A 57252-nucleotide genomic window follows, 5' to 3' on the forward strand; every position below is an offset into this window, starting at 1 on the left:
ACCCGCCGAACCTCATGCCCATGTCACCCTCCCGGTTATCCGCTCCATTCAACCCGCGTAGAACGGACACCCCACGATGCCCGCCACGCACATACGCCGCTGGAAGACCCTGGCGCTGAGCACCTCCGCGGTTCTCGTCGGCCTCACCCTGCCGACGATGACCGCGTCCCCCGCGAGCGCGACCACGACCGCGTACGACAGCACGTACTACAAGAACGCGATCGGCAAGACCGGCACGAGCCTGAAGTCCTCGCTGCACACCATCATCAGCAGCCAGAGCAAGATCTCGTACTCCGCCGTCTGGAACGCGCTGATGGTCACCGACCAGGACCCGAACAACAGCAACAACGTGATCCTGCTCTACAGCGGCGTCTCGCGCGCCAAGTCCCTCAACGGCGGCGACGTCGGCGACTGGAACCGCGAGCACACCTGGGCCAAGTCCCACGGCGACTTCGGCGAGGTGACCGGTCCCGGCACCGACCTGCATCATCTGCGTCCGGCGGACGTGCAGGTCAACAGCATCCGCGGCAACCTGGACTTCGACAACGGCGGCAGCGCGGTCACCAATGGCGGCGGCAGCAAGGTCGACTCCGACTCCTTCGAGCCGCGCGACGCCGACAAGGGCGACGTGGCCCGCATGATCCTCTACATGGCGGTCCGCTACGACGGCGGCGACGGCTTCGCCGACCTGGAGCCCGACGAGAAGGTCAACAACGGCAGCGCCCCGTACATCGGCAAGCTCTCCGTGCTCAAGGCGTGGAACGAGCAGGACCCGCCGAGCGCCTTCGAGGAGAAGCGCAACCAGGTCATCTACGACACCTACCAGCACAACCGCAACCCGTTCATCGACCACCCGGAGTGGGTCGAGGCGATCTGGTAGCCGGTCCGGTCAGGTCCGGCCACCGGATCGGGCGGGCCGGCTCTCAGTCCAGGTGGGTCGGCGCGAACATCCTCAGCAGGGCCGGGAGGACGACCACCGAGGGGCCGGGAGTGGCCAGCGCCTCGGCCAGGTCCTTCTCCATCGTCCCGGGGGTCGTACGGACCGCCGGGACGCCGAAGGACTCGGCCAGCGCCACGTAGTCGGGGCGGGACAGCTCCGTCGCCGTGGCCTGGCCGAACGCGCCGTTCATGTACTCCCGCAGGATGCCGTAGCCGCCGTCGTCGACGATGAGCCAGGTGACCGGGAGACCGCACTGCTTCGCCGTGGCCAGTTCGGCGATGGAGTACAGCGCGCCGCCGTCGCCGGAGACCGCGAGGACCGGACGGGTGGGGTCGGCCGCCGCCGCGCCGAGGGCCGCCGGGAAGCCGTAGCCGAGGCCGCCCGCACCCTGTGCGGAGTGCATGGTGTTCTTCCCGCGCGGGTCGAAGGCCGACCACGCCCAGTACGCCAGGATCGTCATGTCCCAGAAGGACGGCGAGGTGGCCGGCAGGGCACGGCGCACGGACGCCAGCACGTCCTGCTCCAGGGTGAGTTCCTGGGCGGCGATGCGGTCCGCCACCCGCGCGAGGACCGTGCTCACCCGCTCCGCCGCGGCCGGGTCGGGGCGTTCCTCCACCGTCTCCAGGAGCGCGGACAGCGCGAGGCGCGCGTCCGCGTGGATGCCGATCGCCGGGTGGTTGGACTCCAGCTTGCCGAGGTCCGCCTCGATCTGGATCACCCGGCCGCGGGGCTCGAACGTGTGGTAGTTGGAGGACAGTTCACCGAGACCGGAGCCGACGACCAGCAGGACGTCGGCGTCCTCCAGGAAGTCCGTGGTGTGCCGGTCCTCCAGCCAGGACTGGAGCGAGAGCGGGTGGGTCCAGGGGAAGGCGCCCTTGCCGCCGAACGTGGTGACGACCGGCGCGTTCAGCCTCTCCGCGAGCGCCCTCAGCTTGCCGGACGCGTCCGAGCGTACGACCCCGCCGCCCGCGATGATCGCGGGGCGGGCCGCCGAGGACAGCAAGTGTGCTGCCAGCGCGGTCAGTTCGGGGCGCGGGACGACGTCCTCGGGGGTCGCGTCCATCGCCGTGACCTGCGGCAGGTGGGTCTCGGCGAGCAGGACGTCCTGCGGGATCTCCACCCAGACCGGCCCGTGCGGGGCGGTCAGCGCGGACTCCCAGGCCTCCGCGATGGCGGAGGGGATCTGCGACTGCGTACGGACCGTGTGGACGGACTTGACGACACCCCTGAACGAGGCCTGCTGGTCGGGGAGTTCATGGAGATAGCCGTGCCGGCCGCCGCCGAGTCCCGCGGTCGGGATCTGGCTGCTGATGGCGAGCACCGGCGCCGAGGCGGCCCGCGCCTCCTGGAGGGCGGCGAGCGAGGTCAGCGCGCCGGGGCCGGTGGAGAGCAGCAGCGGGGCCGCCTCGCCGGTGATCCGGCCGTAGGCGTCCGCGGCGAATCCCGCGTTGTTCTCGACGCGCAGACCGATGTAGCGCAGCGAGGAGCGGCGCAGCGCGTCGAACATGCCGAGCGCGTGCTGGCCCGGCAGCCCGAAGACAGTCGTCGCACCGAGACCGGAGAGGGTCTCCACGACCAGGTCTCCGCCGTTGCGGCCGGGGGGCGGGTTGAGCGCGGCCTCCGTCTGGGCGGCCGTCGGGCGGAGAACCAGGTCGTGGTCGTGGGTCACTTGTTTCGGGCCTCCGCGATCTGGCGGGACATGATGGTGGTCAGTTCGTACGCGGTGTGGGACGCCGCCACCGCGGTGATCTCGGCGTGGTCGTAGGCCGGGGCGACCTCGACGACGTCGGCGGAGACCAGGTTGCAGGACGACAGTCCGCGCAGGATCTCCAGGAGCTCGCGGGAGGTCATGCCGCCCGCCTCCGGGGTGCCGGTGCCGGGCGCGTGCGCCGGGTCGAGGCAGTCGATGTCGATGGAGATGTAGAGCGGGCGGTTGCCGATGCGCTGGCGCAGCTGGTCGGCGACCTCGTCGGCGCCGCGGCGGTAGATGTCCGCCGAGGTGACGATGCCGAAGCCCATCTTCTCGTCGTCGGTGAGGTCCTGCTTGCCGTACAGCGGGCCGCGGGTGCCGACGTGGGAGAGCGCCGAGGTGTCGAGGATGCCCTCCTCGACGGCACGGCGGAACGGGGTGCCGTGGGTGTACTCGGCGCCGAAGTAGGTGTCCCAGGTGTCGAGGTGCGCGTCGAAGTGGAGCAGCGCGACCGGGCCGTGCTTCTTCGCCACGGAGCGCAGCAGCGGCAGCGCGATGGTGTGGTCGCCGCCGAGCGTCATCAGGCGGGCGCCGGTGCCGAGCAGTTCGTCGGCGGCGGCCTCCACCGTCTCGACGGCCTCGTTGATGTTGAACGGGTTCGCCGCGATGTCACCGGCGTCCGCCACCTGCGCGAGGGCGAACGGGGAGGCGTCCTGCGCCGGGTTGTAGGGGCGCAGCAGCCGGGACGCCTCGCGGATGGCGTTGCCGCCGAAGCGGGCGCCCGGCCGGTACGAGACGCCGGAGTCGAACGGCACACCGACGACGGCGACATCGGCGGTGCCGACCTCGTCGAGGCGGGGCAGCCGGGCGAAGGTCGCGGGGCCCGCGTACCGCGGGACGCGGGACGAGTCGACGGGGCCGCGGGGCGTCTCGTTGCTGCTCATGGGGGATTGCCTTCTTTCCTACGCTTCGTCGCGTATGTACAACTAAGTACAAGTAACACGACTCTACTGGGGAACCGGGACCGGTTCGGACAGGGGTTCGGCGTCACGGCCCGCGAGCCGCTCCCGCCAGGTGGCCAGTACCGCGGCGTCGGTCGCCGGCGTGACCAGCGAGACGATCACGTACGCGGCCAGGGAGAGGAGCAGTCCGTAGTAGACGGGCTCGTTCGCGAGGATGCCGTAGGCCGCCATCAGGCCGATGACCGCGACACCGCCGACGACGACGGAGGCGAGCGCGCCGTGGACCGTGCCGCGCTTCCACAGCAGTCCGCCGAGGATCGGCACCAGCAGGCCGGCGACGAGCAGGTTGTACGCGACGGTCAGCGCCTCGACGACATTGTCGATCGCGATCGCCGTACAGATCACGGCGATGCCCATGACCAGGATGAAGACGCGGTTGCCCTTGACCTCGTCGTGCTCGTCGCCCGCGTCGCGCTTCACGGCGCCGCGCAGCCGCGACCAGATGTCGTTGTTGGCGACGGTGGCACAGGCGATCAGGGCGCCGGAGGAGGTGGACATCACGGCGGCGAGGGCGGCGGCGAGCACCAGTCCGCGCACACCGACCGGGAGTTCGTCCTTGACGATGGTCGCGAAGGCGGTGTCGGCGCTGGGCAGCTTCGGGTACATGACCTTGGCCGCGGTGCCGATGACGGCGCCGGCGAGGGCGTAGACCAGGCAGTAGGTGCCGGCGACGGTGCCGCCCCAGCGGGCGGTGCGGTCGTCGCGCGCGGTGAAGACGCGCTGCCAGATGTCCTGCCCGATCAGCATGCCGAACGTGTAGATCAGCACATAGGTGAAGATCGTCTCGCCGCCGATGCCCAGCGGGTCGAAGTACTCGGTGGGCAGCTTGGCCTTCATCGCGGAGAAGCCGCCCGCCTTGACCACCGCGATCGGCAGCAGCAGGAGCAGCACACCGATCGTCTTGACCACGAACTGCACCATGTCGGTGAGCGTGATCGACCACATGCCGCCGAGCGTCGAGTACGCGACGACGATCGAGCCGCCGAGGATGATCGCGAGCGTCCGGTTCATGTCGAAGAGGACGTCGAAGATCGTGGCGTACGCGATGGTCGAGGTGACCGCGAGCATCAGGGTGTACGCCCACATGACGACGCCGGAGATGAGGCCGGCCCTGCCGCCGTAGCGCAGGTCGAGCATCTCGGAGACGGTGTAGACCTTCAGGCGCGCGATGCGTGCGGAGAAGAAGACGGAGAGGGCGAGCAGGCCGAGGCCGATGGTGAAGACCATCCAGGCGCCCGAGAAGCCGTACTGGTAGCCGAGACCGACACCGCCGATGGTGGACGCGCCGCCGAGGACGATCGCGGCCATGGTGCCGGAGTACATGACGGGCCCGAGCCGTCGTCCGGCGACCAGGAAGTCGCTCTTGGACTTGGCCCGGCGCATGCCCCACCAGCCCATGCCCAGCATGCCGGCCAGATAGACGACGATCACTGTGTAGTCGACGGCCATGGGTCTCCTTCAGGCGTTCGGTGGCGTGTCGTGCGGGGATGTGGGGGACGAGCCGGCACCTGATCACGGGGACATCCGCCCGTACCCGTGACTGCCGGTCGGGACCGACACTAGGTGGCCGGAAAGCGGCTGCGAAGTGTACGTTTCATCCATTCGACCTGTACGGGATGGAGGAACCGTCCACCATGCCGGGCTCACCGTCACCGTCCGTCCCCGCCGCGTCCGCCTCCGCCATGTCCGCCCCGGCCGTGCCCCCGACCCCACCGGTGCCGCTGTCGGCGCTACTGGCCCGCGAGGACCTGGGCCTGCGGCTGATCGCCGGGCCCGCTGAGCCCGACACGGTGATCCACTGGGCGCACACCTCGGAGATGGCCGACCCCTACCCGTACCTGCTGGGGGGCGAGCTGCTGCTCACCGCCGGGGTCCATGTACCCGTGACGGCGGACGACCCCGACGGCGGCGCCCCCGGCCGGGCCGGCACCGTCGCCCCGGACCGCGACGACGACGGGGCCGGCTACTTCGACGGCTATGTCTCCCGGATCGTCGCGGCGGGCGGCGCGGCCCTGGGCTTCGGCCTGGCGCCGGTCCACGACACCGTCCCGGCCTCGCTGATCGCGGCCTGCGACACCTACGGGCTGCCCCTCCTGGAGGTCCCGCCCCGGACGACGTTCTCCGGGGTCGCCCGCGCGGTGTGGCAGCTCATGGCCCAGGCCCGGCTGGCCGAGCTGCGCCGGGTGACCGAGGCCCAGCAGAGCCTCGCCGCGGCCGCCGCCCGCCCCGATCCGGTCCCGGCGGTCCTGCGGCAGCTGGCCCGCCGGGTGAACGGCTGGGCCGCGCTGTACGGCCCTGAGGGCACGGAACTGGCCCACGCCGGAACCGTCCCGCCGGCCCACCCGCCGGAGCCGCCCCGCCCCGGCCCGGCACCCGAGGACGTGCTCGCCGAGCTGGCCGGGGTCGTGCGGCCCCGCGAGGCCCAGGGGCCCGCCCCCGCCTCCGCCACCGACACCGTCAGCGGTGTCCATCTCACGGCCTACGCCCTCGGCAGCGGGCAGGGCTTCGTCCTCGGGGTCGCCTCACCCCGCCGCGACCCCGGCGACCACACGATCGCCTCCGTCGCGTCCGTGCTGCTGTCCCTCCTCACCGGGGAGCACCAGAGCGCCGCGGGGGCCGCGCACGCGGCGGCCCTGGTGCGGCTGCTGCTCGGAGCCGCGCCCGAGGCGGTGGCTCCGCTGCTCGGCGGCGAGCGGTGGACGGTCGTGCACGCGCGCCCCGCCGGGGACGGCCCCGCGCCGGACGCCGTCTCCGTGTCCGCGCTGGCGGCCGCGCTGGGCTCCGCGCTGGTGGACGCGGGCGGGGACGTCGTCCGCGTCCTGGTCCCCGGCGACCGCGCGCCTGCCGCGCAGCCGGGCTGGACCTGCGGGGTGAGCGCGCCGGCCGGCCCGCACGCCTGGGTGGCGGCCGACACCCAGGCAGCCCGCGCGCTGGCCCGCGCCCGTGCCACCCGGGCGCCCCTGGTCCGGCACGGCGACCGGCCCGCGCTCACCGACCTCGTCCCCGCGGCGGACGCCGAGGCCCACGCCCACGCCCTGCTCGCCCCCGTCTCCGGGACGCCCGCCCTGACCGAGACCCTGCGCACCTGGCTCTCCCTGCACGGCAGTTGGGACCGTACGGCGGTGGCGCTCTCCGTCCACCGCAACACCGTCCGCCAACGCATCGCCCGCTGCGCCGCGTTGCTGGACACCGACCTCGACGACCCCGACGTACGCATGGAGTTGTGGTTCGCGCTCAGGGAGAACTGATCGCACCGCGCCCGGCCCCGAACACCCGAGTGACGCACGTCCCAGCGACCGGGACAGCCGCGCCCCGGGCCCCGGCGCACCGGCACAATGGTGCTATGCCGATACCCGGGACGCCCAGCCGCGCCGAACTCGTCGACCATCTCGTGAAGACCCGTATCGCGGGCGATGTCGCCACCCCCCGCGAGAACAACCTGTCCCACTACCGCAAGCTGGCGAACGGCGAGCGCAACTGGTGGCTCGGCCTGGAACTCGGCGACCGGTGGAACGACGAGCAGGACGTGCTCGCGGTGATGGCGGAGCGGGCCGGGGTGAACGACGACCCCGAGTACCGCTACGGCCAGGACACCATCGACCCCGAGCTGACCGTGGACGCGCTGGACCGTCTCGCGGCCCGGCTGCGCAAGGCGGCCGAGGACCGGCAGCGGGTGCTGTTCGCGACCGGTCACCCTGGCGGGCTGCTGGACGTGCACCGGGCCACGGCCGCCGCCCTGCGCGCCGCCGGCTGCGAGATCGTGGTGATCCCGGACGGGCTCCAGACGGACGAGGGCTACGTCATGCAGTTCGCGGACGTGGCGGTCCTGGAGCACGGTGCCACGCTGTGGCACACCCATTCGGGCGAACCGATGCGCGCGATCCTGACCGCGCTGGAGCGGGAGGGCCGCCCGCTGCCCGATCTGGTCGTGGCCGACCACGGCTGGGCCGGCTACGCGGGGCGGCACGGGGTGGACTCCGTGGGCTACGCCGACAGCAACGACCCGGCGCTCTTCCTCGCCGAGTCCGAGGGCACGCTCCAGGTCGTGGTCCCGCTCGACGACCACGTCCTCAGCCCGCGCCACTACGACCCGATGACGGCCTACCTGCTCAAAGAGGCGGGCCTGGTCTGAGACCCACCCGGCCCACGGTCCGGGTCGGGAACCCGGTGACCGCCCCGGGGGCACGCTCCGCGCGGACGGGCCCCCGGACCCCGCCCCGGAGACCGCGGCACCGTCTCGACGGACCGCCTGGACGGGCTGTCCCGACGGGCCGTTCACGGCCAGGGGTTCAGCCCCTCGGACCGCCGCTGCGCGTAGCCGGGCGTCGGGTCCAGGTACACCCGGCTCACCGATGGGAACACCGACCGGATCCGGTCCTCGGCCCGTTCGCAGGCCCACTCGATCTGGGCGGCGGTCGAGGCGTCCCGGAAGTCGACCTTGGCGGCGACGAGCGCCTCGCGCGGCCCCTGCACGAGCGTGATCAGTTCCAGTACGGCCTCCACGTGCTCCACCTCAAGCAGCTCCGCCCTGATCCGCTCCCGCACGGTCCTGGGCAGCGGCCGTCCGATCAGCAGCTCGGCGTTGGAACGGCCGAGCACCCAGGCGACGTAGAGCAGCAGGAGTCCGATGAGCAGCGAGGCGATGCCGTCGAAGACGCCCGAGCCGGTGAGCTGGCCGCCGAGCAGGCCGCCCGCGGCGAGCACCAGTCCGACGAGCGCGGCCGAGTCCTCCATGACGACGGCCTTGACCGCGGTGTCGGGGGTGCGCCGGAGGTAGGTACGGAAGGGTGCGTCGACGCGGGCGGCCTCACCGCGCGCCTGCCGCAGTCCGGTCCGCAGGGAGAAGCCCTCCAGGCAGAACGCGACGGCCAGCACGATGTACGACACGAGCGGGTCGCCCGGCTCCTCCCCCGCGACCAGGGAGTGGATGCCGTCGTAGATCGAGAAGACCGCGCCGCCGACGAAGGTGGCGACGGCGGCGAGCAGCGCCCAGATGTAGCGCTCGGGGCCGTAGCCGAGGGGGTGGTCCTCGTCGGCCGGTTTCTCACTGCGTTTGAGCGCGGTGAGCAGCAGCAGTTCCGTGACGGTGTCGGCGACGGAGTGGGCGGCCTCCGACAGCATCGCGCTGGAGCCGCTGATGACACCGGCGACCGCCTTGGCCAGGGCGATCCCGAGGTTGGCCGCGGCGGCGACGATCACCGTGGAGACACTCTCGCCGCTGCCGTTGTCCTGCGCTGCGTCGGTCATGCCCCAGTCTTACCGGCAACGGCTACCGGGGAACGCGGACCACGCCCTCCTGGATCACCGAGATGGCCAGCCGACCGTCCTGGGTGTAGATCCGGGCCTGGCCGAGGCCACGGCCGCCCGACGCGGAGGGCGACTCCTGGTCGTAGAGCAGCCATTCGTCGGCGCGAAAGGGGCGGTGGAACCACATCGCGTGGTCCAGCGAGGCGCCGACGACGTCGCCGGTGACCCAGCCGCCGCGCCCGTGCGCGAGCAGGATGGAGTCGAGGAGCGTCATGTCCGAGACATAGGTGGCGAGGACGACGTGCAGCAGAGGGTCGTCCGCGAGCTTGCCGTTGGTGCGGAACCACACCTGGGAGCGCGCTTCGCGGGGCTCGCCGACGGTGGCGTACGGCGGCGGGTCGACATAGCGCAGGTCGACGGACTCGCGGGCCTCCAGGATGCGCTCCACGACCTCGGGGTCGGTGAAGACGTCGGCGTACAGCGGAAGCAGTTCGGCGGCCGTGGGCAGCCTCTCCGGGTCGGGCGCGGGCGGCATCGGGGCCTGGTGCTCCATGCCCTCCTCGTACGCCTGGAAGGACGCGGAGAGGTGGAAGATCGGCTGTCCGTGCTGGACCGCGACCACCCTGCGGGTGGTGAAGGAGCGGCCGTCGCGGATGCGGTCCACGGAGTACACGATGGGCGCCCCGGGGTCGCCGATCCGCAGGAAGTACGCGTGCAGGGAGTGGGCGAGCCGGTCCTCGGGGACCGTGCGCCCCGCGGCCACGAGGGCCTGCGCCGCGACCTGTCCGCCGAAGACCCGTGGGACGACGGCGGACCGGGAACGGCCGCGGAAGATGTTCTCCTCGATCCGCTCGAGATCGAGCAGATCGAGGAGATCCTGAAGTGCCTCGCTCATAAGGCAGTTGTACCGCGCAGTCTTTTCTCGGACCTTACAGGCCCATGTCCTTGGCGATGATCGTCTTCATGATCTCGCTGGTGCCGCCGTAGATGCGGTTGACCCGGTTGTCCGCGTACAGGCGGGCGATCGGGTACTCGTTCATGAAGCCGTAGCCGCCGTGGAGCTGGAGGCAGCGGTCGATGACGCGGTGCGCGACCTCGGTGCAGAACAGCTTGGCGCTGGCGGCCTCGGCCGGGGTCAGCTCACCGGCGTCGAGGGCCTCCAGGGCGCGGTCGGCGACGGCCTCGGCCGCGTCCACCTCGGCCTGGCAGGCGGCCAGCTCGAACTTGGTGTTCTGGAACGAGGCGACCGACTTGCCGAAGACGGTGCGCTCCTGGACGTACTCCTTGGCGAACCGGATGGCGGCCTTGGCCTGCGCGTAGGCGCCGAAGGCGATGCCCCAGCGCTCGGAGGCGAGGTTGTGGCCGAGGTAGTAGAAGCCCTTGTTCTCCTCGCCGAGCAGGTCCTCGACGGGCACCTTCACGTCGACGAACGCCAGCTCGGCGGTGTCGGAGGTCTTCAGGCCGAGCTTGTCGAGCTTGCGGCCGATGGAGTAGCCCTCGGACTTGGTGTCCACGGCGAACAGGGAGATGCCGAAGCGGCGGTCGTCCGCGGTGGGCGCGGAGGTGCGGGCGCAGACGATCACGCGGTCGGCGTGGACGCCACCGGTGATGAAGGTCTTGGAGCCGTTGAGGACGTAGTGCGTGCCGTCCTCGGAGAGCTTGGCGGTGGTCTTCATGCCCGCGAGGTCGGAGCCGGTGCCCGGCTCGGTCATCGCGAGGGCCCACATCTCCTCGGCGCTGACGAACTTCGGCAGGAAGCGCTTCTTCTGCTCGTCGGTGGCGAGCATCTTGATGTAGGGCAGGCCCAGCAGCACGTGCACACCGGAGCCGCCGAACTGGACACCGGCGCGCGCGGTCTCCTCGTACATCACGGCTTCGAACTTGTACGAGTCGATGCCGGCGCCGCCGAACTCCTCGTCCACGCGGATGCCGAAGACGCCGAGCTCGGCGAGCTTGTAGTAGAAGTCGCGCGGCGCCTGGCCGGCGGCGAACCACTCGTCGTAGACCGGGACGACCTCGGCCTCGATGAAGGCGCGCAGGGTCTCCCGGAACGCCTCGTGGTCCTCGTTGAACACAGTACGGCGCACCGCCGCCACCTCCGCCTGGATACCTGGTGTTATGTCTAAGCGCTTGCTCAGATATGAGGTTACCCGTCGGTCACGAGCGCCGTCCAGGGGTCACCCCCCGAGACGCTCGTCACGCACGGGAGTCACGGCCGCCGCTCCGAACGCCCCCCTCGCCATCCGGTGCAGCAGCTCCGCCGTGCCGGCGCGCCCGGGCAGCGCGCCCGGCCGCCCCAGGTGCGGGGTCGAGTTCAGCAGGCCGAAGACCGAGTGCACGGCGGAGCGCGCGGCGGGCTCCGCGAGACCGGGGTACACCTCGCGGACCACCTCCACCCACAGCTCGACGTACTGGCGCTGGAGCTGGCGCACGAGCTTGCGGTCGCTGTCCCGCAGGCGGTCCAGCTCACGGTCGTGCAGGGTGATCAGAGGGCGGTCGTCGAGCGCGAAGTCGATGTGCCCCTCGATGAGCGAGTCGAGGAGTCCCTCGGCACCTCCCTCGGAGCCCGCCCGGCCCCTCTCGGAGTCCGCCCGGCCTCCCCCGGAGCCCGTCCGACCCCTCTCGGAGTCCGCCCGGCCTCCCTCGGAGCCCGCCCGGGCCTCCGCCACCCTGCGCCGGCCGCCCGTGAGCAGCTGACCGCTGATCCCCACCAGCAGCTCGGCGAGCATCGCGTCCTTGCCGGCGAAGTGCCGGTACAGACCGGGGCCGCTGATCCCGACCGCCGCTCCTATCTCATCCACTCCCACGCCGTGGAAGCCACGCTCGGCGAAGAGCCGCGCGGCCTCCCTGAGGATCTGCTCGCGCCGGGTGGGGGCGTCGGTTCTGGTGGCCATGAAAACAATTCTAGACATCGCGGTTAGCGGTCGTTAACCTGAAGGAGTTGCGTTAACGCTCATTAACTGGTGGACCACTGGTGAGGGGACCGCAGGATGCAAGAGGCACCGGAGCTGACGAGCGCGGCAGACCCCGCGTCGGAGGCCTGGAGGGCCAACGAGGCGGCACACCGCGCGCTGGGCGAGGAGCTGCGTCACAAGCTGGCCGCGGCGCGGCTCGGCGGCGGTGAGAAGGCACGCGCGCGGCACACCGCGCGCGGCAAGCTGCTGCCCCGCGACCGGGTGGACACCCTGCTGGACCCCGGCTCCCCGTTCCTGGAGCTGGCGCCGCTGGCCGCCGACGGGATGTACGACGGAGCGGCCCCGGCCGCCGGTGTCATCGCCGGGATCGGCCGGGTGAGCGGGCGCGAGTGCGTGATCGTCGCGAACGACGCCACCGTCAAGGGCGGCACGTACTACCCGATGACGGTCAAGAAGCACCTGCGCGCCCAGGAGGTGGCGCTGGAGAACCGTCTGCCGTGCCTGTACCTCGTGGACTCCGGGGGCGCCTTCCTGCCCATGCAGGACGAGGTGTTCCCCGACCGCGAGCACTTCGGGCGGATCTTCTACAACCAGGCGCGGATGTCCGGCGCCGGCATCCCGCAGATCGCGGCCGTCCTCGGCTCCTGCACGGCCGGCGGCGCGTATGTGCCGGCGATGAGCGACGAGGCCGTGATCGTCCGCAACCAGGGCACGATCTTCCTCGGCGGTCCGCCGCTGGTGAAGGCCGCCACCGGTGAGGTCGTCACGGCCGAGGAGCTGGGCGGCGGCGAGGTCCACTCGCGTGTGTCGGGTGTCACCGACCATCTCGCCGAGGACGACGCGCACGCGCTGCGGATCGTCCGCGACATCGTCGCCACGCTCCCCGCGCGCGGGACGCTGCCCTGGGAGGTCACCGCGGCCACCGAGCCCAAGGTCGACCCGCACGGGCTGTACGGCGCGGTGCCGGTCGACTCCCGCACCCCCTACGACGTGCGCGAGGTCATCGCGCGCGTGGTCGACGGCTCGCGTTTCTCCGAGTTCAAGGCCGAGTTCGGACAGACCCTGGTCACCGGCTTCGCGCGGATCCACGGGCACCCGGTCGGGATCGTCGCCAACAACGGCATCCTGTTCTCCGAGTCCGCCCAGAAGGGCGCCCACTTCATCGAGTTGTGCGACCAGCGCGGCATCCCGCTGGTGTTCCTCCAGAACATCTCCGGGTTCATGGTGGGCCGCCAGTACGAAGCGGGCGGCATCGCCAAGCACGGCGCGAAGATGGTGACGGCCGTCGCCTGCACCCGTGTGCCGAAGCTGACCGTCGTGATCGGCGGTTCGTACGGCGCGGGCAACTACTCGATGTGCGGCCGGGCCTATTCGCCGCGCTTCCTGTGGATGTGGCCCGGGGCCAAGATCTCCGTGATGGGCGGCGAACAGGCCGCATCCGTCCTCGCGACCGTCAAGCGCGACCAGATCGAGGCGCGCGGCGAGTCCTGGCCGGCCGCGGACGAGGAGGACTTCAAGGACCCGATCCGCCACCAGTACGAACAGCAGGGCAACGCCTACTACGCGAGTGCCCGGCTCTGGGACGACGGTGTGATCGACCCGACGGAGACCCGGCAGGTCCTCGGACTCGCCTTGACCGCCTGCGCCAACGCGCCCCTGGGTGACCCCCAGTTCGGCGTCTTCCGGATGTGAGGGGACCCATGTTTGACACGGTGCTTGTGGCCAACCGGGGCGAGATCGCCGTACGGGTCATCCGTACCCTGCGCGCGCTCGGCGTGCGCTCGGTGGCCGTCTTCTCGGACGCGGACGCCGACGCCCGGCACGTCCGGGAGGCCGACACGGCGGTGCGGATCGGACCGGCGCCCGCCTCGGAGAGCTATCTGTCGGTGGCGGCGCTGCTGGAGGCGGCGGCCCGCACCGGCGCCCAGGCGGTCCACCCCGGGTACGGCTTCCTCGCCGAGAACGCCGCCTTCGCGCGGGCCTGCGCGGAGGCCGGACTGGTCTTCATCGGCCCGTCCGCCGAGGCGATCTCCCTCATGGGCGACAAGATCCGGGCCAAGGAGACGGTGAAGGCGGCCGGTGTCCCGGTCGTCCCCGGCTCCTCGGGCAGCGGTCTGACGGACGCGGAACTGATCGCGGCCTCCCGTGAGATCGGTGTCCCGGTGCTGCTGAAGCCGAGCGCGGGCGGTGGCGGCAAGGGCATGCGCCTGGTGCGCGACACCGCGGTCCTGGCCGACGAGATCGCCGCCGCCCGGCGCGAGGCACGGGCCTCCTTCGGGGACGACACGCTGCTCGTCGAGCGCTGGGTCGACCGGCCCCGGCACATCGAGATCCAGGTCCTGGCGGACGGGCACGGCAACGTCGTGCACCTGGGCGAGCGCGAGTGCTCCCTCCAGCGCCGCCACCAGAAGATCATCGAGGAGGCGCCCAGCGTGCTCCTGGACGAGGCCACCCGGGCCGCGATGGGAGAGGCGGCCGTCCAGGCGGCCCGCTCCTGCGGCTACCGGGGCGCGGGCACGGTGGAGTTCATCGTCCCCGGCGGCGACCCGTCCTCGTACTACTTCATGGAGATGAACACCCGCCTCCAGGTGGAGCACCCGGTCACCGAGCTGGTCACCGGCCTCGACCTGGTCGAGTGGCAGCTGCGCGTCGCCGCGGGCGAGCCTCTGCCGTACGGGCAGGAGGACATCACCCTCACCGGACACGCGGTGGAGGCCCGGATCTGCGCCGAGGACCCGGCGCGCGGCTTCCTGCCCTCCGGCGGCACCGTGCTCGCGCTGCGCGAGCCGGGGGGCGACGGGGTGCGCACCGACTCGGGCCTGTCCGAGGGCACCGAGGTCGGCAGCCTCTACGACCCGATGCTCTCCAAGGTCATCGCCTACGGCCCCGACCGCCCGACGGCGCTGCGCAAGCTCCGGGCCGCCCTGGCCGAGACGGTCACGCTCGGGGTCCAGACGAACGCGGGCTTCCTGCGCCGGCTGCTGGCCCACCCGGACGTGGTGGCCGGAGACCTGGACACCGGTCTGGTCGAGCGGGAGGCGGACGGCCTGGTCCCGGACGGAGTGCCCGAGGAGGTGTACGAGGCGGCCGCGGCCGTCCGGCTCGCCGCCCTGGCCCCGTCGGGTGAGGGCTGGAGGGACCCGTTCTCGGTGCCGAGCGGCTGGCGGCTGGGCGGCACCCCGAAGCCGGTGGGCTTCTCCCTGCGGGTCCTGGACCCGGTGGAGTACACCCCGCGCGGCACCCACACGGTCACCGCCGACCGGGTCGCGGTGACGCTCGACGGGGTGCGGCACACCTTCCACCACGCCGCGGACTGGATCGGCCGCGACGGCGACGCCTGGCACGTGCGCGACCACGACCCGGTGGCCGCCTCGCTCACCGGCTCCGCGCACGCCGGGGCCGACTCGCTGACCGCGCCCATGCCCGGCACGGTGACCGTCGTGAAGGTCGCCGTCGGCGACGAGGTGACCGCCGGGCAGAGCCTGCTGGTGGTCGAGGCGATGAAGATGGAGCACGTCATCTCCGCGCCGCACGCCGGGACGGTCAGCGAACTGGACGTCACCCCCGGCACCACGGTGGCCATGGACCAGGTCCTGGCCGTCATCACTCCCGCGGAGGAGACGGCGTGAGCATCTCCGGACTCGGCCTGCCGATGGCCGTACCGACCCAGGACCTGCCCGCCCGGGTACGGATCTACGAGGTCGGCGCACGCGACGGGCTCCAGAACGAGAAGGCGACCGTACCGACCGAGGTGAAGGCGGAGTTCATCCGGCGCCTCGCGGACGCGGGCCTGACGACGATCGAGGCGACCAGCTTCGTCCACCCGAAGTGGGTTCCCCAACTGGCCGACGCGGAACAGCTGTTCCCGCAGGTCGCCGACCTCCCGGTGGCACTTCCGGTCCTGGTGCCGAACGAACGGGGGCTGGAGCGGGCGCTCGCGCTCGGCGCCCGGCACGTGGCCGTCTTCGCCAGCGCCACGGAGTCCTTCGCGAAGGCCAACCTCAACCGCACGGTCGACGAGGCGCTCGCCATGTTCGATCCGGTGGTCAGCCGCGCCAAGGACGCCGGCCGGGCGGTCCGCGGCTACGTCTCGATGTGCTTCGGCGACCCGTGGGAGGGACCCGTCCCGGTCCACCAGGTCGTCCGCGTGTGCAAGGCGCTGATGGACATGGGCTGTGACGAGCTGAGCCTCGGCGACACGATCGGCGTGGCGACCCCGGGCCATGTGCAGTCCCTGCTCGCCGAACTGAACGAGGAGGGCGTGCCGACCAGCGCGCTCGGTGTGCACTTCCACGACACCTACGGCCAGGCGCTGTCCAACACCCTGGCCGCCCTCCAGCACGGCGTCGCCACCGTCGACGCCTCCGCGGGCGGCCTCGGCGGCTGCCCGTACGCGAAGTCGGCGACGGGCAACCTCGCCACGGAAGACCTCGTATGGATGCTCCAGGGCCTCGGTATCGACACCGGGGTCGACCTCGGCCGCCTCACCGCCACAAGCGTGTGGATGGCCGGACAACTGGGCCGACCCAGCCCGTCCCGCACCGTCAAAGCCATCGGTCAAACGACACAGTCCCACCAGGAGTGAACACGATGTCCCTGGACCACCGTCTCTCCCCCGAGCTCGAAGAACTCCGCCGCACGGTCGAGGAGTTCGCGCACGACGTCGTGGCGCCGAAGATCGGCGACTTCTACGAGCGGCACGAGTTCCCGTACGAGATCGTGCGGGAGATGGGCCGCATGGGCCTGTTCGGGCTGCCGTTCCCCGAGGAGTACGGCGGCATGGGCGGCGACTACCTCGCCCTCGGCATCGCCCTGGAGGAGCTGGCCCGGGTCGACTCGTCCGTGGCCATCACCCTGGAGGCGGGCGTCTCGCTGGGCGCCATGCCGGTCCATCTGTTCGGCACCGAGGAGCAGAAGCGCGAATGGCTCCCGCGGCTGTGCTCCGGCGAGATCCTCGGCGCCTTCGGCCTGACCGAGCCGGACGGCGGCTCGGACGCGGGCGCGACCCGCACGACGGCCCGCCTCGACCCCGAGACGAACGAATGGGTCATCAACGGCAGCAAGTGCTTCATCACCAACTCCGGCACGGACATCACGGGCCTGGTGACGGTCACCGCGGTCACCGGGCGCAAGCCCGACGGCAAGCCGCTGATCTCCGCGATCATCGTCCCCTCCGGCACCCCCGGCTTCACGGTCGCCGCCCCGTACTCGAAGGTCGGCTGGAACGCCTCCGACACCCGTGAGCTGTCCTTCTCGGACGTGCGCGTCCCCGCGGCCAACCTGCTCGGCGAGGAGGGCCGCGGCTACGCGCAGTTCCTGCGCATCCTGGACGAGGGCCGCATCGCCATCGCGGCGCTGGCCACGGGTCTGGCGCAGGGCTGCGTCGACGAGTCGGTCAAGTACGCCAAGGAGCGGCACGCCTTCGGACGGCCGATCGGCGCCAACCAGGCGATCCAGTTCAAGATCGCCGACATGGAGATGAAGGCGCACATGGCCCGGGTGGGCTGGCGTGACGCCGCGTCCCGTCTGGTCGCCGGCGAGCCCTTCAAGAAGGAGGCGGCGGTCGCCAAGCTCTACTCCTCCACGATCGCCGTCGACAACGCCCGTGACGCCACCCAGGTCCACGGCGGCTACGGCTTCATGAACGAGTACCCGGTGGCCCGTATGTGGCGCGACTCCAAGATCCTGGAGATCGGCGAGGGCACGAGCGAGGTCCAGCGCATGCTGATCGCCCGGGAGCTGGGGCTCACGGGCTGAACTCCGCGCACGACCGGCAGAACCGCGGCCACCGACCGGGCACCCGCCCGCCGGTGGCCGCGGCACGTCCGGCGCCTCCATGAGAGCCAACTACCGGGAGGAGAAGCCGAGTCGGACTCTCGGGGCACCCGCCCTCTGGACAACGAGTGAGGTTAGGCTAACCTACCTTCGAACTCGTCCGGCGGGTATCTGCCGCCCCGTGCCGAAAGCAGCCACACTCATGCCCAACGCCCGTGCCACCCACCTCTCCCGTCGCGGCATCCTCGCCGCGGGCGGCGCCCTCGGCCTCGGCGCCGTCCTCGCCGCCTGCGGCGACGACAACGACTCGAAAAGCGGTGGCTCGGACGCGACGAAGGCCGCCGCGAAGTCCGGCCCCTGGACGTTCGAGGACGACCGCGGCACGACCGTGAAGCTGGACAGGATGCCGGCGAACATCGTCGCCTTCACGGGTGTCGCCGCCGCCCTGTTCGACTACGGCGTCGAGGTCAAGGGTGTGTTCGGCCCGACGAAGACCAAGGACGGCAAGCCCGACGTCCAGGCCGGCGACATGGACATCAGCAAGCTGACGATCCTCGGCAACGAGTGGGGTCAGTTCAACATCGAGAAGTACGCGGGCCTGGCCCCCGACGTCCTCGTCTCGACGATGTTCGACACCGCGGGCACCCTCTGGTACGTCCCCGAGGAGTCCAAGGACAAGATCCTCAAGCTGGCCCCGAGCGTCGGCGTCTCCGTCTACGACGTCCAGATGCCGCAGCCGCTCCAGCGCATGCTCGCGCTGGCCGAGTCCCTCGGCGCCGACGTGAAGTCCGCGAAGATCACCGAGGCGAAGAAGAAGTTCGAGACGGCCGCCGAGCGGCTGCGCAAGGCCGCCAAGGCCCGCCCGGAGATCAAGGTGCTGGCCGGCAGCGCGAGCCAGGACATCTTCTACGTCTCCGGCTCGAACCTCTCCATCGACCTGGAGTACTTCAAGGCGCTGGGCGTGAACATCGTCGAGCCCTCCGCCAAGGCCCTGAAGGCGAGCGGCGGCTGGTTCGAGAACCTGAGCTGGGAGAACGTCGACAAGTACCCGGCCGACATCATCATCATGGACGACCGCACCTCGACCATCCAGCCGGCCGACATCACCGAGGCCACCTGGAAGAAGCTGCCCGCCGTCAAGGCCGGCCAGGTCATCGCCCGGACGCCCGAGCCGATCCTGTCGTACGACAAGTGCACCCCGATCCTCGACCGGCTCGCCGAGGCCATCGAGAACGCGAAGAAGGTCGCCTGACCCTCTCCAGGACCGCCTGACGCCATTTCAGGAGCTCTCATGACGACGGCCGTGGCCGCCCCGTTCCGTTTCTTCTCCCTCAGGGTCGTGACGACGGGGCGGCTCGGCCCGTCCCTGGTCCGGGTGACCTTCGCGGGGCCCGATCTGCGCGCCTTCCACTCGCTCGGGCGCGATCAGTCCCTCTCGCTGTTCCTGCCGCACCCCGGCCAGAGCGAACCCGCCGTGCCCTTCGAACGGGGCGACGGCTGGTGGCAGGGCTGGCGCGAACTGCCCGACGACGTAAGGGCGGTGATGCGCTCGTACACCCTGCGCGCACTGCGCCGTGACCCCGACGAGATCGACATCGACTTCGCCCTGCACGGCACGGAGCCGGACGCGGCCGTCCCCGCGGGGCCCGCCTCGCGCTGGGCGGCCTCGGCCCGGGCCGGCGACCGTGTCGTGCTGCTCGGACCGGCCGTCGAGGACAACCGCGCCATCCGCTTCCGGCCGCCCGCGGACACCGACCTCCTCGTCCTGTGGGGCGACGAGACGGCCGTCCCCGCCGTCTCCGCCATCCTCGAATCCCTGCCGGCCGGTCTGCGCGTCCGGGCCTGGCTGGAGGTCCACCACGCCGCCGACATCCAGGATCTGGCGACGGCGGCCGACGCCGAGATCACCTGGCTCGTACGGGACGAGCGCCCCGGCGCGGGCCCCTCGGGCTTCCCCCTGGCCCTCGACGCGCTGAGGGCCGCTCAACTCCCGCCCGCCGAGGCGCCGTACGCCTGGATCGCGGGCGAGTCCGGCTGCGTGAGGGAACTGCGCCGCCATCTCGTACGCGAACGCGGCCTCGACCGCCGCCGGGTGACCTTCGTGGGCTACTGGCGGCGCGGGCTGAGCGAGGAGCAACTGCGGGAGCAGGAAGAGTAGTTCGCCAAGACCTGGCGCGGCCTCGGGACATCCGCGGATCGAGGCGCGCCGGAGAAGACACAGGTGGGGCGGGGTCGCCGCTCGACTTAGGTTAGGCTAACCTAAGTCGGGCGTCGCGATGTCGCCCCTTCTTCTGTCCCGCTCGGACTCTCCCCCGCACGGAGGACCCCCACATGCGCTCGCACCTGCTCAACGACACCACCGCGGACCGGTATCGCCGCTCCGTGACCGAAGGCGTCGAGCGGGTGGCGGCCAGACTCGCCACCACCGACCGCCCGTTCACGGGTGTCACGGTCGACGACCTCGCTCCCCGCATCGAGCGGATCGACCTCGACAAGCCCCTGCACGACACCACGGCCGTTCTCGACGAGCTGGAAGAGGTCTATCTCCAGGACGCGATCTACTTCCACCACCCCCGCTACCTCGCCCACCTCAACTGCCCGGTCGTCATCCCCGCCGTGCTCGGCGAAGCCGTCCTGTCCGCCGTCAACTCCTCGCTGGACACGTGGGACCAGTCGGCCGGCGGCACCCTCATCGAGCGCCGGCTCATCGACTGGACCAACGAGCGGATCGGCCTCGGCCCCGCCTCCGACGGCGTGTTCACCAGCGGCGGCAGCCAGTCCAACCTCCAGGCCCTGCTGCTCGCCCGCGAGGAGGCCAAGCCCGCCGGGGAGGACCGGCAGGACGGAAAGGCCGGGGACGGCCTCGGCCGGCTGCGCGTCTTCGCCTCCGAGGTGAGCCACTTCAGCGTCAAGAAGTCGGCCAAACTCCTCGGTCTCGCCCCCGACGCCGTCGTCCCGATCCCCGTCGACCACGACAAGCGCATGCAGACCGTGGCCCTCGCCCGCGAGCTGGAGCGCTGCCGGCAGGACGGCCTCGTCCCCATGGCCGTCGTCGCCACCGCGGGCACCACCGACTTCGGCTCCATCGACCCGCTCCCCGAGATCGCCGAGCTCTGCTCGCAGTTCGGCGTCTGGATGCACGTCGACGCCGCCTACGGCTGCGGACTGCTCACCTCGCCGAAGAACCGGGACCGCATCGACGGCATCGAGCGGGCCGACTCCGTCACCGTCGACTACCACAAGTCCTTCTTCCAGCCCGTGAGTTCATCGGCCGTACTGGTCCGGGACGCCGCGACCCTGCGCCACGCCACCTACCACGCGGAGTACCTCAACCCGCGCCGCATGGTCAGCGAGCGCATCCCCAACCAGGTCGACAAGTCCCTCCAGACCACCCGCCGCTTCGACGCCCTCAAATTGTGGATGACGCTGCGCACGATGGGCGCCGACGGCATCGGCGAACTCTTCGACGAGGTCTGCGAACTGGCCGTCGAGGGCTGGAAACTGCTCGCCGCCGACCCGCGCTTCGACGTCGTCGTGGAGCCCTCGCTCTCCACCCTCGTCTACCGCTACATCCCGGCCGCCGTCACCGACCCGGCCGAGATCGACCGCGCCAACCTCTACGCCCGCAAGGCCCTGTTCGCCTCCGGCGACGCCGTCGTCGCGGGCACCAAGGTCGGCGGACGCCACTACCTGAAGTTCACCCTGCTCAACCCCGAGACCACCAAGGACGACATCGCCGCCGTCCTCGACCTGATCGCCGGCCACGCCGAGCAGTACCTGGGAGAGTCCCTTGACCGCGCTTGCTGAATCCACGGACACCACCTACGACTTCGTGGGCATCGGGCTCGGGCCCTTCAACCTCGGCCTCGCCTGCCTGACCGAGCCGATCGCCGAACTCAGCGGTGTCTTCCTGGAGTCGAAGCCCCACTTCGAGTGGCACTCCGGCATGTTCCTGGACGGGGCGCACCTCCAGACCCCGTTCATGTCGGACCTGGTCACCCTCGCCGACCCCACGTCCCCGTACTCCTTCCTCAACTACCTGAAGGAATCAGGCCGTCTGTACGCGTTCTACATCCGTGAGAACTTCTACCCGCTGCGGGTCGAGTACGACGACTACTGCCGGTGGGCCGCCGGCAAGCTGAACAACGTCCGCTTCGGGACCACGGTCACGGAGGTGACGTACGAGGACGAGCTGTACGTCGTGCGCACCGGGGCCGGCGCGGTGTTCCGTGCCCGGCGTCTGGTCCTGGGCACCGGCACCTCGCCGCACGTCCCGGACACCTGCGCGGAGCTCGGCGGCGACTTCATCCACAACTCCCGCTACATGCAGCACAAGCAGGAGCTCCAGGCCAAGGACTCGATCACCCTGGTCGGCAGTGGCCAGTCCGCCGCCGAGATCTTCTACGACCTGCTCAGCGAGATCGACGTCCACGGCTACCGGCTGAACTGGGTGACCCGCTCACCGCGCTTCTTCCCCCTCGAATACACCAAGCTCACCCTGGAGATGACCTCCCCGGAGTACATCGACTACTTCCACGCGCTGCCCGAGGCGACCCGCTACCGCCTTCAGTCGGAGCAGAAGGGCCTGTTCAAGGGCATCGACGGGGAGCTGATCGACGCGATCTTCGACCTGCTCTACCAGAAGAACCTCGGCGGTCCGGTCCCCGCCCGGCTGCTGACCAACTCCTCGCTGGAGAGCGCCCGGCGCGACCAGGGCACGTACACCCTCGGGTTCCGCCAGCAGGAGCAGGGCAAGGACTACGAACTGCGCTCGGCGGGCCTGGTGCTGGCCACCGGCTACCGCTACGCCGAGCCCGCGTTCCTCGCACCGGTCCGCGACCGGCTCCGCTACGACACCCGGGGCAACTTCGACGTGGCGCGCAACTACGCCATCGACGTCACCGGGGGCGGGATCTTCCTCCAGAACGCGGGAGTCCACACCCACTCGATCACCTCACCGGACCTCGGCATGGGTCCGTACCGCAACGCGTCCATCATCCGCGAGCTGCTCGGCACCGAGTACTACCCGGTCGAGAAGACCATCGCGTTCCAGGAGTTCACCGTTTGACGTCTCCCCGTCCCTCGGGACGGGGACTCCCACTGCTCGCGCAAAGGGCTTTCCTGCTTCATCGCCGAAGGCCCGCCCGGAGGGATTCCGTTGAGGTCCTACACCGGCTCCACAGGCCGACACCGCCCGCCCGGCGGCCAGAATGTTCTGTGCGGCATCGTGGTCCCGGTCGTGACGGCTACCGCACCCTTCACAACTCCACTCACGGACACCCAAAGCCACAACCCCACGTACGAGACCACAGGCGGAACACATCCTGCTGGATGGAAAGAAGCGGTCCACGACGACGAGCTCCCGTCCATACCAAGAACACTTGTATTCCAGCATCTCCTTGCGGGCCAGCTCTCGCTGCGCCCGTGCCAGGCGACGGGAGTCACTCCTCCCGAACCTGGGGTGGGTCACCTTTTCGCCGGTGGACAGGGTCGCGAGGCTGTGGAGTCCGACGTCGATCCCTACAGCCTCATCGGTGATCGGGTTTCGCAAGGGCTGGTCCTCGACCAGTACGCAGACGAACCAGCGCCCAGCCGCGTCACGCGACACCGTCACGGTGGTCGGCTGGGCATCCAGCGGCAATGCACGCGACCAGCGAATGTCCAACGGCGCTCTCATTTTCGCAAGGGTCAGCTCGCCATCGCGCCACCTGAAGGCGGACGCGTGTACTCCGCCGACTTTCGCGAACGCTTACGGGACTTGAAACGCGGGCGGCCGGAACGTTGTGCGAAGAAGCCGTCGAAGGCCGACTACAAGTGACGCAGAGCCTGCTGAAGCGGAACCGACGACACGTCACAAGGGTAGGAGAACTCGCCGCTCTTCTTCCATTCGGTCAGCATCGCGGAAGTCTCCGGATAACGGATCCGGCGACGTCCATCGGTCCAAGCACGACTACGGGCTTCCAGCGCCATGTTGTAGACCTTGCGTACACATCCGAAGGTCTGCTCCAACTGCTCCGCCTGGTCCGGCGTCGGATAGAAGCGGTACTTGAACGCTCGCTTGGTTCGCTGTTCCCCCACATCTCGAAAGCTAGACCACGTCCGAAATCGACAGCACAGTTTCCCGAATCCGACACCCGAACTGATGAACGCGCACGCCCTCCCCTCCACAGTAGAGAACATGCGCTCAGGGAGTTTCCAATGAGCACCAAAGCCGACCTCGGCACCTTCACCGTCCGCCCCCTCGACCCCGTCGGGGACGGCCCGCTGCTGCACCGGTGGGTGACGCATCCCAAGGCCGCGTTCTGGATGATGCAGGGGGCGAGACTGCACGACGTGGAGCGGGAGTACATGGCCATCGCGGCGAGCGATCACCATGAGGCGCTCCTCGGGCTCCTGGACGGCGAACCCGTCTTCCTGATGGAGCGCTACGACCCCCGGTGCGTCGAACTCGTCGGCCTGTACGAGCCGGAGCCGGGCGATGTCGGCATGCACTTCCTGGTCGCCCCGAGCGACACGCCCGTGCACGGCTTCACCCGGGCCGTGATCACCACGGTGATGGAGCACCTGTTCGCCGACCCGGCCGTCCGCCGCGTGGTCGTCGAGCCCGACGTGGCCAACACGGCCGTGCACGCCCTCAACGAGGCCGTCGGTTTCGTGCCCGAACGGGAGATCCAGAAGCCGGAGAAGAAGGCGCTGCTGAGCTTCTGCACCCGCGAGCGGTTCACGCGGGCGGTGGCCGCATGAGCCTCGCCGGAAGCACCGCCCACCTCTCCCCCGAACGCTGGGCCCTCGCCGGCCGGCTCCTGCTGCGCAAGGCGCTCGCCGAGTTCGCCCACGAGCGGCTGATCACCCCGCGCGGCCTGCCGGACGGCCGCTTCGAGGTCACCGGCGACGACGGGCTGACGAGCTACCGCTTCACCGCGACCCGGCACCTGCTCGACCACTGGCAGGTGTCCGCCGAGTCCATCACCCGCCACCGCGACGGCACCGAACTCCCGCTGTCGGCACTGGACTTCTTCGTCGAGTTCAAGGAATCGCTCGGCCTGAGCGACGAGATCCTGCCGGTCTACCTGGAGGAGATCTCCTCGACCCTGGCGAGCACCTGCTACAAGCTCACCAAGCCGCGGACCCCGGTCCGTGAGCTGGCAGGCGCCGGGTTCCAGGCCATCGAGACCGGTATGACCGAGGGGCACCCCTGCTTCGTCGCCAACAACGGGCGGCTCGGCTTCGGCGTGCACGAGTATCTGGCGTACGCCCCGGAGACCGCGGCCCCGGTCCGTCTGGTGTGGCTGGCCGCGCACCGCTCACGGGCCGCGTTCACGGCGGGTGTCGGCATCGCGTACGAGTCCTTCGTCCGCGACGAGCTGGGCGCCGGGACGGTCGAACGGTTCGACGCGGTGCTGCGCGAGCAGGGCCTCGACCCCGGGGACTACCTCCTCATACCCGTCCACCCCTGGCAGTGGTGGAACAAGCTGTCCGTGACGTTCGCCGCCGAGATCGCCGAGCGCCGCCTGGTCTGTCTCGGCGAGGGCGACGACGAGTATCTGGCCCAGCAGTCCATCCGGACGTTCTTCAACACGAGCAGCCCGCACAAGCACTATGTGAAGACGGCGCTGAGCGTCCTCAACATGGGCTTCATGCGCGGTCTGTCCGCCGCCTACATGGAGGCGACCCCGGCCATCAACGACTGGCTGGCCCAGCTCGTCGAGAACGACCCGGTGCTCAAGTCCACCGGCCTGTCGGTCATCCGCGAGCGGGCGGCCGTCGGCTACCGGCATCTGGAGTACGAGGCGGCCACCGACCGGTACTCCCCGTACCGCAAGATGCTGGCCGCGCTGTGGCGCGAGAGCCCGGTCCCCTCGCTCCGGGACGGCGAGTCCCTGGCGACGATGGCGTCCCTCGTCCATGTCGACCACGAGGGCGCCTCGTTCACCGGCGCGCTGATCGAGCGCTCGGGCCTGACGCCGGTGGAGTGGCTGCGCCGCTATCTGCGGGCCTACCTCACCCCGCTCCTGCACAGCTTCTACGCCTACGACCTGGCCTACATGCCGCACGGCGAGAACGTCATCCTGGTCCTGAGGGACGGGGTCGTGCGGCGGGCGGTCTACAAGGACATCGCCGAGGAGATCGTGGTCATGGACCCGCAGGCGGTGCTGCCGCCCGCGGTGGAGCGGATCCGGGTCGACGTCCCCGAGGACACGAAGCTGCTGTCGATCTTCACGGACGTCTTCGACTGCTTCTTCCGCTTCCTGGCGGCCCAGCTGGCCGAGGAGGGGATCCTCGCCGAGGAGGACTTCTGGCGGACGGTCGCCGAGTCGGTGCGCGCCTACCAGGAGGCGACGCCCGAACTGGAGGACAAGTTCCGGCAGTACGACCTGTTCGCGCCCGAGTTCGCGCTGTCCTGCCTCAACCGGCTCCAGCTGCGCGACAACCGGCAGATGGTCGACCTGGCGGATCCCTCGGGCGCCCTTCAGCTGATCGGCACCCTGAAGAACCCGCTCGCCGGGTTCTGAGCAACGGCAGGCCCTGGGGGCCGCGAAGACGGGCGGGCGCCCCGGAGACGGTCCTCCGGGGCGCCCGTCGCGCTGTGCGGCTAAGGCGCCGGCCAGGGCACCTGGGGCGAGCGGTAGTAGCCGATGCCGAGGGCGTCCCAGCGGGGCCCCTGCGCGGCGAGCCGCACCTTGTAGGTGTCCCAGTCGTGCGTCGAGGCGGGGGACCAGCCGAGCTCGGCGGCCCCGGGCAGCCTCGGGAAGGCCATGACGTCGATGTCGGCGGAGTTTCGTATCGTCTCCGTCCACAGGGGCGCCTCGACGCCCTTGACGGCGGAGGCCGGCACTCCGGGGAGATAGCTTCCCGGGTCCCAGTCGTAGGCCCGACGCACCTCCACGAGACCGGCCCAGTCCTGGCCGAGCGGGGTGTCGGCGGTGTACTTCATGTCCAGGTAGAGCCGGTCAGCGGGCGACAGCACGAGCCCGGTCCCGTTCCGCGCGGCCGCGGCGACCTGCGCCTTCTCCTGTGCGCCGGTGTCGTCGAGCCCCCAGTACTGCGCGATGGCGCCCTTCGCCGGAGCAGCCCCGGTGAGCTGGTGCCAGCCCATCACCTTCTTGCCGTACTTCGCGACGATCGGCTGGATCTTGTCCATGAAGGTCACGTAGTCGGCGTGGCTGGTGGAGTGCGCCTCGTCGCCGCCGATGTGGAGATACGCGCCGGGGGTGAGCGCGGCCAGCTCGCGGATCACGTCGTCCACGAAGGCGTACGTTTCCGGCTTGCCGACGCACAGCGAGCTGAATCCGACGTCGGTGCCGGTGTAGAGCGGCGGCGCGGTCCCGTCGCAGTTCAGTTCGGCGTACGAGGACAGGGCCGCGTTGGTGTGCCCGGGCATGTCGATCTCCGGGACGACCTCCAGATAGCGCGAGGCGGCGTAGCGGACGATCGCGCGGTAGTCGGCCTTGGTGTAGAAACCGCCCTTGCCGCCGCCGACCTCGGTGGAGCCGCCGTGGGCCGCCAGCCTCGGCCGGGAGTCGACGGCGATGCGCCAGCCCTGGTCGTCGCTCAGGTGCAGATGCAGCTTGTTGACCTTGTACAGGGCCAGTTCGTCGATGTAGCGCTCGACCTGGGCGACGGTGAAGAAGTGCCGGGAGACGTCGAGCATGGCGCCGCGGTAGGCGTAGCGCGGGGTGTCCTCGATGGTGCCGCCGGCGATCAGCCACGGTCCGTGCTGGACCGAGTCCTTCTCGACGGCGGCGGGCAGCAACTGGCGCAGGGTCTGGACGCCGTGGAACAGGCCCGCGGGCCGGCCGGCCGTGATGGTGACGCCCGAGGCGCCGCTGTGGAGGCGGTAGCCCTCCTGGCCGAGGCCCTTGCCCCCGAGCCGGAGCCGGATCGCTCCGGAGCCGTGCGCGGTGACGGGCAGCCGGTAGCCGGTGGAGGGCCGCAGGACGCCCGCGAGATACGCGCCGACCGCGCGGACCTCGGGCGAGTCATCGACGCGGATACGGGCGCCGGAGGTGATGCGGTAGGGGGATCCGCCCGGGTCGACCGAGGCGGGGGCCGGGACGACACGGCCCAGCGGAACGGCGGCGGCCTTCGTGTGCGGTGCCGCGCCGACGAGGAAGATGCCGGCCGCCGCGACGAGCAGCAGCGTGCCGAGAAGGCGGGGCGTTCTGTGGTGCTGTCTCACATGCGCTCCCTTCCGGTCAGGGCGTCCGGCGGTCGGGTCCGGCGGATGCGCCTGATTGGTCGAGACCACTCTGCCGCAAACGCGGTGGAACAATCCTCCCCATGGCGGAAATCATCCAGCGGGACGGCACGTGGATCTTCGACGGGGACGCGCTGCGACTGACCCCCGGGCGGGACAAGAACGTCAGCCTGCTGCGCCGGACCCTGGGTGAACTCAGCGTGCCACTGGGCGCGTTGGCGGGTGTCTCGCTGGAACAGGGCAGGAAGGCCGGGCGGCTCAGACTGCGGCTGCGCGACGGCGCCGACCCGCTGCTCCAGGCGACCGGCGGAAAGCTCGCGGAGCCGAACGACCCGTACCAGCTCACGGTGGAGGCCGACCGGCTCGGCGTCGCCGAGTACTTCGTGGACGAGGTCCGGGGCGCGCTGCTCCTGGACGAGGTCCCGTCCGGTCCGGTGGACGGCTATCTGCTGCCGGGCCCGGCGGTGCCGCTGTCCGCGTCCGCGGGGGACGGCACGGCGAGCTTCGACGGCGATCGCGTACGTCTGGAGTGGAACTGGAAGACGGAGGACGCGAAGTCGGCGTCGGGTGCCAGGACCCTCGCTCTCGGCGACATCACGGCCGTCGAGTGGCGGCCCGCGGCCGGGCTGGAGAACGGCTGCCTCCGGTTCACCGTGCGTGGCGGCGACACCCAGGCGCCGCCGAAGTACGACCCCAACTCCGTGGAGCTGTGGGGCTTCAAGAGGGACCCGCTGATGGCGCTGGTCGCGGCGGCCGTGCAGGCGAGGCTGCCGCATCCGGCCGCGCCCGGCGGGGTCCGGCCCGACGAGGTGCCGGCCCTGGAGACGGCTGCCCCCGCGCCGGGTCCCGAGGCCGACCACGACGCCCTCCTGCGCAGGCTGCGCGAACTGGGCGAGCTGCACAAGGAGGGCGTCCTGACGGACGAGGAGTTCACCCTGGCCAAGCAGGCGGTCCTCAAACGCCTTTAGGGCCTGGCGGGGTTACTTGGCCCGGCGCGCGATCGTGAAGCGGTCGACCTCGGCGCCGGTCTCGGCGATGCCGCGGACCGTCAGGGTGGCCAGGCGTCCCTTCGGGGCGGGCTGGACGTCGACGCGCAGGAACGAGTAGTTCAGGTAGCGCACGCGCGACCAGGTGACGGTCTCGTTCTGCTTGCCGTCCTTGAGGTTGACGAAGGAGGCGACGGACTCGACCTCGTTCTCCTTGCCCTCGTAGGACTCCGGAGCCGTGAACGCGTAGAGGCTGCGGCCGGCGGCGCCCGCCGTCACGTACACGACCCCCTCGGTCTCCGTGTACGCCGTGCCGCCGATCGGCAGCTTCTTGGTGACCGCGTTCGCCTTGATGACGTCCGTGCGCTCGTACTGGTGGTTGTGGCCGTTGATCACCAGGTCGACGCTGTACTTCTCGAACAGCGGCACCCACTCCTGTCGCACGCCCCCCTCCGAGGCGTGCGCCGTGGAGGTGCAGTACGCGCAGTGGTGGAAGAAGATCACGACGAAGTCGATGTCCTTCGAGGCGCGGTACTTCTTGAGCTGGGCCTCCAGCCACTTGGTCTGGGTGCCGCCGGAGATGCCGAGGTTGGCCGGGATCTCGAAGGAGATGTCGTTGGCGTCCAGCGAGATGATCGCCGTGTTGCCGTGGACGAAGGAGTAGACGCCGGGCAGGTTGGCCTTGTCGGGGCCGTTGTCCGGAAGCGTCCAGCGGGCCTCCTCGCCGCCGTAGCCGTTGGGCGAGTACCAGGCCTCCATGTCGTGGTTGCCGTACGCCGGCATCCACGGCACCTGCTTGGCGACCGTCTCGGTCTGGGCGAGGAACTGGTCCCAGATGCGCGAGTCGAAGCCGGTGTCGGCGGTCTTGCCCTGGCCCGCCGGGTCCGCGTACGCGATGTCGCCCGCGTGCAGGTGGAAGGACGGGTTCTGGGCGAGCAGCAGGGCGTCGTTGGCGAGGCCGTGGTAGCCGACGCCCTCGTCGCCGAAGGCGGTGAAGGTGAAGGGCTCGGCGTGCGCGGGCGCGGTGGTGAAGGTGCCGAGCGTGCCGAGGAGGCGGGGCTCGGCCGGGTCGAAGCCGGCGTGGCCGACGCCGTAGTAGTAGGTCTTGCCGGGGCGCAGGTGGGTGAGCTTGGCGTGCAGGTAGTACTGGGTGTGGTCGCCGCTCGCGCCCACGCCCGCCGGGGTGTAGAGGGTGCGTACCTCGGCCTCGATCTTGCGCGAGAGGTCCCAGGGGTGGGCGCCGATGCGGATGTAGGGCTTGCTGACCGCGGTCGGCACCTGCCAGGAGACGGTCATCTCGGTGCGCGGGTCGTTGCCGAAGGCGAGGTGGCGGCCGAAGGGGGCGACGAGCGCGCCCTCGACCTTCTGCGCGGAGGCCGGGGCGGCCGTCCGCTGTGCCGGGGCGGCGGCCTGTGCGACGCCGGGCACGAAGGCCCCGCCCGCGACGGCGCCGATGGTCACGGCGCCGCCTCTGATCATGTTGCGCCGCGAGAATCTGGCGCGCAGGTACTCATGCTGCTCGGCCATGGTCATCTTCTCGGCGAGCTGCTCGGGTACGCCCATGCGTGGAGTGTCCATGGACCCAAAAGTTGCCCTCGGCAATCGACGAGACGCAAGACGCCGCATGGACAACTTGTAAACAGCGGCCCATAAGAGTTTCAACACCCCCTTGCCCGATATCGGGCAGGATTCTTGCGAAACGTCTTGGCGTGCTCCAGGATCAACGGGTGCACGACGAACTCGTTGATCATTTGACGCGGTCGACCCCTCTGAACAAGGGCGAGGCACTGCGGGTGGTCCAGGACGTTCTCGCCTACTTCGACGAGACCGCCCAGGAGTTCGTCCGCCGCCGCCACCGCGAGCTCCAGGCCCAGGGCCTGGTGAACGCGTCGATCTTCGAGCGGATCGAGGCGGACCTGAAATATCGCGCGGTCGCGCCGCCGGAGTTCACGCTCAGGCAGCTGCGCCGCATCGTTTACGGCTGAGGGAAATCACCTGTATGTGTGGAATCGTCGGATACATCGGCAGGCGTGATGTGACCCCGCTGCTCCTCGAAGGCCTTCAGCGCCTGGAGTACCGCGGCTACGACTCGGCGGGCATAGTCGTGACCTCGCCCAAGTCGGCCGGCCTGAAGATGGTCAAGGCGAAGGGCCGCGTGCGCGACCTGGAGGCGAAGGTCCCCAAGCGTTTCGCCGGCACCACCGGCATCGCCCACACCCGCTGGGCCACGCACGGCGCCCCCTCCGACGTGAACGCGCACCCCCACATGTCGGCCGACAACAAGGTCGCGGTCGTCCACAACGGCATCATCGACAACGCCTCCGACCTGCGCAAGAAGCTTGAGGCCGACGGCGTCGAGTTCCTCTCCGAGACCGACACCGAGGTGCTCACCCACCTGGTCGCCCGCTCCCAGCAGGAGAAGCTGGAGGACAAGGTCCGCGAGGCGGTGCGGGTCATAGAGGGCACCTACGGCATCGCGGTGATGCACGCCGACTTCCCCGACCGCATCGTGGTGGCCCGCAACGGCTCCCCCGTCGTGCTCGGCATCGGCGAGAAGGAGATGTTCGTCGCCTCGGACATCGCCGCGCTGGTCACCCACACCCGCCAGATAGTCACGCTGGACGACGGCGAGATGGCCACGCTCAAGGCCGACGACTTCCGGACGTACACCACCGAGGGCACCCGGACGACGTCCGAGCCGACCACCGTCGAGTGGGAGGCCGCCTCGTACGACATGGGCGGCCACGACACGTACATGCACAAGGAGATCCACGAGCAGGTCGAGGCCGTGGACCGGGTGCTGCGCGGCCGGATCGACGACCGGTTCTCGACCGTCCACCTCGGCGGTCTGAACCTGGACGCCCGTGACGCGCGCGCCGTGCGCCGCGTGAAGATCCTCGGCTGCGGCACCTCGTACCACGCGGGCATGATCGGCGCCCAGATGATCGAGGAGCTGGCCCGCATCCCCGCGGACGCCGAGCCGGCCTCCGAGTTCCGCTACCGCAACGCGGTCGTCGACCCCGACACCCTGTACATCGCGGTCTCCCAGTCCGGTGAGACGTACGACGTGCTGGCCGCCGTGCAGGAGCTCAAGCGCAAGGGCGCGCGGGTGCTCGGCGTGGTCAACGTCGTCGGCTCCGCGATCGCCCGCGAGGCGGACGGCGGCATGTACGTGCACGCGGGCCCCGAGGTCTGTGTCGTCTCCACGAAGTGCTTCACCAACACCACCGTCGCCTTCGCGCTGCTCGCCCTGCACCTCGGCCGCACCCGCGACCTCTCGGTGCGCGACGGCAAGCGGATCATCGAGGGCCTGCGCAGGCTCCCCGCCCAGATCGCCGAGATCCTGGAGCAGGAGGACGAGATCAAGAAGCTGGCCGAGCAGTACGCCGAGGCCCGCTCGATGCTCTTCATCGGCCGCGTCCGGGGCTACCCGGTGGCCCGTGAGGCCTCGCTGAAGCTCAAGGAGGTCTCGTACATCCACGCCGAGGCGTACCCGGCCTCCGAGCTCAAGCACGGTCCGCTGGCGCTCATCGAGCCGGCGCTCCCCACGGTCGCGATCGTCCCCGACGACGACCTGCTGGAGAAGAACCGCGCCGCCCTGGAGGAGATCAAGGCCCGCAGTGGCCAGATCCTCGCCGTCGCGCACCGGCACCAGGAGAAGGCCGACCAGACGATCCTCGTCCCGAAGAACGAGGACGAGCTCGACCCGATCCTGATGGGCATCCCGCTCCAGCTCCTCGCCTACCACACGGCGCTGGCGCTCGGCCGGGACATCGACAAGCCGCGCAACCTCGCCAAGTCGGTCACCGTCGAGTAGTCACCACCGGGCGGACCACGGGCCGGTGGTCCGCCCGCCCGTCCCCGCGTCGCGCAAGTCCCTTGCCGGCGGCCGGACATGAACGGTCCCCGTGCGCACCACCCGCGCACGGGGATCGTTCTTCGAGGGGCCGGAGTCGCCCAATGCTCCGGCCCGGCGCCGGGGTCAGCCGGTGGCCGTCACCCCCCGGCCGGCGGCGCGTCGCGGAAGTGCGGTGGGCCAGTGGGCGAGGGCCGCGGTCGCCGCGTACCAGGCGACGGCGCCGGCCGCGACGCCGAACCAGCCGCCGGCCTTGCCCAGGCCGCCGCTGTCCGCGAAGCGGCCGACGGCGAGAAGCAGCAGGGAGACGAAGAACAGGCCGTAAGTGGCTTGGCCGAGGGTGTCCCCGCCCGCGAGAGCGAGCGAGAGCACGACGAGCGCGAAGAGCAGCAGGAAGAGTCCCGCCGCGTTGTCGGAGACCTGGCTCCCGGCCGAGACGGCCCAGGTGAACCAGAGGGCGCCGAGTCCGGTGAAGGCGGTGCCGCTTGCCGTGTCACGGTCGCGGAAGGCGACCAGACCGGCGACGAAGAGCGCTACTCCGCCTACGTAATGGGCCAGTGACACGGCATCGGCCGCCGTCACCCCGTCGATCAGGCCGGTGTACCCGAGGCCGAAAGCCAGCAGGGTCACACCCAGCGCGAGTCTTCCCACGATCGTGGTGGTGCTTCCCGCAGAGACGTCGTTGTCCACGGCGGGCTCCCTTCATGCCTGTGCAGTTGTGCTGCGCCGTACCGGTCGCCGCGTAGGACCGGCGACCGGATATATGCCCTTCACAAAGGCACAAACACCTCTACGCGCCAGTAGGTTCACGCACCGCACGGACCGTGCCGGCAGGGGCGACCGGGACGGACGGGGCGTCAGGGGATGACGATGACGGGGCGCTTGGCGCGCTTGGCGAGCCGCCCGGCGACCGAGCCGAAGATGCGCCCGACGATGCCGTGCGTGGAGCCCACGACTATCGCGTCCGCCTCGTACTCCCGGCCCACTTCCTCGAGTTCGTGGCAGATGTCACCGCCGCGCTCGACAAGGATCCAGGGCACCTCGGAGAGGTACTCGGCGCAGGCGAGTTCAAGGCCCAGCACCTCGGTGCGGTGGTCGGGGACGTCCACGAAGACGGGCGGCTCGCAGCCCGCCCACACCGTGGTGGGCAGCCGGTTGGCCACATGCACGATGATCAGGCCGGAGCCCGAGCGGTGGGCCATGCCGATCGCGTAGGCGAGAGCGCGCTCGCTGGACGTCGAGCCGTCGAAACCGACGACGACGCCGTGCTTGAAAGCGGGATCGCAGGACTGGCGGGGTTCTTCCGCCGCCAGGGGCTCGGCCGCCGTGGGATCGGCGAGCGGGCGCTTGCGGTCCGCGGGATCGAAGAATTCGTGACCGGCCATGGGTGTCTCGGCGTTTGGATCCTCGTGGTGGGGACGACAACGAACGGCAGAGCTGTGTCTGGGAAACATCTTCCCAACCCCATACCCCCAAGGGTACGGCGGCACGCCTCCTCTGCCCAGATCCCGCGCGCCTTACGCGGCATTCCAGGGAGCATGCACGAGAGGGTGCCCGTAACGCAATGGTTGCTGCCCCGTACAGGCGGTTTGCGCAAGGCTCCGCGTGAATTTGCAGCGGACCCCGGGAACGGGGCGTTCCGCCGCCCGACGGGATCACGCGGCCCCCGTTCGGGCGGGCGCCCCACCGGCCGGGCAGTGACCGGCGGGTCGAACGCGCGTTGAACCGGTGACGGCCGCCACGCCGAGGGCACGCCGAGGAGAACACGCGCCGTGGAGCGCACGGAGAACACCGGAGCATCAGGGAGCCGCACGTGTCCGGACCCGACACCGCCCCCGGGTCCTCCGTACCCTCCGCCCCCTCCGTCCCACCGGCTCGCCGCGCTCCCTCCTCCCGGCCCGCCGCGCCCTCCCCCACGCTCCCGGGGCCACGCTCCGGATCGCGATCGGGAACACGCTCCGCCTCACGCGCCCCGGCGCCTCCCGCGGTGGACACGGTGACCGATGTCATCCGCTGGGCGGCCTTCAGCTGCGTCCTGGTCCCGGCGGTCCTCCTCTGGTACGGCGATTCGCTCGCCGGCGCGGCCGGTACGGCCCTCGGGCTCGCGGCCCTGACCGGGGTCTGCGTGATCCTGTTGCGGCGGTGCGAGCGCGGGGCGGCGTTCCTGGCCGGTGAGCGGCGGGACACGGCGCGTCCGCCCGCGCGGCGGCACGCTCCGCAGCGGCGCGGACGGCATGGCAGGACCGGCCCGGGGAACACGGGAAACGCCCGGGCGGCGGGACGCGCGAGCGGAGCGGAGCCGCGGGTCGGCCCATGGGGCGCGAGCGGCACGGGAGTTCACCGAGGCGCACGTCACAGTGCGGGGAACAAGCGGGTCGACTGACCGGTTTGCGCGTACACCTACGCTTCTTTTCAGCCAACTTCCGGTAGTGGCGCATCCCTTGCTCGAACGACCCCCCAACCCCCGTTCGACCTGCACCTAAAGGGGTACGGCGGGCGCACGCACCCTACGTGGATTGGCCACTGCCACAAGGCGCACTTCCCTGCGGCGCCCACGAGTGCAACGCTTCGTGATCGAATGCTTCACGCCAAGTTGCCATGTCGACATTCTGCGGAGTACCGAACTGGTCACCTTGGCGCCACGGGACACAGTAGATTCGATCTTGTCTTACGGCGGGGGAACTCGTGCAGGACCGAGGGGAAACGTGCAGGAGCGACACGACCGAGGAGCCGCGACCACCGAGGGGGGCTTAGCAGGATGAGCCACGACTCCACTGCCGCGCCGGAAACCGCGGCCCGGAAGCTGTCCGGGCGACGCCGCAAGGAGATCGTCGCGGTGCTGCTGTTCAGCGGCGGCCCCATTTTCGAGAGTTCCATACCGCTGTCGGTGTTCGGGATTGACCGCCAGGACGCCGGCGTGCCGCGCTACCGCCTTATTGGTGTGTGCCGGCGAGGAAGGCCCGCTGCGGACCACAGGGGGCCTGGAACTCACAGCACCACATGGCCTGGAAGCGATCTCCAGGGCCGGCACGGTCGTCGTGCCCGCCTGGCGGTCGATCACCTCGCCACCACCGGAGGAGGCACTCGACGCACTGCGCCGTGCCCATGAGGAAGGCGCCCGCATAGTCGGGCTGTGCACCGGCGCCTTCGTGCTCGCCGCGGCCGGCTTACTGGACGGCCGTCCGGCGACCACCCACTGGATGTACGCCCCGACGCTGGCCAAGCGCTATCCGTCGGTGCACGTCGACCCGCGCGAGCTCTTCGTGGACGACGGCGACGTCCTGACATCGGCGGGTACGGCGGCCGGAATCGATCTCTGTCTGCACATCGTGCGGACGGACCACGGGAACGAGGCGGCCGGCGCGCTCGCCCGGCGTCTGGTGGTCCCGCCGCGGCGCAGCGGAGGCCAGGAGCGCTATCTCGACCGGTCGCTGCCGGAGGAGATCGGCGCCGACCCCCTCGCGGAGGTCGTCGCCTGGGCGCTGGAGCATCTCCACGAGCAGTTCGACGTCGAGACGCTGGCGGCTCGCGCCTACATGAGCCGCCGCACCTTCGACCGCCGGTTCCGCTCGCTGACCGGAAGCGCTCCGCTCCAGTGGCTGATCACTCAGCGTGTGCTTCAGGCACAGCGTCTCCTGGAGACGTCCGACTACTCGGTGGACGAGGTCGCGGGCCGCTGCGGCTTCCGTTCCCCGGTCGCGCTGCGGGGCCACTTCCGGCGGCAGCTGGGCTCGTCCCCGGCCGCCTACCGGGCGGCGTACCGCGCCCGCAGGCCGCAGACCGACCGGTCTCCGGATCCGGACGGCCCGTCGGGCCCGCTCGGACCGCCGCCGTCCCTGCACCAGGAGCACTCGGGCCCGGTCCCGATGCAGACCCGGCGCACCGCGGCGGCCGGCGCCCTGGGCGCGGCGGCGTCGCTCTCCGCGGAGGCGATGCGGGAACGGGCGGAGCTGTACGCCGCGGGCAGGCCGAGCCTGCCCGGACAGCGCAGCGCGCCGTAGTCGGGCGGCGGAAGAACGCGGGGCCCGCACCTTCGGGTGCGGGCCTCTTCGCATGCGGGCCCGCTCCCGGCGCGATCCGCCGCCCCGGCGGGGCGCACGGGCGGGTCCGCCGGAGGGGGCGGGCCGTAGGGTGAGACACATGAACGATCGCATGGTGTGGATCGACTGCGAGATGACCGGACTCTCGCTGTCGGATGACGCGCTCATCGAAGTGGCCGCGCTGGTCACCGACTCTGAGCTGAACGTGCTCGGCGAAGGGGTGGACATCGTGATCCGCCCGCCGGACGCCGCCCTGGAGACGATGCCGGACGTGGTGCGCCGGATGCACACGGCCTCCGGCCTGCTGGAGGAGCTCGCCGGGGGTACCACCCTGGCGGACGCCGAGGAGCAGGTCCTCTCCTATGTACGTGAGCACGTCAAGGAGCCGGGCAAGGCCCCGCTCTGCGGGAACTCCGTCGGCACGGACCGCGGCTTCCTGCTGCGCGACATGTCGACGCTGGAGGGCTACCTCCACTACCGGATCGTGGATGTCTCCTCCGTGAAGGAGCTGGCCCGCCGCTGGTATCCCCGGGCGTACTTCAACAGTCCGGAGAAGAACGGCAACCACCGCGCGCTGGCCGACATCCGCGAGTCCATCGCCGAGCTCCGCTACTACCGCGAGGCGATCTTCGTCCCGCAGCCCGGCCCCGACTCGGACACGGCCCGCACCATCGCGGCCAAGCACGTCCTGCCCGTCGAATAGGCCTTTGACGGGGCCCTGCTGGGCCCCGGAAAAAGGTGTGCGCGAGCACCCCTCCGAACCCTGTACACTTTTTCTCGGCCGGTCAGGGAAGTCCCGAAGACCGGACATGGTGGGTGTAGCTCAGTTGGTAGAGCACCTGGTTGTGGTCCAGGTGGCCGCGGGTTCAAGTCCCGTCACTCACCCTGAGTGATCAGCCGGTGACCTGGTGAACAGGTCACCGGCTGATTGCGTTCCCGGGCCCTGCGGCCCGTACGCTCCCCCTCGTGTCCCACGCCATCGAACCTTCCGTCACGACCCGGCTCGAACTCCTCCCGCTGAACGTCGGGCACGCCGAGGAGATGGCCGCGGTCCTCTCGGATCCGGCGCTGCACACGTTCATCGGCGGAGAGCCGGACACCCCGGAGTCACTGCGCGCCCGGTACGGACGCCTGGCCGCGGGCTCGCCCGATCCCGCCGTCCTGTGGTGCAACTGGGTCCTGCGGGAGCGTACGACGGGAGCACTGGTGGGGACGGTCCAGGCGACCGTCTCGGCCGGGACCGCGGAGGTCGCCTGGGTCGTGGGCACGCCCTGGCAGGGGCGGGGGTACGCGACGGAGGCCGCGAGGTGGCTCGTGGCGCGGGTGATCGAGGAGTTCCGGGTCCGCGCCGTCGTGGCCCATGTGCACCCCGCCCACCACGCGTCGGCCGCCGTCGCCGCGGCGGCGGGACTCACCGCGACCGACGAGCTCCAGGACGACGAGATCCGCTGGGAACTGACGACACGACCGTGACGTGACCCGACCCGGCCCCCGCGAGGCCGCCCCCGGACGTCGACGGCCGCTCCGCGGTGGGTGCCGGCCTCAGGACGAGGCCCGCACCACCAGTTCCGCGGGCAGCACCAGCTGGCGCTTCTCCAGGCCACGGGAGGCCGCGGGGCGGCGGTCCGCGATCTCGCCGAGGAGCAGGTCGATCATGGCCCGGCCCATCTCCACGATGGGCTGGCGGACGCTGGTCAGGGGCGGGTCCATGTGACGGGCTATGGCGGAGTCGTCGTAGCCGATGAGTGCCACGTCGTCCGGGATGCGCCGGCCGCGCTCGCGCAGCACCTGACGGGCACCCGCCGCCATGACGTCGGAACCGGCGAACACCGCGTCGAGGTCCGGGAAGCGCTCAAGGAGCAGGGTCATCGCCCGCCGCCCTCCCTCCTCGGTGAAGTCGCCGGGGACGATCAGGCGTTCGTCCACCTCGCGGCCCGCGTCCCGCAGGCCCTGGCGGTAGCCGTCGACGCGCCGCTGGGCGCCGTAGACGTCCATCCGGCCGGCGAGGTGGCCGATTCTGGCGCGTCCCCGGGAGACGAGGTGTTCCACGGCGGCGCGCCCGCCGCCGTAGTTGTCCGAGTCCACCGAGGGAAGCGTCTCCTCGGCCGAGCGGCGGCCGCTGATCACGGCCGGGATCTCCAGCTGGGAGAGCAGATCGGGGAGCGGGTCGTCGGCGTGCACCGAGACCAGCAGGACCCCGTCCACGCGGTGAGCCGCCAGATACTGGGCCAGGCGCTGCCGCTCCCGGTCGCTGCCCGCGAATATCAGCAGCAACTGCATCTCGGTCTCGGAGAGTTCGGCCCCGACACCGCGCAGCATGTCCGAGAAGTACGGTTCCGCGAAGAAGCGGGTCTCCGGTTCGGGGACGACCAGGGCGATGGCGTCCGTGCGGTTGGCCGCGAGCGCGCGGGCCGCCGTGTTCGGGACGTAGCCGAGTTCCGCGACCGCCGCCTCGACCGCGGCCCGGGTCGTGTCGCTGACCCTCGGGGAACCGTTGATCACCCGGGAGACCGTGCCACGGCCCACTCCCGCGCGCGCGGCCACCTCTTCGAGGGTCGGCCGCCCACCGCTGCGGCCCCGCGCTCCGTGGACTGCCATGGCCTCCGCCTCCCGTTGAAACCAAGTTGGCCTGGAATCTAACAGCCTCGTCCGGCGAGACTCGCGTCGCTGGGCCGCAGCCCAGGAGCCGTCACCGTGCCGGACGCGCACCTTGGGGCGCCCGGCGGGCCGTGAGACGCTTCCGGCCATGTGGCGGAATGACATCTTCAGCTAACAGGCCGATAACTGAAGGCATCTCTCCGCTCTCCCACCCTTGACACCCCCGCCCGAACCAGCGACTCTTCAACACATCACTGGTGGGAGCGCTCCCACAGTACCTGACACATACACAACCCGCACGTTCCCCGCCCGAGCCGCAGCGAGAAACAACGGGCGCCACCAATGCAGTTGGCCGGGGGGTCGGCACGTCAGGCAACAGGAGGACGCAATGCGTACGAGTACCCGCCGGTCCCGCAGAATGGCGGCCATAGCGGCTGTCGCGGCGATGACCGCAGGGCTGCTGGCCGGCTGCTCCAAGGACTCGAACGACGGCTCGTCGGACTCGAACGGCGGAGGCGGCGGCAAGACGCAGCTGACCATCGGCACGTTCGGGGTGTTCGGCTACAAGGAAGCCGGTCTCTACGACGAGTACATGAAGCTGCACCCGAACATCTCGATCAAGGAGAACGTCACCACTCGTACCGACGTCTACTGGCCCAAGACGCTCACCCGGCTCCAGGCCGGCTCCGGCACCGACGACATCCAGGCGATCGAGGTCGGCAACATCACCGAGGCCGTCCAGACCCAGGCCGACAAGTTCGTCGACCTCGGCAAGGACGTCGACAAGTCGCAGTGGCTGCCCTGGAAGACCGCCCAGGCCACCACCAAGGACGGCAAGACGATCGGGCTCGGCACCGACATCGGCCCGATGGCGATCTGTTACCGCAAGGACCTGTTCGCGAAGGCCGGTCTGGAGACGGACCGCACCAAGCTCGCCGAGCAGTGGAAGGGCGACTGGTCCAAGTACGTCGCCGTCGGCAAGGACTACATGAAGAAGGCGCCCAGCGGCACCAAGTTCGTGGACTCCGCCTCCTCGGTGTACAACGCGGCCCTCGGCGGCGAGAGCGAGCGGTACTACGACAAGGACGGCAACGTCATCTGGGACAAGTCCACGGGCGTGAAGAAGTCCTGGAACGCCGCGATGGCCGTGGCGACCAGCAACATGTCGGCGAAGCTCAAGCAGTTCGACCCGACGTGGGACCAGGGCTTCGCCAAGGGCTCGTTCGCGACCGTGGCCTGCCCCGCGTGGATGATCGGCTACATCGAGCAGAAGTCCGGTGACTCGGGCAAGGGCAAGTGGGACGTGGCGGCCGCGCCGACCGCGGCCAACTGGGGCGGTTCGTTCATCGGTGTCCCGGTGGCGGGCAAGCACCAGAAGGAAGCCGTCGCGCTGGCCAAGTGGCTGACCGCGCCCGAGCAGCAGGCGAAGGTCTTCGCCAAGCAGGCGAGCTTCCCGTCGACCCCGGCGGCGTACGCGAACCTGAAGCCGGCCGCCGACACCACGGCCTACTTCTCCGACGCGCCGATCACGCAGATCTTCGGCGACTCGGCGAAGACCATCCCGGTCCAGTACTTCGGGACCAAGGACCAGCCGATCGGCACCGCGATCACGGACGTCGGCATCCTCCAGGTCGAGCAGAAGGGCAAGACCCCCGACCAGGGCTGGAACGCGGCAAAGGCTGAGATCAAGGACGTGCTCGGCCAGTGACCAGCCCCAAGCAGGCTCTCGCGCATCCCGCGACGAGCGCCGACGCCGCGCCCGGCTCACAGCCGGGCGCGGCCCGGGGCGCTCAGGGACGCGGTACGCCGCCGCAGGACCCGGGTTCCTGGCGCAGCCGGCTGTACCGCTGGGACATGAAGGCGTCCCCGTACGCATTCATCGCCCCCTTCTTCATCATCTTCGGAGCCTTCGGACTCGTACCGCTGCTCTACACGGCGTGGTACTCGCTGCACAATGTGCAGCTGTCCGGGCTCGACCACCAGACCTGGGCGGGTCTGGACAACTACAAGAATCTGCTGTCCTCGGAGTTCTTCTGGAACGCCCTGGAGAACACGTTCAGCATCGGCGTCATCTCCACGGTCCCGCAGCTGCTCATGGCCCTCGGCATCGCCCACCTGCTCAACTACCGGCTGCGCGGCTCGACCGTGTGGCGGGTCGTGATGCTCACCCCGTACGCCACCTCGGTGGCCGCGGCGACGCTGGTCTTCACGCTGCTGTACTCGTGGGACGGCGGCATGGTCAACTGGCTGCTGCACTTCGTCGGGGTCCATCCGATCAACTGGCGCGAGTCGGACTGGGGTTCCCAGTTCGCCGTCTCCTCGATCGTGATCTGGCGGTGGACCGGCTACAACGCGCTGATCTACCTCGCCGCGATGCAGGCGATCCCCACGGACCTGTACGAGTCGGCCGCGCTCGACGGTGCCGGCCGCTGGCAGCAGTTCCGCCACGTGACGATCCCCATGCTGCGGCCGACGATCCTGTTCACGGTGGTCGTGTCCACGATCGGGGCGACCCAGCTGTTCGGTGAACCGCTCCTGTTCGGCGGCGTCAGCGGCTCCAAGGGCGGCTCCGCGCACCAGTACCAGACGCTCGGCCTCTACATGTACGACCAGGGCTGGGGCATCGGCAACCTCGGCAAGGCCTCGGCGATCGCATGGACGATGTTCCTCATCCTGCTGATCATCGCCGCGATCAACCTGCTGATCACCCGACGGCTGAGGAAAACCCAATGACCACGACTGAACTGACTGTCACGCCGAAGGACGCGAAGCCGGTCCCGGACAAGCGCGAGCCCGGACGCCGCCGGGTGCTCGGCGCGGGCAAGCAGCTGCACGCGGGTCCGGTCACCTATGTCGTCCTGATCGTCTTCGCGCTGGTCTCGCTCGCTCCGCTGGTCTGGACGGCCATCGCCGCCTCCCGCAACAACACGCGGCTGGCGCAGTCGCCGCCGCCGCTGTGGTTCGGCGGGAACCTGTTCTCGAACCTCCAGGCCGCCTGGGAGCAGGCCGGGCTCGGCACAGCGATGGTCAACTCCACGATCGTCGCCGGGACCATCACCCTCGGCACGGTCGTGTTCTCCACGCTCGCCGGCTTCGCCTTCGCCAAGCTGCGGTTCAGGTTCTCCGGACTCCTGCTGCTGCTCACCATCGGCACGATGATGATCCCGCCGCAGCTGGCCGTCGTACCGCTGTATCTGTGGATGAGCGACCTGGGGTGGTCCAACCAGCTCCAGACGGTCATCCTGCCCACCCTGGTGAGCGCCTTCGGCACCTTCTTCATGCGCCAGTACCTGGTGCAGGCACTGCCCTCCGAGCTGATCGAGGCGGCACGGGTGGACGGCGCGAACAGTCTGCGCGTGGTCTGGCACGTCGTCTTCCCGGCGGCGCGGCCGGCGATGGCCGTGCTCGGCCTGCTGACGTTCGTGATGGCCTGGAACGACTTCCTGTGGCCGATCATCGCCCTGAACCAGCAGGAGCCGACCGTGCAGGTCGCGCTCAACTCGCTGGGCACCGGCTACATCCCCGACCAGGCCGTCATCATGGCGGGCGCGCTGCTCGGCACCCTGCCGCTGCTCATCGCCTTCCTCCTGTTCGGCAAGCAGATCGTGGGCGGGATCATGCAGGGCGCGATCAAGGGCTGACCGCCCCCTCGGGGGCCGGGTCGGCGCCGCCTCGGCCCCTCAGTGCCGCCTCTTCACGTGACCACCTCCAACCTGTCGGTCTTCACGACCCCCTTGGGAGCGCTTCCATGCCTGAGTCCGCAACACCCGTGAGTTTCCCTCCGGCCTTCCTCTGGGGTGCGGCGACCTCCGCCTACCAGATCGAGGGCGCGGTGCAGGAGGACGGCCGAACGCCGTCCATCTGGGACACCTTCAGCCATACACCGGGCAAGACGGCCGGCGGCGAGCACGGTGACATCGCTGTCGACCACTATCACCGCTACCGCGACGACGTGGCCCTGATGGCGGACCTCGGCCTCGGCGCGTACCGCTTCTCCGTCTCCTGGTCGCGGGTGCAGCCCACCGGCCGGGGCCCCGCCGTCCAGCGCGGCCTGGACTTCTACCGGCGTCTGGTCGACGAGCTGCTGTCGAAGGGCATCAAGCCGGCCGTCACCCTCTACCACTGGGACCTGCCGCAGGAGCTGGAGGACACGGGCGGCTGGCCCGAGCGGGAGACCGCGCTGCGTTTCGCCGAGTACGCGCAGATCGTGGGCGAGGCGCTGGGTGACCGCGTCGAGCAGTGGATCACGCTGAACGAGCCCTGGTGCAGCGCCTTCCTGGGCTACGGCTCGGGGGTGCACGCCCCCGGCCGCACGGACCCGGCGGCGGCGCTGCGCGCGGCGCACCATCTGAACCTGGCGCACGGGCTCGGCACGTCGGCGCTCCGCTCCGTGATGCCCTCCCGCAACTCGGTCGCGGTGAGCCTCAACTCCTGCCCGGTGCGGCCGGTTTCGCAGGACCCGGCGGACCTGGACGCGGCCCAGCGGATCGACGACCTGGCCAACGGCGTCTTCCACGGCCCGATGCTGCACGGCGCCTACCCCCAGACCCTGTTCGCCGCGACCCGGTCGATCACCGACTGGTCGTACGTCCAGGACGGCGATCTCGTTCTGATCCACCAGCCGTTGGACGCCCTCGGCCTCAACTACTACACGCCGACGCTGGTCTCGGCCGCCGCCGCGACCGCGGACGGTCCGCGCGCGGACGGCCACGGCTCCAGCGCGCACTCCCCCTGGCCGGGCGCGGACGACGTCATGTTCCACCAGACGCCGGGCGACCGTACGGAGATGGGCTGGACGATCGACCCGACGGGGCTGCACGAGCTGATCATGCGCTACACCCGTGAGGCCCCCGGCCTGCCGCTGTACATCACGGAGAACGGCGCGGCCTACGACGACAAGCCGGACCCGGAGGGCCGTGTCCACGACCCCGAGCGCATCGCCTACCTGCACGGGCACCTGTCCGCCGTGCACCGCGCGATCGCCGACGGGGCGGACGTCCGCGGCTACTACCTGTGGTCCCTGCTGGACAACTTCGAGTGGGCCTACGGCTACGAGAAGCGCTTCGGCGCGGTCTACGTCGACTACACGACCCAGGTCCGCACCCCGAAGTCCAGCGCCCACTGGTACGCCGAGGCGGCCCGCAGCGGGACGCTGGCGCCGGTGACGCCCGCCGAGTAGGCGGTGTGAGAAAGGGCCTGGGCCCTGTCCGGACGATCACCGGACAGGGCCCAGGCCCTTCGCGTCGCCGCGCCGCCCCGGCCGGGTGGGGGGTGGAAGGTGGAGAAGTCCGGCCGGGGCGCGCAACCCCCGTTTCGCGATGGCTACTTGAAAGCGGCGAAGGCCTTGGAGAAGGCGCTGTCGCTCTGGACGATGGAGCTGCACGTGGCGTCCGCGGTGTTCTTGGCACCGCCGGCGCACTGCTTGTCACGGGCGGCGGACCACATCGAGAGGCCGCCGATGCCCTTGGACTGGGCGAAGGCCACGAGCTGCGAGGCGTCGTCGACCTTGAAGATCTCCGAGGACACGTCGTTGACGCCGATCATCGGGGTGATGGCGACCGTCTTCCACGCGGCGCCGTCGGAGAGGCCGAGGACGCTCTTGATCTGCGCCTGGGTGGCCGTGGCGGCCTGCTGCGCGAGGTCGCCCATGTCACCGTTGAAGGCCGGGCCGTAGTCCATCGCCATGATGTTCACGGCGTTGATCTTCACGCCGTTGGACTTGGCGTCGGCGAGCAGGTTCACGCCGTCCTGGGTGAGGCCCTGGGGCAGGACCGGCAGGGTGAACGACACGTCCAGGCCCGGGTGCTGCTGCTGGAGCTTGGCGATGGCCTGCGCCCGCTTGGTGTTGGCGGCCGTGTTGGGCAGCGCGCCGCCCTCGACGTCGAAGTCGACCTTCGTGAGCTTGTAGGCGTCGACGGCCTTGCCGTACGCCGCCGCCAGCGCGTCGGCCGAGGAGCAGGTGGTGGCCAGCTCCGAGCCGGAGGCCCCGCCGAAGGAGACCCGGACGTCACCGCCCTTGGCGCGCAGCGCGCCGATCTGCGCGGCCACCGCGTCGCCGGCCAGGTCGCTCACGCCGCCCCACTTCGGGGTGCAGCCTCCGCCGTCGGTGACGAACGCGAGGTTGTAGTTCTTCACGCCGGTGGAGTCGGCCGCCTTGAGCAGGTCGAAGGCCGGGAAGAGGGAGGTGTCGACGTAGGGCGCGAAGCCCGCGGTCGTCGTGGTGCCGCTGCCCGAGGTCTGCGTGGGGGTCGGGGTGGCCGTGGCGGTCGCGGTGGCCGTCGGCTTCGGGGTGGCGGTCGCGGTCGGGGTGGGCGCGGTCGTCGGGGTCGCGGTCTGCGTGGGGCGGCCGCTCGGCTCGGGCGTCGCTCCGTCGTCCACCGAACACTTGGTGCCGTCGATGACACAGCCGGTCGGGTTCGCGGTGCCGTTCACGACGAAGCCGACGGTGACGGACTCGCCGGCCGCCAGGCCGTCCTTGTCCCAGGACGGGGGCGTCACGGTGACGTGCTGTCCGCTCACCGAGGAGGTCGCGTCCCACAGCGAACTGAGCTTGGAGCCCGCGGGCAGGTCGAACTCCAGCTTCCAGTCCGGCTTCCGCTGGCCGGTGTCGTTGGAGACGACGTACTGCGCGGTGTATCCCGTGGACCACTCGCTGGTTTTGGTGTACGCGGCGCCGACGCTCGACGCGTTCGCGATGCCGGTGAACAGGAGGGCACCTCCGCCGGCCACGGCCGCCGCGACGATGCCGCCTATCGCCTTGTTCCTGCCACTGACCTTGCGCCGGTGCGTGCTGCTCATCGCGTGTGCCTGCCTTCGCGGATTCACGGGGGTTCGCTGGGGTCGCCCCAGGGGGTGCGGGCACCACGCTAGCGATGCGGAATCGGTCAAACCGCTTGATCCGGACGCAGGTTGAGGATCTTAGGGTCCGCTTAAGGAAGCCATCGGGACCCGTTAAAGGTCGAGACCAATGCGGGCGATTTGGCGGCCTCCACAGCCTCACCACAGCGGACGGTACTCGGGGCGCGGCGGGTGCGGCACCGTCCGGTGTCGGTCGTGCGGTTCGCGCGGTGTGGGGTGCCGTCCGGTGTCGGGCGTGCGGTTCGCGCGGTGTGGGGTGCCGTCCGGTGTCGGTCGTGCGGTTCGCGCGGTGTGCGGCACCGTCCGGTGTCGGGCGTGCGGTTCGCGCGCTGTGGGGTGCCGGCCCGGTTGAGGGCCGAGGGGCGCCCCTGGGGTGTCAGTTCACGGCTGCGCCGCGTCTGCGGCGGCGCACGCTGCCGCGGTGGCCGCTGCGGACCGGGGCCCTGCCGTCCAGCTGGATCCAGATGCGCACCTCGGTCCCGCCCAGCACGGAGGAACCGATCCGTACGTCCCCGCCCGTCGACTCCGCGAGGCGTCGCACGATGTCGAGGCCGAGGCCCGTGGACCCGTCGTTGCCCGAGCCCTGCCCGCGTGCCATCGCGGCCTCCGGATCGACGATCCCGGCGCCCGCGTCCGACACCAGCACGATCACGGCGTCCTCGGCGTTGTGCACGTCGACCGCGAAGGCCGTGCCCTCGGGGGTGTGGCGGAAGACGTTGCCGAGGAGGGCGTCGAGCGCGGCGGCGAGGTCGGCGCGGGCCACGGGTATGCGGCACGGCCGGTCCACGCCGGCCACCCGCACCTTGCGTCCCTCGTCCTCGGCGAGCGCCGACCAGAAGTCCATGCGCTCCCGCACGACCTCGGACGCGTCGCACCCCGCCCCGGCGCCGATCGCCGCGGTCTGCGGCTTGGCCTCCCGGGCGGTCCTGATGATCGTGTCGACCTCGCGCTCCAGCTGCTCGACGGCGGTCCGGGTCTGCTCGGCGGCCGGTCCGTCGCCGAGCGACGCGGTGTTGAGCCGGAGCACGGTCAGCGGTGTCCGCAGCCGGTGCGAGAGGTCGGCGGCGAGCTCCCTCTCGTTGGCGAGCAGCTGGACGACCTGATCGGCCATGGAGTTGAACGCGACGGCGGCCAGCCTCAGTTCGGTCGGCCCCTCCTCGGGCACGCGGGAGCCCAGCTTCCCCTCGCCCAGTTCGTGCGCGCTCTCGGCCAGGCGCTGCGCCGGCTGAACCATCCGCACACCGAGCCGGTCGGCGACCGCGACGGAGCCGATGACGAGGGCGACACCGACCGCGGCGAGGACCGCCCAGGCCGTGCCGACGCCGTTGCTGACCTCGGTCTCGGGGACGTACACCTCGATGACCGCGATCTCGCCGGTGCTCAGCGCGATGGGCTGGAGCAGCGCGGAGCCGCCGGGGACGTCCGTGGTGGAGGCCCGGCCGAGCCGCCGGGTCATGGCGACGTCCTTGCCGACGGCACGCTGCTTGCCGATCTCGACCGCCGGCTTGCCGTCCCCCGCGGGGATGTGCACGGCTATCCCCGCGTCCGAGCCGGCCGAGGCGACGACGCGCTCCAGCTCGTCCCGCTCGGTGGTGATGGAGAGCGCGGGGGCGATGGCGGCGGCCTGCCGTTCGGCGTTCGAGAACGCCCGGTCGCGCGCCATCTCCTTGATCACCAGGCCGAGCGGGACCGCGAAGGCGACGACGACCATGGTCGTCACCGCGACGCACACCTTGACCAGTGCCCACCTCACAGCGGCCGCTCCGTTCTCGGCGGTTCCAGCTTCACGCCGACGCCCCGGAGGGTGTGCAGATAGCGCGGCCGGGCCGCCGTCTCCCCCAACTTCCTGCGCAGCCAGGAGAGATGGACGTCTATGGTCTGGTCGTCGCCGTAGGCCTGCTGCCAGACCTCGGCGAGGAGTTCCCTGCGGGGCACGACGACTCCCGGGCGCCCGGCCAGGAAGGCGAGCAGGTCGAACTCGCGCCGGGTCAGGTCGAGTCGTACGCCGTCCAGTTCGGCCTGGCGGCGGAGCGGGTCGATGGCGAGTCCGCCGACCCTGATGACCGTGGACACGGGGGCCTCGCCCACGGTGGTGCGTGCGCGGCGCAGGACCGCGGCCATGCGCGCGGACAGGTGCTCGACCGAGAACGGCTTGGTCAGATAGTCGTCGGCACCGGCGTTCAGCAGCCGGACGATCTCCGTCTCGTCGTCCCGGGCGGTGGCGATGATCACCGGGACGTCGGTGATCCCGCGCAGCATCTTCAGGGCCTCGGACCCGTCGAGGTCGGGCAGTCCGAGGTCGAGGATCACCACGTCGAAGGGGAAATGGGCGACCTCGCGCAGCGCCTCAAGGGCGGTGCCGACACTGCGCACGATGTGCGCGGCCTCGGTCAGATGCCGGATGAGCGCCGAGCGTACGAACTGGTCGTCCTCGACGACGAGCACACTTGCCATGGGCGGCACCGTACGCCATCCGGGGGTGGCCGTCCGGCGCCTGTGGACAACCCCCATCAGGCACTTGTGGACAATCCCGGCCCGTCCGGCGCGAGCGTTCGCGTTCTTGGCAGGGCCGGGAGACACCCGTGGTGCTCGTGGTGCAGTATGGCCGCGATGCGCAGAGGACTCGTACACGTACTCGCGTGGTCGCTCGCCACGGGCGCGGCGGTCACGCTGTCGTGGTGGGGTGTCCACACCGTCATGACGGGGACGGCCTACGACCCGCCGCGGGCGCTGCCCATCACGGTGGCGGGCGCGACGGCGAAGGAGACGGAGCCTCTGGCGTCCTCGACGCGGCGGGCCGCGTCCCCCAAGAGCTCCCCCGGCAGACCGTCCGCGAGCCCGAAGCCGAGCGCGGCGCCCTCGAACTCCGCGTCGGCGGGCGGCAGTCCGTCACCGGCCGCGACGGCCCCACCGGCCTCGCCGAGCTCGTCCGGGCAGGTCAAGAGCTACGACTCGGACGGCGGCCGGGTGGTCTTCGACATCGCCGCCACGTACGGGACGCTGGTGTCGGCGACGCCCAACACCGGCTGGTCGATGCAGGTGTGGAAGACCGAGACGTGGATCCGCGTGGAGTTCAGCTCGGGCGCCGACCGGGTGTCGGTGTTCTGCGACTGGCACGACGGGCCTCCGCACGTGGACATCGGGACGTACTGAGCCGCGTACCGGCCCGACGGGCCCGGCGGGCCCCGCCCGGTGAGAAGCCCCTCGGCCGGAGCGTGCTGACGCCGGGTCAGCGGAAGACGGACGGCGGGGGCGCCGGTGACGCGACCGCCACCGCGTCCGTGACCGGTGCGGCTCCGCCCGTGAAGTCCAGGAGCCCCCTGCCGTGTTCGACCCGGGCGGGATGCGGGTCGGAGGCCGCGCGGCGCGTCAGTTCGGCGACGGGCAGCGGCCGGCCGGAGGCGACGAGGACGGCGTTGCCGAAGCGCTTGCCGCGCAGCACCGTCGGGTCGGCGACCAGGGCGAGTTCGGGGAAGACGGCGGCGACGGTGGCGATCTGGCCCCGGAGATGGGCGAGCGGGGGGCCGTCGGCGAGGTTCGCGGCGTAGACCCCGGAGTCCTTCAGGGTCCGGCGGACCTCCGTGACGAACTCGGTGGACGTCAGATGGGCCGGTGTGCGCGCTCCGCTGAAGACGTCCGCGATGACCAGGTCGGCCCAGCCGTCGGACACCTTGGCGAGACCTTCCCTGGCGTCCACCGAACGCACCCTGATCCGGGCGTTCGGGTCCAGCGGCAGTTCGCGGCGCACCAGTTGGACGAGGGCCGCGTCGCGTTCGACCACCTGCTGGGTGGACCGGGGGCGGGTGGCGGCCGTGTAGCGGGCCAGGCCGAAGGCGCCGCCGCCGAGGTGGACGACCTGCACGGGCTTGCCGGCCGGGGCGAGGAGGTCGATGACATGTCCGAGGCGGCGCTGGTACTCGAAGCTCAGGTACGTGGGGTCGTCGAGGTCGACATGGGACTGCGGGGCTCCGTCGATGAGCAGGGTCCAGGCGCGCGCCCGGTCCCGGTCGGGCAGCAGCTCGGCGAGCCCTCCGTCGACGGCTTCGACGACCGCCTCGGCGCCGCCCTGCCCGCGCCGGCCACCCCGTCCGGTGTCGCGGCCGTCGTCCGCCCGCTGATTCCTCGCCCGTCCCATCCGCCCATTATCGGGGCGCGGGGGCGGGTCGGCTCAGCGGCCGGTGGCGGGAGCGCCCGGCGCGCTCACCGGCAGCCGTCCGCGGCCTCGATCAGGCGCGCGGCCTCGCCCAGCGCGGCCCGCAGGACCGCCGGATCGGTCGCGAGGTCCGCGTCGCCCGGCGGGAGCAGCCAGTCCGATCCCTCCACGGGGGGCTCGGGGGCCGGTCTCAGACCGCGGCCGTCGGTCTGCGTACAGGTGCTGCCCGGCATGTCCCAGGCGTCGGCGGTGCCGGGCGGCACCAGGAAGCCGAGGGTGTCGCCGCCGCCGTCGTGCAGGACGGGCCCCACGAGGTCGGCCGCGCCCCGGCGCAGGATGTCCACCGCTTCCAACCCCTGACGGGCCGGGACCGTCACCAGGTCGCACGCCGCGACCGGCCCCAGCGGTACGACGCACTCCGGGGACGGCCTGTGCTGCGCGGCCGACGGCGGCGTACGGAACTCGGTGCTCTGCGTGATCTGCATCCCGGCCTCCAACGGAACCCCTCCTCATGACGAGTGGGTCGGGAGTTCGGGCGGCTCCCGGTCCGCACGGTTCAACGCGCCAGGACGTCAACGGCTACGGCGAAACTCCGCCACAAAGGATGGCAGTTCATGGCAGATCAGGGATGAGATATCCGGTTTGTAGCCAAACCCAGCGTGGTGGCGTTGTCACACCAGGTACGTTCTTGCCCGCCGGACGCAGGGCACCTACCGGGCACAACCCGGTCAACTCGGTCCCGTTTCCGGCGTGGTTCGACGGTTCGCAAGAGAGGGCCCGGCCATGGCGTCGTCATCGGTGACCTCGTCCCCGTCCCCCCGGCCTGCACGGCCGAATCTCGCCTTCCGGCGGTTGCGCGGTCAGCGCTCCCCGGGCGAGTTCGCCGCGCTGGTGCGGAGGGCCGCGCGAGAGATCGGCGAGAGGGTCAGCTGCGACGCGCGCTACATCGGGCGCGTCGAGGCGGGCGAGATCCGCTGTCCCAACTACGCGTACGAGCGGGTGTTCCTGCACATGTTTCCCGGCCGCACGCTGACCGACCTCGGGTTCACGCCCCGCTCATGGGTACGCGGACGCGGGGCGCGCGACCCGGGTGAGCCGCCCCTCACGCACTCCACGAACCCTCCACACGCCCCGCATGAGACGGGCGGGGCGCACGAGACGTATGAGACACCGGGTCCGCTCCACGTCCCGGCCCCGTACGGCACGCGCACCGCGCACCACACGGACAGCCCGCACGATCCGCACAGCACGCACGATCCGTACGATCCGCACCACTCGTGGGATCCGTACGACCCGTACGACAAACGCGATCAGAACCACGAGGAGAGCGACGTGCAGCGTCGCGCATTCATGACCGGAGGCACCGCCACCGTGGCGGCGGCCTCGCTGGGACCCTTCGCGGTCGCCTTCGGCGGCAGCGCCGCGGCCTGCGAACGACGCGTCCACCGGGCGGGTACGTCCGAGGCGGGCGCCCTCGAAGAGGCCGTCCGCAGGATCAGGCTGCTCGACGACAGACACGGGGCCGACGGGCTCTACCGGCGGGCCGCGACACCCCTGCGCACCGCCTACGAGCTGCTCGACGCGGGCACCACCCGGCAGACGACCGCCGACCGGCTGTACTCAGGGGCGGGCGAACTGGCCATCTCGGTGGGCTGGCTGGCCCACGACTCCGGGCGCTTCGACGACGCGCGCTCGCACTACGCGGAGGCTCTCGCGACCGCCCGGATGGCGGGCGACGCCGGCCTGGAGGCCCACGCCTTCTGCAACACCGCGTTCCTCGCCCGCGACGCGGGGCGCCCGCGCGAGGCCGTCCGCGCGGCCCAGGCGGCCCAGCGCGCCGCACGCCCCCTCGGGTCCTCCCGGCTGCTCTCCCTGCTCGCGCTGCGCGAGGCGGGCGGCTGGGCCGGGCTCGCCGACCGCCGGGGCTGCGAGCAGTCAATGGCCCGCGCCCAGGCCCTCTACGGACGCGGCCCCGCGGAGACCGACCCCGAGTGGATGACCTTCTACGGAGAGGCCGAGCTGGAGGGTCTTGAGGCGCAGTGCTGGTCGACGCTGGGCGACTGGACCCGGGCCGCCCGCCACGCGCGCCGTGCCGCCCATCTCCAGGACCCGCACTTCACCCGCAACATCGCCCTCTACACCGCCGAGCTCGCCGACGACCTGGCCCGCGGCGGCCGCCCCGACGAGGCCGCCGTCGCCGGTCTGCGCGTCCTGGACCTGCTGAACGAGGTCCAGTCCTCCCGCATCCAGACCATGCTGGCGGGAACCGCCCGCGTCCTGCTCCCGCACCGCAGGGCCTCGGGCGTCTCGGCGTTCCTCGACCGCCACGCGAGCCTGCCCCGCACGGCGTGAGGGACGGCGGGGGCGCCCGTCAGGCGCTCAGGTGCCCGCAGTCGTTCCACACCTCGATCGCCGGCTCCCCGTAGGCCCAGCCCAGCACCGACAGCGAGGTCGGGTTGAGGCGGACGCGCGCCGCGAAGTCCAGCGGAAGGCCCAGCCAGCGGGCGCCTATGGAACGCAGGATGTGCCCATGGGCGAAGACCAGCAGATCGCGGTCCTCGGAGCGGGCCCGGGTCACGACCTCGTCCGCGCGCGCGGTGACCTGCTCCAGCGTCTCCCCCTCGGGAACCCCGTCGCGCCAGATGAACCAGCCGGGCCTGATGTCCTGGATCTCGGCCGGGGTCATGCCCTCGTAGGCGCCGTAGTCCCACTCCATGAGCGCGTCCCAGGTGCTCGCCCGGTCCGCGAAACCGGCGAGCTCGCACGTGTCGCTCGCGCGCGAGAGCGGGCTGGTGAGCACCTCGGCCCCGGACAGCGTGTCGAACGGTGGCCGGTGCAGGCGCTCGCCGAGCAGCTTGGCGCCGCGCCGTCCCTCCTCCAGGAGCGGGATGTCCGTCCTGCCGGTGTGCTTTCCGGACAGCGACCATGCGGTCTGTCCGTGCCGGGCCAGCAGGATGCGCGGTGCCATGACGAGGAGCCTTTCCGGGACGGCGGCACGAATGAGAGGGTCGGCTCACTCGTGGACGACTGAGGAGTGGGTCACTCCATCATCGCTCACCCCGGCTGCGGGCAACCCGGGGGGCGATCTCCGCGTCCTTGAGATCCGGGGCGCCCCTCCGGGGCATTCCAGCGCACCGTAAAATCCCCGGGTGGCCACGGACCGCCTGGTCACCACGAGCAGCTGGGCACGAGCAGATGGGGGAGGGCGATCGGATGCCGCAGACCGATGCACCGCGTACCGAAGCGGCACCGCGCGCCCGGTGGACCGCACTGCGCGGGTCCGCCGCGTCGGGGTTCCGTCCGCGCTGGTGGACCGAGGTCCCGCTGATCGTCCTGGTGTACGCGGTGTACACCGCGGGCCGGCTGCTCGCCCGTGGCGACACGAGCGGCGCGACGGATCACGGCCTGGAGATACTCCGGATCGAGAAGGTCCTGCACCTCAACGCCGAACACCCGCTGAACCGGCTGTTCACCCGGGAGGCCTGGCTGGGCATACCCGCCGACTTCTGGTACGCCTCGCTGCACTACGTGGTCACGCCCGCGATCCTGATATGGCTGTTCCGCTCCCGGACCGTGCGCTACCGCGCGGCCCGCACCTGGCTGATGACCTCCACGCTCATCGGTTTGATCGGCTTCACCCTGCTGCCGACCTGCCCGCCCCGGCTGCTGGCGCCCGAGCACGGCTTCGTCGACACGATGGCCCAGTACAGCGGTTACGGCTGGTGGGGCGCCGAGGCGAGCGCCCCGCGCGGCATGGGCGGCATGACCAACCAGTACGCGGCGATGCCGAGCCTGCACGTGGGCTGGGCGCTGTGGTGCGGAGTGATGCTGTGGCGTCACGGCCGTACCCCGGCGGCCAAGGTCGCCGGCGTCGTCTATCCGCTGTTCACCACGATCGTCGTGATGGGCACCGCCAACCACTACTTCCTGGACGCCGTCGCGGGCGTCGCGGTGATGGGGACAGGACTGCTGCTGACCCCGTTCGTGACGCGGGCGGCGAACCGTCTGCGGACCCTGCTGAAGGTCCGTGCCCCGTGGGTCCCGGGTGTCTCCGGGGGCGAGGGTTCCGCGATTGTCAGTGCGGGGTGCCAGACTTCCACGGGTGAACGAATTCCCCGACAGCGCGAGTCCCGAACCGGGCCGGGAGCCGAGCCGGGTGCCGCTCCCACGGACGCGGGGGACAGCGCTGCGACAGCAGCTCGCTGAGCTGCGCGGTCCGGACACCGCACCCAAGGCGCTGGACGCGCGCGCCCTCGCGGCGCTGGCCGCGAACCCCGGGTGCGACCGGCGCGCCCTGCTGGACGGCGTGGGCGTCGACAAGGCGGGACTGGCCGACGCGATCGGCTCGCCGTCCGCGTTCGGGATGTCGCAGTTCGCCTTCATGCGGGGCAACGCGTTCGAGGCGCGGGTCAAGGCGGACGGCGGGGCCGAGCTGCTGCGGCTGGTGCACGAGAAGCTGGACCCGGGTGCCGGGGCTCCGGGCGCCGGTGCCGTGCCCGACCTGTCCGCGATCGGTCCCGAGGGGCGCACGGCCCGTACGGAACTGGCGCTGCGGGAGGCCACCGGGGCGGGGGCCTGGACCCTGCTCGACCACCCGATGCTCGCCCTGGACGTCGCCGGCTCCCCCGCCTTCCTGGAACCCGACGCCGTGGTCGTGCACCCCGACGGCGGCTGGACCGTCGTCGAGATCAAGTCGTTCCCGATGCTCGACGGTTCGGCCGACCCGGCCAAGGTGGGCGCCGCCGCCCGGCAGTCCGCCGTGTACGTCCTGGCCCTGGAGGAGGTCGCGGCCCGCCTCGATCCCGCTCCCCGGGTCCACCACCGGATCCTGCTGGTCTGCCCGAAGGACTTCTCCAACCTCCCGGCCGCCTGCGCGGTCGACGTGCGCAAGCAGCGCGCGGTCACCCGCCGCCAGCTCGCCCGGCTCACCCGCGTCGAGGACATCGCCGCCGCTCTCCCCGAGGGCCTCTGCTTCGCCCCCGGCCTGCCCGCCGAGGAACTGATCACGGCCGTCGAGGCGGTCCCCGCGACCTACGCCCCCGAGTGCCTTGCCGCCTGCGAACTGGCCTTCCACTGCCGGGCCCGCTCGCGCGCGGCGGGCGCGGTGACCTCGCTCGGCCGCTCCCTGCGCGCGGAACTGGGCGGTCTGACGACCGTCCCGGACGTCCTGGCCGCGGCCCACGGCAGCGCGGGCGACCCCGGGGACCCCGCCGTCGCGGCCCTCAGAAGAGCGGCCACGCTGCGCGCGGAGGCCCTGAACGGCACGTCCGCGCGGCCCGCCGCCGCGGTGGCGGAGGCGCGGGTACCGGCCACGATGCCGGCACGGACCGGCGCACCCGGCGTGGCCGCCCCAGGCGTCGTGGACGGTCGGGAGGCGGGCGTATGTCTCTGATCACCGCTCTCGCCCGGCTGGAGGCCGTCGACAGCGGCCGGGCGCAGCCTGCCGCGACCGTGCTCCACCGCCATCTGTCCGAACGGCCGCTGGTGTTCGTGCCGCTGACCACCGCGGGCGAGGCGGGAGCCCCGCTCGGCGCGCTGGTCGGCACGGACCGGGACGCTCCCCGGCTGCTGGTCGTGCCGCAGCCCCGCGACCGCGACCTGCGCTTCGCGTTCCTCGCCGAACTGGCGGACGTCGTCCTGCCCTACCTCGACGCGTACGCGGACGTGGTCGAGGCGGCCGAGCGCAGCGAGACCGACCCGGAGACCGGCAAGCGCGTCAAGGTCGAGGTCGAACTGTGCTCCGACGCGCCGCAGTTGATCGTGCCGGGCCGGGCCGGCATCGAGTTCGTCCGGCTCCTCGGGCGTTCCACCCGCTTTCGGCGCACCGCCGAGCAGGATCCCGAGACACCGCATCCCGCGCCGCCCCGGGTGCCGCTGTCCGGGCGCTGGCTGACCCACTTCGGGGAGCGCGCCCGGGTGCCGGGCTCCGCCCTGCTCCTCGCCCTCACCGATGTGCTGTCCCGGCACTGGGCCACCGGGCAGAGCAGTCTTGAGGACCAGCATCTGGGCGCGCTGCTGGCCTGGATCGATCCGCCGGAGGGCGAGCCGGGCGCCGAGGCGGCGGTACGGGCCGAGCTCCAGCGGGACGCGCGCGGCCAGCTCGTGTGCCCGCCCGCGGGACCGGCCACGGACCCCGCCTTCGACAACCAGCTGCTGGCCCCGGCGATCGAGCGCTACGACCGCGCGCGTACGGCGTTCGCGGCTGCCGAGGACGGTATCGAGGCGGACGACCGGCTCGGTGAACTCACCGCGGCGGAGCGGGAGATCCGCGCACTCGTCGCGAGTGTCACCCGGCCCACCTGGGACGCGGTCTGGCGCGGGCTCGACCTGCTGCGGGCGCTGCCCGAGGGGGCGCACGCCGCCGACCGGTGGACCCGTGACCGCTGGTCGTTCACCGGCCACCGCGACCGGGTGGTGGCGGGCGAACCCCCGCAGCCGCGCCGCGACGACGCGGTCACCGCCGCGAACAAGCTGGCCACGCGCGAGCGGGAGCAGGCCAGGTTGGAGGCGCAGGAGGCCCTGGACGACCCGCTGGTCATGGCCGGCCGGCGGCTCGCCGGAGAGGCGTTCGCCGGAGAGGTCACCGAGGTGGTGATGGCGTACAGCGAGGGCAAGCGGCCCAGTCCCCGCCCACTGGTGACCGTCCGCACGGACGACCGCCCGCATCTGGGGGAACGGGCCAGGGTGTACCGCTCGCTGGGCGGGAAGCCGCAGGCGGCCGAGTTCGTGGGGCTCGACGACGAGGGCGCCCTGGTGCTGCGGATCGTCGACAAGATGGGGCGCGGCAGGGAACCCGAGGCGGGGTCCGTGCCGGAGAAGGGCGAGGCCGTCTGCTTCACCCTCTTCGAGCACGAGCAGCGCGGCGGCGCCAAGCTGCCCGACCCGGAGGAGACGCCGTGGACGCACGGAGGGCCGCCGGGTGAACCGGACGCCCTGCCGCTGCCGGACCCGGTGACCGAGGAGGACGTCCTGTG

General features: G+C 71.2%; 47 protein-coding genes, 1 tRNA gene and 2 pseudogenes (2 of these 50 cut by a window edge). 31 read left to right on the top strand and 19 right to left on the bottom strand.

The genetic code is table 11. The annotated features are described in order from the left end of the window. The first annotated feature begins 76 nt into the window (after positions 1-76). Positions 77-880 carry an endonuclease I family protein gene (locus ACZ4AA_RS03305; RefSeq protein ID WP_467594406.1) on the top strand — a complete coding sequence of 268 codons (804 nt, stop codon included), beginning with the start codon at positions 77-79 and terminating at the stop codon, positions 878-880. Between the two features lie 43 nt (positions 881-923). On the opposite strand, the gene ACZ4AA_RS03310 is transcribed toward ACZ4AA_RS03305, so the two are convergent. From ACZ4AA_RS03310 to ACZ4AA_RS03320, 3 genes are all read right to left on the bottom strand, one after another. Beyond that, the gene (locus ACZ4AA_RS03310; RefSeq protein WP_467594409.1) at positions 924-2609 is read right to left on the bottom strand and encodes a thiamine pyrophosphate-binding protein; all 1686 of its coding nucleotides are present in this window, start codon (positions 2607-2609) and stop codon (positions 924-926) included. Next, positions 2606-3574, bottom strand: coding sequence for an agmatinase (speB, locus tag ACZ4AA_RS03315; protein ID WP_451884140.1), 969 nt, complete (start codon positions 3572-3574; stop codon positions 2606-2608). The genes ACZ4AA_RS03310 and speB overlap by 4 nt, the downstream gene beginning before the upstream one ends. A 63-nt stretch (positions 3575-3637) precedes the next feature. Next, positions 3638-5101 (bottom strand): sodium:solute symporter family protein, encoded by a 1464-nt coding sequence (locus ACZ4AA_RS03320; protein WP_467594413.1) that lies wholly within the window; start codon positions 5099-5101, stop codon positions 3638-3640. A gap of 185 nt (positions 5102-5286) precedes the next feature. Between ACZ4AA_RS03320 and ACZ4AA_RS03325 the strand changes: the two genes are divergently transcribed. Next, positions 5287-6900 (top strand): PucR family transcriptional regulator, encoded by a 1614-nt coding sequence (locus ACZ4AA_RS03325; protein ID WP_467594417.1) that lies wholly within the window; start codon positions 5287-5289, stop codon positions 6898-6900. A gap of 95 nt (positions 6901-6995) precedes the next feature. Beyond that, the gene (locus ACZ4AA_RS03330; protein WP_467594420.1) at positions 6996-7784 is read left to right on the top strand and encodes a phosphatase; all 789 of its coding nucleotides are present in this window, start codon (positions 6996-6998) and stop codon (positions 7782-7784) included. A gap of 143 nt (positions 7785-7927) precedes the next feature. Here the strand turns inward: ACZ4AA_RS03330 and ACZ4AA_RS03335 are convergent, their stop codons facing one another. The 4 genes from ACZ4AA_RS03335 to ACZ4AA_RS03350 all read right to left on the bottom strand — a co-directional run bounded on the left by ACZ4AA_RS03335 (position 7928) and on the right by ACZ4AA_RS03350 (position 11793). After that, positions 7928-8899, bottom strand: coding sequence for a cation diffusion facilitator family transporter (locus ACZ4AA_RS03335; RefSeq protein WP_467594423.1), 972 nt, complete (start codon positions 8897-8899; stop codon positions 7928-7930). 22 nt (positions 8900-8921) lie between these two features. Next, on the bottom strand, positions 8922-9794 hold the full coding sequence (gene tesB, locus ACZ4AA_RS03340) for an acyl-CoA thioesterase II (protein WP_467594425.1): 873 nt from the start codon (positions 9792-9794) through the stop codon (positions 8922-8924). Between the two features lie 34 nt (positions 9795-9828). Further along, on the bottom strand, positions 9829-10986 hold the full coding sequence (locus ACZ4AA_RS03345; protein WP_389401064.1) for an acyl-CoA dehydrogenase family protein: 1158 nt from the start codon (positions 10984-10986) through the stop codon (positions 9829-9831). A gap of 90 nt (positions 10987-11076) precedes the next feature. Next, a complete protein-coding gene (locus ACZ4AA_RS03350; RefSeq protein ID WP_467594428.1) occupies positions 11077-11793 on the bottom strand; it encodes a TetR/AcrR family transcriptional regulator in 717 nt (238 codons plus the stop codon). A 96-nt stretch (positions 11794-11889) separates the two neighbouring features. Here ACZ4AA_RS03350 and ACZ4AA_RS03355 point away from each other — a divergent pair, with 96 nt between their 5' ends. The 8 genes from ACZ4AA_RS03355 (at position 11890) to ACZ4AA_RS03390 (ending at position 22657) form a co-directional block, all read left to right on the top strand. Then, on the top strand, positions 11890-13506 hold the full coding sequence (locus tag ACZ4AA_RS03355) for a carboxyl transferase domain-containing protein (protein WP_467594432.1): 1617 nt from the start codon (positions 11890-11892) through the stop codon (positions 13504-13506). Between the two features lie 8 nt (positions 13507-13514). Then, on the top strand, positions 13515-15443 hold the full coding sequence (locus ACZ4AA_RS03360) for an acetyl/propionyl/methylcrotonyl-CoA carboxylase subunit alpha (protein WP_467594438.1): 1929 nt from the start codon (positions 13515-13517) through the stop codon (positions 15441-15443). A 23-nt stretch (positions 15444-15466) separates the two neighbouring features. Continuing rightward, a complete protein-coding gene (locus tag ACZ4AA_RS03365; protein ID WP_467595118.1) occupies positions 15467-16399 on the top strand; it encodes a hydroxymethylglutaryl-CoA lyase in 933 nt (310 codons plus the stop codon). A gap of 11 nt (positions 16400-16410) precedes the next feature. Then, a complete protein-coding gene (locus tag ACZ4AA_RS03370; protein ID WP_467595121.1) occupies positions 16411-17571 on the top strand; it encodes an acyl-CoA dehydrogenase family protein in 1161 nt (386 codons plus the stop codon). 220 nt (positions 17572-17791) lie between these two features. Beyond that, the gene (locus ACZ4AA_RS03375) at positions 17792-18841 is read left to right on the top strand and encodes an ABC transporter substrate-binding protein (RefSeq protein ID WP_467594441.1); all 1050 of its coding nucleotides are present in this window, start codon (positions 17792-17794) and stop codon (positions 18839-18841) included. A gap of 39 nt (positions 18842-18880) precedes the next feature. After that, positions 18881-19747 (top strand): siderophore-interacting protein, encoded by an 867-nt coding sequence (locus tag ACZ4AA_RS03380; RefSeq protein ID WP_467594445.1) that lies wholly within the window; start codon positions 18881-18883, stop codon positions 19745-19747. A 173-nt stretch (positions 19748-19920) separates the two neighbouring features. Continuing rightward, positions 19921-21396 carry a lysine decarboxylase DesA gene (gene desA / locus ACZ4AA_RS03385; RefSeq protein ID WP_467594448.1) on the top strand — a complete coding sequence of 492 codons (1476 nt, stop codon included), beginning with the start codon at positions 19921-19923 and terminating at the stop codon, positions 21394-21396. Next, positions 21380-22657, top strand: a complete 1278-nt coding sequence (locus ACZ4AA_RS03390; protein WP_467594452.1) for a lysine N(6)-hydroxylase/L-ornithine N(5)-oxygenase family protein — start codon at positions 21380-21382, stop codon at positions 22655-22657. Before desA ends, ACZ4AA_RS03390 begins: the two co-directional genes overlap by 17 nt. A 21-nt stretch (positions 22658-22678) precedes the next feature. Here ACZ4AA_RS03390 and ACZ4AA_RS03395 read toward each other — a convergent pair. Continuing rightward, positions 22679-23667: pseudogene (locus ACZ4AA_RS03395) on the bottom strand (RNA-guided endonuclease InsQ/TnpB family protein); the annotation flags it as partial. Between the two features lie 120 nt (positions 23668-23787). Between ACZ4AA_RS03395 and ACZ4AA_RS03400 the strand changes: the two are divergent. Next, positions 23788-24333, top strand: coding sequence for a GNAT family N-acetyltransferase (locus ACZ4AA_RS03400; protein WP_467594455.1), 546 nt, complete (start codon positions 23788-23790; stop codon positions 24331-24333). After that, positions 24330-26102, top strand: coding sequence for an IucA/IucC family protein (locus ACZ4AA_RS03405; RefSeq protein ID WP_467594458.1), 1773 nt, complete (start codon positions 24330-24332; stop codon positions 26100-26102). The genes ACZ4AA_RS03400 and ACZ4AA_RS03405 overlap by 4 nt, the downstream gene beginning before the upstream one ends. Before the next feature lie 80 nt (positions 26103-26182). Here ACZ4AA_RS03405 and ACZ4AA_RS03410 read toward each other — a convergent pair whose 3' ends face one another. After that, positions 26183-27769, bottom strand: coding sequence for a beta-N-acetylhexosaminidase (locus ACZ4AA_RS03410; RefSeq protein ID WP_467594461.1), 1587 nt, complete (start codon positions 27767-27769; stop codon positions 26183-26185). Between the two features lie 101 nt (positions 27770-27870). Here ACZ4AA_RS03410 and ACZ4AA_RS03415 point away from each other — a divergent pair, with 101 nt between their 5' ends. Beyond that, positions 27871-28755 (top strand): DUF4429 domain-containing protein, encoded by an 885-nt coding sequence (locus ACZ4AA_RS03415; protein WP_467594464.1) that lies wholly within the window; start codon positions 27871-27873, stop codon positions 28753-28755. 12 nt (positions 28756-28767) lie between these two features. On the opposite strand, the gene ACZ4AA_RS03420 is transcribed toward ACZ4AA_RS03415, so the two are convergent. Continuing rightward, entirely contained in the window at positions 28768-30336 is a 1569-nt protein-coding gene (locus ACZ4AA_RS03420) for a purple acid phosphatase family protein (protein WP_467595125.1), read from the bottom strand. 164 nt (positions 30337-30500) lie between these two features. Here ACZ4AA_RS03420 and ACZ4AA_RS03425 point away from each other — a divergent pair, with 164 nt between their 5' ends. Then, positions 30501-30758, top strand: coding sequence for a hypothetical protein (locus tag ACZ4AA_RS03425; RefSeq protein WP_467595129.1), 258 nt, complete (start codon positions 30501-30503; stop codon positions 30756-30758). Positions 30759-30772: 14 nt separating this feature from the next. After that, positions 30773-32590 carry a glutamine--fructose-6-phosphate transaminase (isomerizing) gene (glmS, locus tag ACZ4AA_RS03430; protein WP_389401052.1) on the top strand — a complete coding sequence of 606 codons (1818 nt, stop codon included), beginning with the start codon at positions 30773-30775 and terminating at the stop codon, positions 32588-32590. A gap of 165 nt (positions 32591-32755) precedes the next feature. Here glmS and ACZ4AA_RS03435 read toward each other — a convergent pair whose 3' ends face one another. Together ACZ4AA_RS03435 and ACZ4AA_RS03440 are read right to left on the bottom strand one after the other, a co-directional pair. Beyond that, positions 32756-33319: a GPR1/FUN34/YaaH family transporter gene (locus tag ACZ4AA_RS03435; RefSeq protein ID WP_467594468.1), complete on the bottom strand. Its 564-nt coding sequence runs from the start codon at positions 33317-33319 to the stop codon at positions 32756-32758. A gap of 167 nt (positions 33320-33486) precedes the next feature. Continuing rightward, positions 33487-34014 carry a universal stress protein gene (locus ACZ4AA_RS03440; protein WP_261703579.1) on the bottom strand — a complete coding sequence of 176 codons (528 nt, stop codon included), beginning with the start codon at positions 34012-34014 and terminating at the stop codon, positions 33487-33489. 611 nt (positions 34015-34625) lie between these two features. Here ACZ4AA_RS03440 and ACZ4AA_RS03445 point away from each other — a divergent pair. The 5 genes and pseudogenes from ACZ4AA_RS03445 (at position 34626) to ACZ4AA_RS03465 (ending at position 38142) form a co-directional block, all read left to right on the top strand. Next, positions 34626-35012: a hypothetical protein gene (locus ACZ4AA_RS03445; RefSeq protein ID WP_467594474.1), complete on the top strand. Its 387-nt coding sequence runs from the start codon at positions 34626-34628 to the stop codon at positions 35010-35012. 375 nt (positions 35013-35387) lie between these two features. Continuing rightward, positions 35388-36630: pseudogene (locus ACZ4AA_RS03450) on the top strand (helix-turn-helix domain-containing protein). 139 nt (positions 36631-36769) lie between these two features. After that, on the top strand, positions 36770-37372 hold the full coding sequence (gene orn / locus ACZ4AA_RS03455; RefSeq protein ID WP_467594477.1) for an oligoribonuclease: 603 nt from the start codon (positions 36770-36772) through the stop codon (positions 37370-37372). Between the two features lie 109 nt (positions 37373-37481). Then, a tRNA-His gene (locus ACZ4AA_RS03460) sits at positions 37482-37554 on the top strand. A gap of 81 nt (positions 37555-37635) precedes the next feature. After that, a complete protein-coding gene (locus ACZ4AA_RS03465; RefSeq protein ID WP_467594480.1) occupies positions 37636-38142 on the top strand; it encodes a GNAT family N-acetyltransferase in 507 nt (168 codons plus the stop codon). A 69-nt stretch (positions 38143-38211) separates the two neighbouring features. Here the strand turns inward: ACZ4AA_RS03465 and ACZ4AA_RS03470 are convergent, their stop codons facing one another. Beyond that, positions 38212-39267: a LacI family DNA-binding transcriptional regulator gene (locus ACZ4AA_RS03470; protein ID WP_467594483.1), complete on the bottom strand. Its 1056-nt coding sequence runs from the start codon at positions 39265-39267 to the stop codon at positions 38212-38214. Positions 39268-39655: 388 nt separating this feature from the next. On the opposite strand from ACZ4AA_RS03470, the gene ACZ4AA_RS03475 reads away from it, so the two are divergent. The 4 genes from ACZ4AA_RS03475 to ACZ4AA_RS03490 all read left to right on the top strand — a co-directional run bounded on the left by ACZ4AA_RS03475 (position 39656) and on the right by ACZ4AA_RS03490 (position 44446). Continuing rightward, on the top strand, positions 39656-40975 hold the full coding sequence (locus ACZ4AA_RS03475; RefSeq protein ID WP_467594486.1) for an ABC transporter substrate-binding protein: 1320 nt from the start codon (positions 39656-39658) through the stop codon (positions 40973-40975). Further along, positions 40972-42000 carry a carbohydrate ABC transporter permease gene (locus ACZ4AA_RS03480; protein WP_467594489.1) on the top strand — a complete coding sequence of 343 codons (1029 nt, stop codon included), beginning with the start codon at positions 40972-40974 and terminating at the stop codon, positions 41998-42000. The genes ACZ4AA_RS03475 and ACZ4AA_RS03480 overlap by 4 nt, the downstream gene beginning before the upstream one ends. Next, on the top strand, positions 41997-42908 hold the full coding sequence (locus ACZ4AA_RS03485; RefSeq protein WP_467594492.1) for a carbohydrate ABC transporter permease: 912 nt from the start codon (positions 41997-41999) through the stop codon (positions 42906-42908). The genes ACZ4AA_RS03480 and ACZ4AA_RS03485 overlap by 4 nt, the downstream gene beginning before the upstream one ends. Before the next feature lie 107 nt (positions 42909-43015). Further along, positions 43016-44446, top strand: a complete 1431-nt coding sequence (locus ACZ4AA_RS03490) for a GH1 family beta-glucosidase (protein WP_467594496.1) — start codon at positions 43016-43018, stop codon at positions 44444-44446. Positions 44447-44589: 143 nt separating this feature from the next. Here the strand turns inward: ACZ4AA_RS03490 and ACZ4AA_RS03495 are convergent, their stop codons facing one another. From ACZ4AA_RS03495 to ACZ4AA_RS03505, 3 genes are all read right to left on the bottom strand, one after another. After that, positions 44590-46065 carry a glycoside hydrolase family 18 protein gene (locus ACZ4AA_RS03495; RefSeq protein ID WP_467594498.1) on the bottom strand — a complete coding sequence of 492 codons (1476 nt, stop codon included), beginning with the start codon at positions 46063-46065 and terminating at the stop codon, positions 44590-44592. Positions 46066-46501: 436 nt separating this feature from the next. Then, on the bottom strand, positions 46502-47878 hold the full coding sequence (locus tag ACZ4AA_RS03500) for a sensor histidine kinase (protein ID WP_467594501.1): 1377 nt from the start codon (positions 47876-47878) through the stop codon (positions 46502-46504). Continuing rightward, on the bottom strand, positions 47875-48579 hold the full coding sequence (locus ACZ4AA_RS03505) for a response regulator transcription factor (protein WP_467594504.1): 705 nt from the start codon (positions 48577-48579) through the stop codon (positions 47875-47877). Before ACZ4AA_RS03505 ends, ACZ4AA_RS03500 begins: the two co-directional genes overlap by 4 nt. 156 nt (positions 48580-48735) lie before the next feature. Here ACZ4AA_RS03505 and ACZ4AA_RS03510 point away from each other — a divergent pair, with 156 nt between their 5' ends. Then, positions 48736-49278 carry a hypothetical protein gene (locus ACZ4AA_RS03510; protein ID WP_467594506.1) on the top strand — a complete coding sequence of 181 codons (543 nt, stop codon included), beginning with the start codon at positions 48736-48738 and terminating at the stop codon, positions 49276-49278. A 76-nt stretch (positions 49279-49354) separates the two neighbouring features. Here the strand turns inward: ACZ4AA_RS03510 and ACZ4AA_RS03515 are convergent, their stop codons facing one another. Both ACZ4AA_RS03515 and ACZ4AA_RS03520 read right to left on the bottom strand, forming a co-directional pair. Further along, on the bottom strand, positions 49355-50260 hold the full coding sequence (locus ACZ4AA_RS03515) for a spermidine synthase (protein ID WP_467594509.1): 906 nt from the start codon (positions 50258-50260) through the stop codon (positions 49355-49357). Positions 50261-50325: 65 nt separating this feature from the next. Further along, positions 50326-50763, bottom strand: coding sequence for a hypothetical protein (locus tag ACZ4AA_RS03520; RefSeq protein WP_467594512.1), 438 nt, complete (start codon positions 50761-50763; stop codon positions 50326-50328). A 298-nt stretch (positions 50764-51061) separates the two neighbouring features. On the opposite strand from ACZ4AA_RS03520, the gene ACZ4AA_RS03525 reads away from it, so the two are divergent. Further along, a complete protein-coding gene (locus ACZ4AA_RS03525; protein ID WP_467594515.1) occupies positions 51062-52630 on the top strand; it encodes a hypothetical protein in 1569 nt (522 codons plus the stop codon). A 19-nt stretch (positions 52631-52649) separates the two neighbouring features. Here ACZ4AA_RS03525 and ACZ4AA_RS03530 read toward each other — a convergent pair whose 3' ends face one another. Next, the gene (locus ACZ4AA_RS03530; RefSeq protein WP_467594518.1) at positions 52650-53246 is read right to left on the bottom strand and encodes a histidine phosphatase family protein; all 597 of its coding nucleotides are present in this window, start codon (positions 53244-53246) and stop codon (positions 52650-52652) included. A 245-nt stretch (positions 53247-53491) separates the two neighbouring features. Between ACZ4AA_RS03530 and ACZ4AA_RS03535 the strand changes: the two genes are divergently transcribed. Continuing rightward, complete coding sequence (locus ACZ4AA_RS03535) at positions 53492-54484, top strand: phosphatase PAP2 family protein (protein WP_467594521.1); 993 nt, start codon at positions 53492-53494, stop codon at positions 54482-54484. Then, positions 54435-55670, top strand: a complete 1236-nt coding sequence (locus ACZ4AA_RS03540; RefSeq protein WP_467595132.1) for a hypothetical protein — start codon at positions 54435-54437, stop codon at positions 55668-55670. Before ACZ4AA_RS03535 ends, ACZ4AA_RS03540 begins: the two co-directional genes overlap by 50 nt. Beyond that, positions 55661-57252, top strand: the 5' portion of a protein-coding gene (locus tag ACZ4AA_RS03545) for a hypothetical protein (protein ID WP_467594524.1). The gene runs 1 nt beyond the window's last position; only the first 1592 of its 1593 coding nucleotides appear in the window; the start codon lies at positions 55661-55663; the stop codon is cut by the window's right edge — 2 of its three bases fall inside, at positions 57251-57252. Before ACZ4AA_RS03540 ends, ACZ4AA_RS03545 begins: the two co-directional genes overlap by 10 nt. Next, a protein-coding gene (locus ACZ4AA_RS03550) for an AAA family ATPase (RefSeq protein ID WP_467594527.1) crosses the window boundary here: on the top strand, positions 57250-57252 show its 5' end (the start). Its footprint extends 1332 nt past the window's final position; the window shows 3 of its 1335 coding nt (coding positions 1-3); the start codon lies at positions 57250-57252; the stop codon falls past the right edge of the window. The genes ACZ4AA_RS03545 and ACZ4AA_RS03550 overlap by 4 nt, the downstream gene beginning before the upstream one ends.

The organism is Streptomyces sp. NPDC024698 (assembly GCF_055559015.1).

Bases quoted from the DNA above. Each gene is read 5' to 3' on its own strand.
- ACZ4AA_RS03305 (WP_467594406.1), top strand. From the start codon at position 77: ATGCCCGCCACGCACATACGCCGCTGGAAGACCCTGGCGCTGAGCACC.
- speB (WP_451884140.1), bottom strand. From the start codon at position 3,574: ATGAGCAGCAACGAGACGCCCCGCGGCCCCGTCGACTCGTCCCGCGTC.
- ACZ4AA_RS03320 (WP_467594413.1), bottom strand. From the start codon at position 5,101: ATGGCCGTCGACTACACAGTGATCGTCGTCTATCTGGCCGGCATGCTG.
- ACZ4AA_RS03325 (WP_467594417.1), top strand. From the start codon at position 5,287: ATGCCGGGCTCACCGTCACCGTCCGTCCCCGCCGCGTCCGCCTCCGCC.
- ACZ4AA_RS03330 (WP_467594420.1), top strand. From the start codon at position 6,996: ATGCCGATACCCGGGACGCCCAGCCGCGCCGAACTCGTCGACCATCTC.
- ACZ4AA_RS03335 (WP_467594423.1), bottom strand. From the start codon at position 8,899: ATGACCGACGCAGCGCAGGACAACGGCAGCGGCGAGAGTGTCTCCACG.
- tesB (WP_467594425.1), bottom strand. From the start codon at position 9,794: ATGAGCGAGGCACTTCAGGATCTCCTCGATCTGCTCGATCTCGAGCGG.
- ACZ4AA_RS03350 (WP_467594428.1), bottom strand. From the start codon at position 11,793: ATGGCCACCAGAACCGACGCCCCCACCCGGCGCGAGCAGATCCTCAGG.
- ACZ4AA_RS03355 (WP_467594432.1), top strand. From the start codon at position 11,890: ATGCAAGAGGCACCGGAGCTGACGAGCGCGGCAGACCCCGCGTCGGAG.
- ACZ4AA_RS03360 (WP_467594438.1), top strand. From the start codon at position 13,515: ATGTTTGACACGGTGCTTGTGGCCAACCGGGGCGAGATCGCCGTACGG.
- ACZ4AA_RS03365 (WP_467595118.1), top strand. From the start codon at position 15,467: ATGGCCGTACCGACCCAGGACCTGCCCGCCCGGGTACGGATCTACGAG.
- ACZ4AA_RS03375 (WP_467594441.1), top strand. From the start codon at position 17,792: ATGCCCAACGCCCGTGCCACCCACCTCTCCCGTCGCGGCATCCTCGCC.
- ACZ4AA_RS03380 (WP_467594445.1), top strand. From the start codon at position 18,881: ATGACGACGGCCGTGGCCGCCCCGTTCCGTTTCTTCTCCCTCAGGGTC.
- desA (WP_467594448.1), top strand. From the start codon at position 19,921: ATGCGCTCGCACCTGCTCAACGACACCACCGCGGACCGGTATCGCCGC.
- ACZ4AA_RS03400 (WP_467594455.1), top strand. From the start codon at position 23,788: ATGAGCACCAAAGCCGACCTCGGCACCTTCACCGTCCGCCCCCTCGAC.
- ACZ4AA_RS03405 (WP_467594458.1), top strand. From the start codon at position 24,330: ATGAGCCTCGCCGGAAGCACCGCCCACCTCTCCCCCGAACGCTGGGCC.
- ACZ4AA_RS03415 (WP_467594464.1), top strand. From the start codon at position 27,871: ATGGCGGAAATCATCCAGCGGGACGGCACGTGGATCTTCGACGGGGAC.
- ACZ4AA_RS03420 (WP_467595125.1), bottom strand. From the start codon at position 30,336: ATGGGCGTACCCGAGCAGCTCGCCGAGAAGATGACCATGGCCGAGCAG.
- glmS (WP_389401052.1), top strand. From the start codon at position 30,773: ATGTGTGGAATCGTCGGATACATCGGCAGGCGTGATGTGACCCCGCTG.
- ACZ4AA_RS03440 (WP_261703579.1), bottom strand. From the start codon at position 34,014: ATGGCCGGTCACGAATTCTTCGATCCCGCGGACCGCAAGCGCCCGCTC.
- orn (WP_467594477.1), top strand. From the start codon at position 36,770: ATGAACGATCGCATGGTGTGGATCGACTGCGAGATGACCGGACTCTCG.
- ACZ4AA_RS03470 (WP_467594483.1), bottom strand. From the start codon at position 39,267: ATGGCAGTCCACGGAGCGCGGGGCCGCAGCGGTGGGCGGCCGACCCTC.
- ACZ4AA_RS03475 (WP_467594486.1), top strand. From the start codon at position 39,656: ATGCGTACGAGTACCCGCCGGTCCCGCAGAATGGCGGCCATAGCGGCT.
- ACZ4AA_RS03485 (WP_467594492.1), top strand. From the start codon at position 41,997: ATGACCACGACTGAACTGACTGTCACGCCGAAGGACGCGAAGCCGGTC.
- ACZ4AA_RS03490 (WP_467594496.1), top strand. From the start codon at position 43,016: ATGCCTGAGTCCGCAACACCCGTGAGTTTCCCTCCGGCCTTCCTCTGG.
- ACZ4AA_RS03495 (WP_467594498.1), bottom strand. From the start codon at position 46,065: ATGAGCAGCACGCACCGGCGCAAGGTCAGTGGCAGGAACAAGGCGATA.
- ACZ4AA_RS03505 (WP_467594504.1), bottom strand. From the start codon at position 48,579: ATGGCAAGTGTGCTCGTCGTCGAGGACGACCAGTTCGTACGCTCGGCG.
- ACZ4AA_RS03510 (WP_467594506.1), top strand. From the start codon at position 48,736: ATGCGCAGAGGACTCGTACACGTACTCGCGTGGTCGCTCGCCACGGGC.
- ACZ4AA_RS03515 (WP_467594509.1), bottom strand. From the start codon at position 50,260: ATGGGACGGGCGAGGAATCAGCGGGCGGACGACGGCCGCGACACCGGA.
- ACZ4AA_RS03520 (WP_467594512.1), bottom strand. From the start codon at position 50,763: ATGCAGATCACGCAGAGCACCGAGTTCCGTACGCCGCCGTCGGCCGCG.
- ACZ4AA_RS03525 (WP_467594515.1), top strand. From the start codon at position 51,062: ATGGCGTCGTCATCGGTGACCTCGTCCCCGTCCCCCCGGCCTGCACGG.
- ACZ4AA_RS03530 (WP_467594518.1), bottom strand. From the start codon at position 53,246: ATGGCACCGCGCATCCTGCTGGCCCGGCACGGACAGACCGCATGGTCG.
- ACZ4AA_RS03535 (WP_467594521.1), top strand. From the start codon at position 53,492: ATGCCGCAGACCGATGCACCGCGTACCGAAGCGGCACCGCGCGCCCGG.